At 64.8% G+C, this 48,136-nt stretch carries 44 protein-coding genes (1 of these 44 running past the window's edge); 14 read left to right on the top strand and 30 right to left on the bottom strand.

Annotation, left to right across the window (positions count from 1 at the left end):
* Positions 1–777 precede the first annotated feature (777 nt).
* Entirely contained in the window at positions 778–1,695 is a 918-nt protein-coding gene (locus tag CT676_RS18325; RefSeq protein ID WP_085404435.1) for an intradiol ring-cleavage dioxygenase, read from the bottom strand.
* A 162-nt stretch (positions 1,696–1,857) separates the two neighbouring features.
* Between CT676_RS18325 and CT676_RS18320 the strand changes: the two genes are divergently transcribed.
* The 3 genes from CT676_RS18320 to CT676_RS18310 all read left to right on the top strand — a co-directional run bounded on the left by CT676_RS18320 (position 1,858) and on the right by CT676_RS18310 (position 6,137).
* Positions 1,858–3,132 (top strand): serine hydrolase domain-containing protein, encoded by a 1,275-nt coding sequence (locus tag CT676_RS18320; RefSeq protein ID WP_085404436.1) that lies wholly within the window; start codon positions 1,858–1,860, stop codon positions 3,130–3,132.
* Positions 3,133–3,523: 391 nt separating this feature from the next.
* Positions 3,524–4,981 carry a sensor histidine kinase gene (locus tag CT676_RS18315; RefSeq protein WP_085404437.1) on the top strand — a complete coding sequence of 486 codons (1,458 nt, stop codon included), beginning with the start codon at positions 3,524–3,526 and terminating at the stop codon, positions 4,979–4,981.
* 22 nt (positions 4,982–5,003) lie between these two features.
* Positions 5,004–6,137, top strand: a complete 1,134-nt coding sequence (locus CT676_RS18310) for a mandelate racemase/muconate lactonizing enzyme family protein (RefSeq protein ID WP_085404438.1) — start codon at positions 5,004–5,006, stop codon at positions 6,135–6,137.
* A gap of 18 nt (positions 6,138–6,155) precedes the next feature.
* On the opposite strand, the gene CT676_RS18305 is transcribed toward CT676_RS18310, so the two are convergent.
* Positions 6,156–6,434 carry a hypothetical protein gene (locus CT676_RS18305; RefSeq protein ID WP_135215078.1) on the bottom strand — a complete coding sequence of 93 codons (279 nt, stop codon included), beginning with the start codon at positions 6,432–6,434 and terminating at the stop codon, positions 6,156–6,158.
* Positions 6,435–6,531: 97 nt separating this feature from the next.
* A complete protein-coding gene (locus CT676_RS18300) occupies positions 6,532–8,841 on the bottom strand; it encodes a TonB-dependent siderophore receptor (RefSeq protein ID WP_094184428.1) in 2,310 nt (769 codons plus the stop codon).
* 257 nt (positions 8,842–9,098) lie between these two features.
* On the opposite strand from CT676_RS18300, the gene CT676_RS18295 reads away from it, so the two are divergent.
* Positions 9,099–9,761 carry a response regulator transcription factor gene (locus CT676_RS18295; RefSeq protein ID WP_085404440.1) on the top strand — a complete coding sequence of 221 codons (663 nt, stop codon included), beginning with the start codon at positions 9,099–9,101 and terminating at the stop codon, positions 9,759–9,761.
* Complete coding sequence (locus CT676_RS18290; RefSeq protein ID WP_085404441.1) at positions 9,758–11,071, top strand: ATP-binding protein; 1,314 nt, start codon at positions 9,758–9,760, stop codon at positions 11,069–11,071. The genes CT676_RS18295 and CT676_RS18290 overlap by 4 nt, the downstream gene beginning before the upstream one ends.
* Before the next feature lies 1 nt (position 11,072).
* On the opposite strand, the gene CT676_RS18285 is transcribed toward CT676_RS18290, so the two are convergent.
* Together CT676_RS18285 and CT676_RS18280 are read right to left on the bottom strand one after the other, a co-directional pair.
* Entirely contained in the window at positions 11,073–11,804 is a 732-nt protein-coding gene (locus CT676_RS18285) for a cytochrome c biogenesis protein CcdA (protein ID WP_085404442.1), read from the bottom strand.
* A 207-nt stretch (positions 11,805–12,011) separates the two neighbouring features.
* A complete protein-coding gene (locus CT676_RS18280; protein WP_224517737.1) occupies positions 12,012–12,248 on the bottom strand; it encodes a hypothetical protein in 237 nt (78 codons plus the stop codon).
* Positions 12,249–12,760: 512 nt separating this feature from the next.
* On the opposite strand from CT676_RS18280, the gene CT676_RS18270 reads away from it, so the two are divergent.
* From CT676_RS18270 to CT676_RS18255, 4 genes are all read left to right on the top strand, one after another.
* Entirely contained in the window at positions 12,761–13,810 is a 1,050-nt protein-coding gene (locus tag CT676_RS18270) for a LysR family transcriptional regulator (RefSeq protein ID WP_038943246.1), read from the top strand.
* A gap of 25 nt (positions 13,811–13,835) precedes the next feature.
* On the top strand, positions 13,836–14,207 hold the full coding sequence (locus CT676_RS18265; RefSeq protein ID WP_014497036.1) for a helix-turn-helix transcriptional regulator: 372 nt from the start codon (positions 13,836–13,838) through the stop codon (positions 14,205–14,207).
* 397 nt (positions 14,208–14,604) lie between these two features.
* On the top strand, positions 14,605–15,954 hold the full coding sequence (locus CT676_RS18260) for a L,D-transpeptidase family protein (RefSeq protein ID WP_135215077.1): 1,350 nt from the start codon (positions 14,605–14,607) through the stop codon (positions 15,952–15,954).
* A gap of 176 nt (positions 15,955–16,130) precedes the next feature.
* A complete protein-coding gene (locus tag CT676_RS18255; RefSeq protein ID WP_085404443.1) occupies positions 16,131–16,952 on the top strand; it encodes an enoyl-CoA hydratase in 822 nt (273 codons plus the stop codon).
* 15 nt (positions 16,953–16,967) lie between these two features.
* Here CT676_RS18255 and CT676_RS18250 read toward each other — a convergent pair whose 3' ends face one another.
* The 9 genes from CT676_RS18250 to CT676_RS18210 form a co-directional block, all read right to left on the bottom strand.
* Positions 16,968–17,390: an ASCH domain-containing protein gene (locus CT676_RS18250; protein WP_085404444.1), complete on the bottom strand. Its 423-nt coding sequence runs from the start codon at positions 17,388–17,390 to the stop codon at positions 16,968–16,970.
* Between the two features lie 38 nt (positions 17,391–17,428).
* Entirely contained in the window at positions 17,429–18,508 is a 1,080-nt protein-coding gene (locus tag CT676_RS18245; protein WP_085404445.1) for an isocitrate/isopropylmalate dehydrogenase family protein, read from the bottom strand.
* Positions 18,509–18,642: 134 nt separating this feature from the next.
* On the bottom strand, positions 18,643–19,710 hold the full coding sequence (locus CT676_RS18240) for an alcohol dehydrogenase (protein WP_135215076.1): 1,068 nt from the start codon (positions 19,708–19,710) through the stop codon (positions 18,643–18,645).
* Between the two features lie 179 nt (positions 19,711–19,889).
* Complete coding sequence (locus CT676_RS18235; protein ID WP_085404447.1) at positions 19,890–20,861, bottom strand: oligopeptide/dipeptide ABC transporter ATP-binding protein; 972 nt, start codon at positions 20,859–20,861, stop codon at positions 19,890–19,892.
* Entirely contained in the window at positions 20,858–21,850 is a 993-nt protein-coding gene (locus tag CT676_RS18230) for an ABC transporter ATP-binding protein (protein WP_085404448.1), read from the bottom strand. The genes CT676_RS18235 and CT676_RS18230 overlap by 4 nt, the downstream gene beginning before the upstream one ends.
* On the bottom strand, positions 21,847–22,719 hold the full coding sequence (locus CT676_RS18225; RefSeq protein ID WP_085404449.1) for an ABC transporter permease: 873 nt from the start codon (positions 22,717–22,719) through the stop codon (positions 21,847–21,849). Before CT676_RS18225 ends, CT676_RS18230 begins: the two co-directional genes overlap by 4 nt.
* Positions 22,706–23,656 (bottom strand): ABC transporter permease, encoded by a 951-nt coding sequence (locus CT676_RS18220; RefSeq protein WP_071915956.1) that lies wholly within the window; start codon positions 23,654–23,656, stop codon positions 22,706–22,708. The genes CT676_RS18225 and CT676_RS18220 overlap by 14 nt, the downstream gene beginning before the upstream one ends.
* A 7-nt stretch (positions 23,657–23,663) precedes the next feature.
* Positions 23,664–25,208 carry an ABC transporter substrate-binding protein gene (locus tag CT676_RS18215; protein WP_085404450.1) on the bottom strand — a complete coding sequence of 515 codons (1,545 nt, stop codon included), beginning with the start codon at positions 25,206–25,208 and terminating at the stop codon, positions 23,664–23,666.
* A 129-nt stretch (positions 25,209–25,337) separates the two neighbouring features.
* Positions 25,338–26,534 carry a CoA transferase gene (locus tag CT676_RS18210; protein ID WP_135215075.1) on the bottom strand — a complete coding sequence of 399 codons (1,197 nt, stop codon included), beginning with the start codon at positions 26,532–26,534 and terminating at the stop codon, positions 25,338–25,340.
* Positions 26,535–26,726: 192 nt separating this feature from the next.
* Between CT676_RS18210 and glgA the strand changes: the two genes are divergently transcribed.
* A complete protein-coding gene (glgA, locus tag CT676_RS18205; RefSeq protein WP_085404452.1) occupies positions 26,727–28,142 on the top strand; it encodes a glycogen synthase GlgA in 1,416 nt (471 codons plus the stop codon).
* A gap of 150 nt (positions 28,143–28,292) precedes the next feature.
* On the opposite strand, the gene CT676_RS18200 is transcribed toward glgA, so the two are convergent.
* The 12 genes from CT676_RS18200 to CT676_RS18145 all read right to left on the bottom strand — a co-directional run bounded on the left by CT676_RS18200 (position 28,293) and on the right by CT676_RS18145 (position 40,099).
* Positions 28,293–29,243, bottom strand: coding sequence for an oxygenase MpaB family protein (locus CT676_RS18200; RefSeq protein WP_085404453.1), 951 nt, complete (start codon positions 29,241–29,243; stop codon positions 28,293–28,295).
* Positions 29,244–29,320: 77 nt separating this feature from the next.
* Positions 29,321–30,463, bottom strand: a complete 1,143-nt coding sequence (locus CT676_RS18195) for a patatin-like phospholipase family protein (protein WP_085404454.1) — start codon at positions 30,461–30,463, stop codon at positions 29,321–29,323.
* Positions 30,464–30,595: 132 nt separating this feature from the next.
* Positions 30,596–30,763: a cbb3-type cytochrome oxidase assembly protein CcoS gene (gene ccoS, locus CT676_RS18190; protein ID WP_135215074.1), complete on the bottom strand. Its 168-nt coding sequence runs from the start codon at positions 30,761–30,763 to the stop codon at positions 30,596–30,598.
* Positions 30,763–32,952, bottom strand: a complete 2,190-nt coding sequence (locus CT676_RS18185; protein WP_085404455.1) for a cation-translocating P-type ATPase — start codon at positions 32,950–32,952, stop codon at positions 30,763–30,765. Before CT676_RS18185 ends, ccoS begins: the two co-directional genes overlap by 1 nt.
* 11 nt (positions 32,953–32,963) lie before the next feature.
* On the bottom strand, positions 32,964–33,449 hold the full coding sequence (locus tag CT676_RS18180; protein WP_085404456.1) for a FixH family protein: 486 nt from the start codon (positions 33,447–33,449) through the stop codon (positions 32,964–32,966).
* A gap of 15 nt (positions 33,450–33,464) precedes the next feature.
* Positions 33,465–34,931, bottom strand: coding sequence for a cytochrome c oxidase accessory protein CcoG (gene ccoG, locus CT676_RS18175; RefSeq protein ID WP_085404457.1), 1,467 nt, complete (start codon positions 34,929–34,931; stop codon positions 33,465–33,467).
* A 113-nt stretch (positions 34,932–35,044) separates the two neighbouring features.
* The gene (gene ccoP, locus CT676_RS18170; RefSeq protein WP_085404458.1) at positions 35,045–35,920 is read right to left on the bottom strand and encodes a cytochrome-c oxidase, cbb3-type subunit III; all 876 of its coding nucleotides are present in this window, start codon (positions 35,918–35,920) and stop codon (positions 35,045–35,047) included.
* 6 nt (positions 35,921–35,926) lie between these two features.
* Complete coding sequence (locus CT676_RS18165) at positions 35,927–36,091, bottom strand: CcoQ/FixQ family Cbb3-type cytochrome c oxidase assembly chaperone (RefSeq protein ID WP_014497064.1); 165 nt, start codon at positions 36,089–36,091, stop codon at positions 35,927–35,929.
* Positions 36,092–36,104: 13 nt separating this feature from the next.
* Complete coding sequence (gene ccoO / locus CT676_RS18160; RefSeq protein ID WP_014497065.1) at positions 36,105–36,839, bottom strand: cytochrome-c oxidase, cbb3-type subunit II; 735 nt, start codon at positions 36,837–36,839, stop codon at positions 36,105–36,107.
* 10 nt (positions 36,840–36,849) lie between these two features.
* Positions 36,850–38,499 carry a cytochrome-c oxidase, cbb3-type subunit I gene (gene ccoN / locus CT676_RS18155; protein WP_135215073.1) on the bottom strand — a complete coding sequence of 550 codons (1,650 nt, stop codon included), beginning with the start codon at positions 38,497–38,499 and terminating at the stop codon, positions 36,850–36,852.
* A 301-nt stretch (positions 38,500–38,800) separates the two neighbouring features.
* On the bottom strand, positions 38,801–39,226 hold the full coding sequence (locus tag CT676_RS18150; protein WP_085404461.1) for a CBS domain-containing protein: 426 nt from the start codon (positions 39,224–39,226) through the stop codon (positions 38,801–38,803).
* Positions 39,227–39,265: 39 nt separating this feature from the next.
* Complete coding sequence (locus tag CT676_RS18145) at positions 39,266–40,099, bottom strand: universal stress protein (protein ID WP_085404462.1); 834 nt, start codon at positions 40,097–40,099, stop codon at positions 39,266–39,268.
* Between the two features lie 207 nt (positions 40,100–40,306).
* Here CT676_RS18145 and fixL point away from each other — a divergent pair, with 207 nt between their 5' ends.
* The 4 genes from fixL to CT676_RS18125 all read left to right on the top strand — a co-directional run bounded on the left by fixL (position 40,307) and on the right by CT676_RS18125 (position 43,719).
* Positions 40,307–41,824, top strand: a complete 1,518-nt coding sequence (gene fixL / locus CT676_RS18140) for a sensor protein FixL (protein WP_135215072.1) — start codon at positions 40,307–40,309, stop codon at positions 41,822–41,824.
* Positions 41,825–41,827: 3 nt separating this feature from the next.
* Entirely contained in the window at positions 41,828–42,445 is a 618-nt protein-coding gene (fixJ, locus tag CT676_RS18135; protein ID WP_028150099.1) for a response regulator FixJ, read from the top strand.
* Positions 42,446–42,503: 58 nt separating this feature from the next.
* Entirely contained in the window at positions 42,504–42,926 is a 423-nt protein-coding gene (locus tag CT676_RS18130) for a response regulator (RefSeq protein WP_135215071.1), read from the top strand.
* A gap of 103 nt (positions 42,927–43,029) precedes the next feature.
* Entirely contained in the window at positions 43,030–43,719 is a 690-nt protein-coding gene (locus CT676_RS18125) for a helix-turn-helix domain-containing protein (protein ID WP_085404555.1), read from the top strand.
* 39 nt (positions 43,720–43,758) lie between these two features.
* Here the strand turns inward: CT676_RS18125 and CT676_RS18120 are convergent, their stop codons facing one another.
* The 4 genes in view from CT676_RS18120 to CT676_RS18105 are tightly spaced (at most 59 nt apart) and all read right to left on the bottom strand, a layout consistent with a single transcriptional unit that may run on beyond the window.
* A complete protein-coding gene (locus CT676_RS18120) occupies positions 43,759–45,072 on the bottom strand; it encodes an MFS transporter (protein WP_085404464.1) in 1,314 nt (437 codons plus the stop codon).
* 23 nt (positions 45,073–45,095) lie between these two features.
* Positions 45,096–45,629, bottom strand: a complete 534-nt coding sequence (locus CT676_RS18115; protein ID WP_085404465.1) for a PRC-barrel domain-containing protein — start codon at positions 45,627–45,629, stop codon at positions 45,096–45,098.
* 22 nt (positions 45,630–45,651) lie between these two features.
* Positions 45,652–47,856 carry an amylo-alpha-1,6-glucosidase gene (locus CT676_RS18110; protein WP_085404466.1) on the bottom strand — a complete coding sequence of 735 codons (2,205 nt, stop codon included), beginning with the start codon at positions 47,854–47,856 and terminating at the stop codon, positions 45,652–45,654.
* Between the two features lie 59 nt (positions 47,857–47,915).
* A protein-coding gene (locus CT676_RS18105; RefSeq protein WP_085404467.1) for an ABC transporter ATP-binding protein crosses the window boundary here: on the bottom strand, positions 47,916–48,136 show its 3' end. 1,543 nt of this gene lie beyond the right edge of the window; the window shows 221 of its 1,764 coding nt (coding positions 1,544–1,764); the start codon falls outside the window, past its right edge; its stop codon occupies positions 47,916–47,918.

Here is a 48,136-nt window from a genome sequence, read left to right as displayed (position 1 = left end):
GGCCAGTCATTGGACGCTCCGACGCGAGACATCGGCCGCCTGCAACGATTGGCGACCACGGCCGCGTGCCGACCTATCCGTTTGCACACACCCAAGACCCATATGCGACATCGGCCAAATAGCCCAAACATCGCGCGATTAGCCGGGTTTAAAGGTTGATTGCGGCTAGACGTTTTTGCGCTCGACTATGCCGTCGTGACGGCGTTGAATCCGCTACGCGGGCTCTTTTGTTTCAAGGAGGGAGGACCGAAAAGTGAAGACAACGATCATCGCACTTTGTGCCGCCGCTCTCATCGCCGCCGCACCAGCCGCGCTTGCGCAGGGTGTACCAGGCAAAGCACTTGGTCTGCAGCATAAGATCTCTAAGAGACATCACCCGGGCGTCCCCGGCTACGCTCCGCTGCATGAGCTACAAACAATGGGATCGAAGAAGGGCTATCCGGGAGCTTTCGGTTACGCGCCTAATGAACCCAGTCGTTTAGACAGAAATCTCGAAGCGTCCAGACAAGCTGGTGGTGGCGGCGGCGGTGGCGGAGGGAGTGGCATGTGAACCCACGCGCTGCACGAACAGGCGGTATCCGTCCTGCTTGATCGGGACGCTCCGGGGGCGTTAAGGCCGGCTCGCCTCGCGTCTTCTTTATGTTCGCAGTATGTTTGTTGTTGGCCCAACTCGGACATCCAGTGAGGTCCGCTGTTGCGCAGCTACCAGAAGCACAGCGGACGTCGCACGCGCCCTGACTACCGAGCGGTCTAGAAGCGCGCTCTAGCGAGAATTCCTCACGCCGGCTCCGCAGCCTTCACCCCCAGCGGCTTCGGCGCCATGCCGCCGCCGGGCTTGAGGTGGAATTCGTAGGTCATCAGGTGCCACTGCCCGTTTGCCTTGGCGCCGTCGGGCATCTCAGGGTCGTTGCGCGGCTCGACCTTGGCGACGAGGTCGTCCTTGACGCCGAACACCACGTCGGAATCGAGATATTTGTCGCCGTCCATGAAGACGTGGGTGATCAGCGGCTCATAGCCTTTCGCATTGACGAGGAAGTGCACATGAGCGGGGCGCATCGGATGGCGCTTGGTCTGCGTGATCATCTCGCCGACAGGGCCATCGGTCGGGATCGGATAGCTGCACGGCAAAATGGTGCGGAAGAAGAAGCGGCCGTCGGCGTCGGTGATGAAGCGCGCCCGCGCCGAGGCACCGACCTCGTCGTAGTTCGGTTTTTGTGAATCGTAGAAGCCGTCATCGTCGGCATGCCAGACGTCGACGGGAACGCCCGCAAGCGGCTTGCCCTTGAGGTCGGTGACGCGGCTCTGCACGAACATCCGTTCGCCGGTCTGATTGTTCGGCGAGATGTCGGTGCCGTGCGCGGTGACCTTGTGCTCGCCGACATAGAACGGGCCGAGCACCGTGGTCTGGGTGGCGCCCTCGCGATCCCTGTGGTTGACGGCGTCGACCAGCATGGAGACCCCGAGCACGTCGGAGAGCAGGATGAATTCCTGCCTTGTGTCGGTGCATTTGTGGCCGGTGCGGGTCAGGAAATCGATGGCGTATTCCCATTCCTCGAAGGTGAGACCGGTCTTGCTCACGTAATCGTGCAGCGACTTCACCAATTCCTGGAGCAGGAATTTTGCCCGCGCATCAGGCGTATTGTCGAAGCTCTTGACGACGGCTTCGGTGAGTTCGGTCTCGTTGAACTGGGTCATGGTGCGTTTGCCCTGAATTTTCTCGTTGGCCCGGATGGGCTCCTTGGAGGCGTTCCACAGTGCAGCCTACACCAGCAGGCCCGGCCGCGTTAAGCGCAACCGGCTTGGAATGGGGCCGGCATTTCGCTATCAACTTTCCGACAAAACGCCCCGGAGGAACTGATGCTCGCCCCTACCCCCGCCTCGCCCGAATCCGTGGGCATGTCCAAGGCCGCGCTCGACCGCGTCGATGCGCATCTGAAGAGCCGCTACATCGATGCCGGCCGCTTCCCGGGCACGCACCTGCTGGTCTATCGCCGCGGCAAGGTCGCCCACAGCTCGGTGCAGGGCTTTGCCGACGTCGAGCGCAAGGCGCCGGTCAAGGACGACACCATTTACCGCATCTATTCCATGACCAAGCCGCTCACCAGCGTCGCCTTCATGATGCTGGTCGAGCAAGGCCTCGTGGCGATCGACGAGCCCGTCGCCAAATACATTCCGGAATGGAAGGATCTCGGCGTGTTCGTCGCCGGCACCGCGCCGGCCTTCCTGACCCGGCCGCCGTCCCGGCCGATGCTGATCGTCGACCTGCTGCGGCACACCGCCGGTCTCACCTACGGCTTCCAGCAGCGTTCCAACGTCGATGCCGCCTATCGCACCGAAAAGATCGGCGAGGTCGAGAAGTCAGGCACGCTGCAGAGCATGATCGAGGCGCTGGCAAAAATTCCGCTGGAGTTCTCGCCGGGCGAATCCTGGAACTACTCGGTGGCGACCGACGTGCTCGGCTATCTCGTCGGAAAAATCTCCGGGATTCCCTTCGAGCAGTTCCTTAAAACGCGCATCCTCGATCCGCTCGGCATGACCGACACTGATTTTCACGTGCCGGCCGCCAAGGCGCATCGCTTCGCCGCCTGCTACTCCGCCGACCCGGGTGGCGGCATGACCTTCCATGCCGGCCAGCGCCGCGAGGGCCTGACGCTCCAGGACGACCCGACCAAGAGCTCGTTCCTGTCGCCGCCCTCGTTCATCTCGGGCGGCGGCGGACTATGCTCGACGGTCGCCGACTATCTCACCTTCTGCCGCGCGCTGCTCAATGGCGGCGAGCTGGGCGGCGTCCGCCTGCTCGGGCCGAAGACGCTGGCGCTGATGACGAGCAACCACATTCCAGGCGGCCGCGCGCTGCCGGAGGTGTCGCGCTCGCTGTTTTCGGAAGCCACCTATAACGGCATCGGCTTCGGCCTCGGCTTCGCCGTGACCATGCGGCCGGCGGAGACGCTGATCGCCGGCAGCCCGGGCGAATATAATTGGGGCGGTGCGGCCACGACCTCGTTCTGGATCGACCCGGCCGAAGAGCTGATCACCATCTTCATGACGCAGGTGCTGCCGTCGAGCGCCTATCCGCTCCGGCGCGAACTGCGCAGCATGGTCTATGCGGCGATCACCGAGAGCAATCTCTGAGCTGCGTCTCAACAAGAACGGGCCCTCGCGATCGATCGCGAGGGCCCGTCGTTGTAGTGCATATGGCCGACCAGATAAATTCCGCCGCCGAGCACCAGAACGGCGGGCACGGCCCACAAAATCAGAACTGCGTCATCCTCCTCAGTTGGACGTGCAGACCTGACGGTCTTCATGCCGCTTTCAGCCTCGGTGCGCGACTTGACGCCCGCGACCGCGCTGCAAAATCTCTCCCTGACGTGCTCGCCGGACGCGAAAATCGTGGCGCGGTGGAAGTCTCACCCGTATGGTCTCCCCAAAATCATAATCCGGCGCCGCTGCGCTGGAACCGGGACGCCCGCGTTTGTCAAAGCTCACTCTGCCGGTCCGGCTCGCTCTTCTGGTCACGGGAACGATGTTGCCGCTGATCGTCTTTGCGGTCGGTATTGCCTATTCCAACTATCGCCAGGACCGCAGCGACGCGACACGACGCGTGCTGGAGACGGTGCGAAGCATGCGCCTCGTGCTCGATTCCGAAGTGCAGCGGATGACCGGCGGCTTGCAGGTGCTGGCGCTCAGCAACGCCCTGCAAAGCGGCGACTTCGACGACTTCCGCCGGCTGGCAACCGGGTTCATCAGCCAATATGGCGAGGACAGCGTCCTGCTGGTGGCGGACGGGAGCGGGCACCAGCTGTTCTCGACCGTCACGAGTGAAACGACAAACCTGCCACCCCGCAACAATCGCGAGATCGTCGAGCGGGTATTTGCGAGCAAGTCACCGCAATATTCCGACCTGTTCACCGGCTCGACCAAGAACCGGCCGATCGTGACCGTCGAGGTTCCCGTGCTGCGCAACGATGAGGTCGTCTACGCGCTCTCCTTCAGCCCGCCGATCGCGACATTCCAGAAACTGGTCGAGCAGCAGCGGCCGAACGATCAGTGGACGGTGTCGCTGCTGGACACCAAGGGTCGCGTGTTCGCGCGCGCGCCCAATCCGGCCGAGACGTTCGGCAAGCAGGCCTCCGGCGCACTGAACGATGCGATGGCCCGGACGCCGGAGGCGACCCTCTCCACCGTTTCGCTCGACGGCGTCGCGCTGTCCTCCGCCTATACGAGATCGCGGCTGACCGGCTGGACGGTCGTGGCCGGTGTCGCCGAGAGATCGCTGATCGCCCCGCTCTGGCGCGACATCGCGATCACCAGCCTGATCGGCGGCATCCTGCTGCTGACCGGCCTGACCTTCGCGGTGCGGATGGCGACCACGATCGCGCGCGGCGAGATGCTGCACAATCTGCTGATCGAGGAGCTCAACCATCGCGTCAAGAACACGCTGGCCTTGATGCAGGCGATCGCAGTGCAGACCTTCCGAAGTTCAAGCCGGGACGAGCGGACCAAGTTCGAGGGACGGCTCGGTGCGCTCGCCGAGGCGCATAATCTCCTGAGCCAGGAGAAATGGGCGGGCTCGGAGCTGAGGGACGTGATCGCGCGCGTGCTCCAGCCGTTCCTGCTGAGCAATCCCGATCGCATCCGCATGGCCGGCCCCACCGTGCCGCTGTCGCCGCGGCTCGCCGTGGTGCTGTCGATGATCGTGCACGAGATCGCCACCAACGCCGCGAAATACGGCGCGCTGTCGAACGAGACCGGCCGGGTCACGCTGGAATGGGAGGTCATCGCCGACACGCCGAAGCCCCGGCTGCGGCTGATCTGGAGCGAGATCGGCGGACCGCCGGTGACGGAGCCGGTGCAGCGCGGTTTCGGATCGCGCCTGATCGAGCGCAGCGCGCGCGACCAGCTCGGCGGCGAGGCGACCGTCGACTTCCTGCCGCGCGGCGTCGTCTGCACGGTGACGTGCGTGCTGGACGAGGCGCGGTGAACGGATTGAAGGAACATCGGCGATGAAGATCACCAAGGTGCGCACGCACATCCTCGAAGCAAAGCTCTCGCAGCCCTTCGCCTATTCGCGCGCCTGGTACGACACGCGCACCGCGATGCTGGTCGAGATCGAGACGGATGACGGCCTGACCGGCTGGGGCGAATGCTACGGGCCGGCGCGGATGACGGCGGCGGTGGTGCAGAGCATCGCGCCCTTGCTGATCGGCGAGGATCCGCTGCGCACCGACGTGCTGTGGCAGATGGTCTACGCACGCTTGCGCGATCACGGCCAGAAGGGCGTCGTGATCCAGGGCCTGAGCGGCATCGATATCGCGTTGTGGGACATCAAGGGCAAGCATTTCGGCGTGCCAGCGCATCAGCTTCTCGGCGGCGCCGCGCGCAAGGAGATAGCGGCCTATGCGACCGGGCTCTACCGGCGCAAATCAGGCGATCCGCTCAAATACCTGCCGGAGGAAGCGGCCGGCTACGCCGCGGAGGGTTTCCGCGCCGTGAAGCTGAAGGTCGGCTTCGGCATCGCCGAGGACGCCGCGGTCACCCGCGCGGTGCGCGAGGCGATCGGCCTGGATGTCGCGCTGATGGTCGATGCGAACCACGCCTATGACGCAGTGGCGGCGATCCGGCTCGGCCGCATGATTGAGCGCTACGACATCGGCTGGTTCGAGGAGCCGGTGCCGCCGGAGGATGTCGCGGGATATCGCGCGGTACGATCCGCGCTGACGATTCCCATCGCCGGCGGCGAATGCGAATTCACCCGTTTCGGTTTTCGCGACCTGTTCGCATCGCATGCGCTGGACATCGCCCAGCCCGACACCTGCGCCGCGGGTGGCCTCTCCGAATGCAAGAAGATCGCCGACATGAGCGAGGCGTTCGGCATCCGCTACAATCCGCATGTCTGGGGCACCGGGATCGCGATCGCGGCCTCGCTCCAGCTCCTCGCCGTGCTGCCGTCACACACGCCGACCTCGCTTGCGCCGATCGAACCGATGCTCGAGTTCGACCGCACCGAGCATCCGATCCGGCAGGCGATTTTGAAGGAGCCGATCGAGCACGAGAAGGGTTTCGTGCGGGTGCCTGACAGACCGGGGCTAGGTATCGATATCGACCGCGAGGCGCTCGCGCGCTTCGCGGTTCAATAGAAAAAGCGGTCGACGCCGTTAATTCGGCGGCACGTCGATCGGAACGAGAAACGCGAAGCCATATTTGGCGTCCTCGCCGCGCGCCTCATCGAGGCCGCGTCCGAGTTCCACCGCGGCAATCTCCGCCGGAAGCGCGAGCCTGACGTGTCGGACATGATCCGGGCACAGGAGAGGACGCCCACCTGAACACATGCTCTCCAATTCCTCGACGAACCAGGCTTCCTGCACGCGCGCCCGGGCGGATCGCAGTGAGCTGGCCGAGAACGCCAGAACCGGTCTCTGGTTGATCTCCAGCACGAAGCAGCGCTGTCGCGCCGCCTGTGCGGCGCGATTGCTCTTGCGTGCCGTCGATCTGCCTTCAGCCCGGCCACTCGCGCGTGTCATCTCAACACCATCAGAAGTTCGCCGTGGCTGACAATCTGAACACACGTGGAGACCCCGGCGTGATGTTGTTATTCCCGTCCGCGGTCGAATAGTACTTCCGGTCGAGGAGATTTTCGATGTTGAGCTGGGCGCGCCAGGTCTCGTTGAGCCTGAAGAACACGGCGGCGTCCACCCGCGTGAACTCCGGAATCAGCACGGTGTCGTCGGACGATGCGAAGAAGTTCGAGTAGTGGATCACACCGAGGCCCGCGGCCCACTGCTCCGTGAACTGATACCTGTTCCAGAGGGAAAAGGTATTGTACGGCACAAGTCCCACGCGGTTGCCGGCGACAATGGTCGCGGAGTTGTTGCTGGTGATCCGCGCATCCGTGTAAGCGTAGCCGCCCGTGATCTGCCAGGCGTCCGTCACGTAGCCTGTCAGAGACGCTTCGAGGCCGCGGGTCTTGGTGGCTCCGCTCAGGATGAAGAATCCCGCATTGTTGGGATCGGCAAAGCGCTGATTGGTCCGGTCCAGTTCGTAGATCGCCGTAGCGAACTGCAGGCTCGGGAAGATGTCGTATTTGAGCCCGACTTCCTTGTTCACGAACTTCTCGGGCGCTGCGATGGCCAGGCCCGGTGTCAGAGCGCTGAACTGGTCGCCGGCGCTCGGCAGATACGAGATGCTGTAGCTGCCGTAGATCGACAGGTTTTCGAGCGGCTTGAACAGGACACCGACGCGTGGCGACACCAGATCATCGACCCGGTTGAGCTCGACGAATGTGCGGCGGTCTCGCGACGTCAGGTCGAAGTGATCGAACCGCAGGCCGCCGATCAGCTCCAGATAGCGCGTGATCTCGACCTGGTCCTGGACGTAGACGGCGCCGAGATTGAGCTTGTAGGTGTTGTTGGCATCGGTCCCCCCGTTATTGGCGAAAGTGACCGGAACGTACGACGTCGGATTCCTCGGATCGATCGTGATGGTCGACGATACGCCATTGAAGAGCCCGCTCTGCCGGTAGTTCAGGCCGTTCTGACGGCCCAACTCGGCGCCGAAGACGACGGTGTGACGAATTGGGCCCGTCCCGAATTTGTAGGTGAGATCGGTCTGGTTGAAGTAATTCGTCCGGTCGGTCTCGTTGTTGTATGCTTGCAGATTGCTCGAGGTTCCGGCGGCATTGACGGCACCGGAATTGGCTCCTCCGCCCGGATAGATGTTCTGGTAGAACTTGTCGTAGTTGGCGATCTGCGACGAATTCTTGATCGTCCACCCGTTCTCGAAATCGTGCTCGACGACAGCGGTTCCGATATCCACATCGGCGAGCGCATAGTTGAGGTTGGGGTTGCCGAAGAACGCAGACGGCGACGTATCGTAGGGATAGCGCGGGAAGGCGTTTCCGGGGCGGATCTGCGAAGGGATGCCGCGATCGACGGTACGCCGGTCGTGCAGATGCTCGTAGCTCAGCTTGACCGTCGTGGTGTCGTTCGGCGCAAAGGTCGCGGTAGGATTGATCGCCCAGCGTTCGAGGTTGACGAAATCGCGATAGCTCTGCGTGTTTTCGTACATCGCGTTGAGGCGGAAGGCCCAGTTCTCGTTGATCGCCTGGCCGACGTCGGTGGTCACGCGGGCGCCGGGATAGGAATTGCCGCCGACCGTCACCTCGCGAATGGTCGTACCGTCGGCCTCCTTGAGTACGCGGTTGACGACGCCACCGCCGCCGCCGCGGCCGAAGATCATCGCGTTCGGCCCCTTCAGGACCTCGAGCCGCTGAATGTTGTAGAAGTCGCGAAAATACTGGACGTCGTCGCGGATGCCGTTGGTGTAGAAGTCGGCGTTGCTGCGCTGGCCGCGGATGACGAGGTCGTCGCGATGCGATTCGCCCTGGTGATAGATCACGCCGGGCACATAACGGGTCGCCTCGCCGATCGAGGTGAAGGCCTGGTCCCTGATGAAATCCTTCGTCAGCACCGTCACCGACTGCGGCACGTTGAGGAGAGCCGTATTGGTCTTCGTCGCGCTGGTCACGCTCCGCGTGATATAGCCCTTCTGGCCGGTACGCGCGTCCTGATTGTTGACGCTCGGCGGCTTCTTCTCGACCGGTGCGACGGTGGCCGTCCGACGATTCGATCGCGCTGCGCGCGAGGTGGTCGCGGTCTGCGCCCGGCGGGCGCGCTGCTGCGGGGCTGAAACGACGACTGACGGCAAGGCTCCCGCCGCCTGCCCCTGCTGCGCAGAGGCCGGGCCGGCCTGCATCGTCAGCCCACCACTGAATGACAGCGCTGCCGTCGTCGACAGCAGAAAACCACGCAACGCCTTGCGGCCAGCCCAACAACCCAATTCCATCTGCAACGCCCCAAAAATTTCGCGTGCCGCTCTGAAAGACGGCTTCGCGGTCCCGAACCGGGGCGCATCTGCAATGCGAAGAATTAGATGAGGATTAGATCGGATTTAGAATAGGTCGAGCCTCTCTCCGCTCACGCCCAAATTTGTAAGAGTTCTAAATTGAGGCGCAGGCGGTTGACCATTTGGCCGCGGTGTCGAATGTGGCGCTTGGTGCTGCGACGCGCCACCACTCCAACACAGCGATTTTCCCTGAATCAATGCGCCTCCTGCTGATCGAAGACGATCTGATGTTCGGCAAGGCGCTCGTCCGCGGATTGAAGCGAAACGGAATGACCGTGGACTGGACCCGCGACGGACAGGACGGCTACGCCGCGCTACAACGCGCCGAGCACGCGATCACGCTGCTCGATATCGGACTGCCCGGCATGACTGGCTTCGAGATTCTCAAGGCTGCGCGCAGCAGGAAGGCTTCGCCCATCCTGGTGATCACGGCCCGCGACCGGGTCGAGGACATGGTCGCGGGACTCGATCTCGGCGCCGACGACTTCATCGTCAAGCCGTTCGAGTTGCGCGCCCTGCTCGCGCGCATCCGCGCGGTCATGCGCAGGGTCAACGACCGCTCCAATTCGCTGATGAGCAGCAAGGAGATCACGCTCGATCCATCGACCCATGTGGCGACCTTCCGCGGCATCCAATCGACGCTTTCCGCGCGGGAGTTCTCGGTGATGTACGCCCTGATGGAGCGTCCCGGAACCATTCTGTCGCGAGGCCAGATCGAGAGCCGGATCTACGGCTGGGGCGACGAGGTGCAGAGCAACGCCGTTGACGTCGTCATCCACGGCTTGCGCAAGCGGTATGGCAAGGACGTCATCCGGAACATCCGCGGTGCCGGGTGGATGGTCACGAAGTCCGGATCATGAGCTCTCTTCGCAAGACGATCATCACGCGTGCGACGCTGTTGCTGGCCGCCATCGGCCTCCTGGCAACGGCAACATCGTTCGGCCTTGTCGCCTATGAGATGAACAAGTTCCTCGACGCGCAGTTGCAGGAGATCGCCGTCAATGTCGGTCCAGGCGACCGCAACGGTGCGGGTCCGCTGCTCGAAAGCGAAGACGAGGATCAGTTGGTCGTCCGCATCTGGGATCGCTCCGGCGCGCTGGTGCATCGGGCGGGTCCTCCGATCGATATTCCCTGGCAATCAGTGCCGGGATTGTCCGACGTGACCGCCGACGGGCAGGATTGGCGCGTCTATCGCTGGAGCCACGCGCAGCACGATATCCAGATCGCGCAAGCGTGGAGCGCCAGGCACGAGATCGCGCTGCACGCGGCGACAGGCGCCGCGCTTCCGCTGCTGCTCGCCATCCCGCTGGTCTGGGCCGTTCTGGGTTGGTCGATCAGCCGCACGATGAGCGGTCTGCAACGGCTGTCGGCCGAAATCGGCCAGCGCAGCGTCGATGCGCAGGAGCCCCTGCGTCCGGTGGGCGTACCGGCGGAAGTGGCTCCGCTGATCGTTGCCATCGACAAGCTCGTCGATCGTCACCGGTCGGCACTCGACGCGCAGCGCCGCTTCGTGGCGGACGCGGCGCACGAACTGAGGACACCTCTGGCCGCGCTCCAGATTCAGGCGGAAAACCTGATCGCCGCAGAACTGTCCGGACAGACTCGCGAGCTTGCCGACGAACTTCGGGACGGCGTGCGGCGCGCATCGCATCTGGCGAGCCAGTTGCTCGAAATGGCCAGAACGGAAGGCGCCTCGATCCGGAAGCGCGACGACGTCGATCTTGCCGCGCTCGCGACATCGTTGCTGGCCGACTTCTATCCGCTGGCTGAGGCGCGCAACGTCCAGCTCGCGATGACGGCGGAGACACCGTGCAGGTTCCTCGGCGATCGCAACGCGATCGCCAAGCTCATCGCCATCCTGCTGGACAACGCCATTCGCTATTCAGGTTCAGGCGGCTCCGTGGAACTCAGGGTCGTCAATGACGGCAAGATTTGCGCGCTGGAGATCGTCGATGACGGCCCAGGCATTCCCGAGGATGCAATGCCGTTCATCTACGACCGCTTCTTCAGGGCTGCGCCCCAGGGCGTCGAGGGGACCGGGCTTGGTCTTGCGATCGCCAAATCCACCGCCGACCGGCACGGCTTCAGGCTGATGCATCAGAACCGGAGTGGCGCGACCGGCATCGTCGCGCATGTCCGGTTTGACCTGACTGCCGTGCCGACAGCGTGAGCTAACCGATCGTCTGCAGCGCCGGAAACGTCTCGAGCAGCCAGATGCTGACATTCGAGACCGTGCCGGTGAGGAAGCCGATGCCAGTGATCACCATCAGGACGCCCATGGCGCGCTCGACATTGACGAGCTGGCCCTTCATGCGCGCGAACAGCTTCGAGAACTGCTCGATCATCAGGGCGGCGATCAGGAAGGGAATGCCGAGGCCGGCCGAATAGACTGCGAGCAGGCCCGCCCCCTTCGTCACCGTCGCCTCCGCCGCGGCGATCGAGAGGATCGCGGCGAGGATCGGGCCGATGCAGGGCGTCCAGCCGAAGGCGAAGGCGAGGCCCATCACATAGGCGCCCCACAGGCCGACAGGCTTGGGCGCGGTCAGGCGCCCCTCGCGCATCAAAAGGCCGATCCGCGTCAGTCCCAGGAAGTGCAGGCCCATGATGATGATGACGATGCCGGCGAGGATCGACAGCTCGGCCGACCAGGCACGAATCAGCCCGCCGATCAGCGAAGCGCTGGCGCCGAGCGCCACGAACACCGTGGAGAAGCCGAGCACGAACAGGAGCGCCGACATCATGATGGCGCGCTTGGACGCCGAGGCCGGCTCCTTGTTCTCGACATGCTCGATCGTGGCGCCCGTGAGATAGATCAGATAGGGCGGAACCAGGGGCAGAACGCAGGGAGAGAGGAAGCTGACGAGGCCGGCAATCAGGGCCGCCGGGATCGAGACATTTTGCATGATGCAGTCGGAGCCATCTCAGGCTCTTTGGCCGCGCACCGGGAATGCGCGCGGGCGGGAGCCGAACCGGCTCTGGTGTAGCCGATGCCGGGGAATGCGCACAACAGAGGCGCACGAAACCAGGCTCCTCCCGATGCCGTCTGCGATCACAGATGCGGCATCGGGACGCGCACAAACCTCGCCAAAAAGCGAGACTCGGCGGCGCGGCTACTTCACCACGCGGAGCAGCGGACGCCGGGGCTGGTCCTGCGTCTGCTTGGAGGGGGGCTGCGGTTCGCTTCCAGCGCTCCGCAACATTTCGTCGCACAGCGCCTTGAGATCGGCACTGTCAATTCCTTTGAGCTTCATCCGCACGTCGAGGATGACGATGGACAGCAGCTCGGCCGACTCGCGGTTATTGCTCTCGTTGAGAACCTTGCGGCACTCCTCAAGCGTTTCCAGCACCGACTGCAACTGTTCGTCTGAATGCGACACCGGCGTTCTTTCCGTTAGTTCGGCCTGCGAGACGTGTTTGTGGAAATCCCCTCGGCCCCCATGGGATACCGAGAATAACACGAGGCGCCGACGCCTCCGAACATGATTTCAGTATGATTTTGCCGGGAAACCGTGGCTCCCGCGAACATCGACCCGCTGCGCGGGACGCCATTATCGTCGTGGCCGGGAGTCGAACGCGCGGCACTGGATGATCGACCCATTCCGCGCGGCGACAGCTCGCGCGCAAGGACTTCCGTGACGGAAAACGCCGACAATCCTGCAGCCATTTCAGGGCTCGCAACGGAACTCACGCCACACCCCTCATTCCAACGTTGGTCGGCCGATTCGATTCTCAGCCTTGGTAACACTCGGATACCGCCCACGAGGCAGTAACGATGGCGTTCAAAAGTCGCCGTTCCCCAACCCGCAGTGGTTGTGGTTTGCGCCCAATTCTGCCAGTTTAGCAACCCGAAGGGACTTGTATGCACTCCTTGGCGGAAAGGGGCGTTCCACAGGAGGAACGCCCAAAGATCAACATCAGCGGCCTCTCCGATTGGGATGCGGCCCGCATATTCCTGGAAGTCGTTCGATGCGGCAGTTTTCGCTCGGCGTCTGAACGCCTGTCGCTGTCGATCAACGCCGTCCGCCGCCGGATTGATGATTTCGAGCGCCAGACCGGCACCACCCTGTTCACCCGCGACGTCCACGGCACGCATCTGACCGATGAAGGTGCACTGGTGGTCTCCGCAGTCGAGCGCATGGAGGCGGCCGCCTTCGACGTGCTGCGCACCAGCGATTCGACGGCCAACGCCCTGTCCGGCGAAGTTCGCGTGGCCGTCACCGAGGGTCTCGGGACGTTCTGGCTCGCCCCGCGGCTGGTCGAATTCCAGCAGGCCTATCCGAAGATCCTGGTCGACCTGCATTGCGCGATGCGCTCGGCCGATGTCTCTCGTCACGAGGCCGACGTCGCCATCCATCTGTCGCGTCCCTCCGCGCTCGACGTCAAGCTGGTGCGGCTCGGCCGCATGCACCTGATGTTCTGGGCTTCGGAAAAATACCTTGAAAAACACGGCACGCCGCGCTCGGCGCTCGAATTGATCAAGCACCGCCTGGTGCTGCAATTCGCCGACCAGCTTGCCGCCAAGGAAACCTTCGAGAGCTTCTTCCCAGGCGTTCCGGAACGTGACCTGCTGGTCATGAAGACCAACGTCTCAAGCGCCAATTATTGGGCGGTCGCGAATGGCGCCGGCATCGGCGTATTCCCGAGCTACGCCATTGCGCTTGGCGGGAAGTTGATTCCACTGGAGGTCGAGCTGAACAGGCCGCTGGATATCTGGTTGTCCTACCACCCTGGTAGCGGCCGGATTCCACGTGTTCGGCACATGATTGACTGGCTGATCGAGGCTTTCAATCCGGCGCGATTCCCGTGGTTTAAGGAAGAGTTCGTGCATCCGCATGAATTCAAGGACGAGTATATGGGCGAACCCCTGACCCAGCTCTTCGGGGGATTTTCAACCGAAGAACAAAGGTGAGAGTATGAAAGCAGCGGCGAAAAGAATGAAGCAGCGCAGCGCCGGCAAGCCGGACATTGAGCTTGGCAAGCGGATCCGTCTGCGGCGCGTCGAGATGAAGATCTCGCAGGCCGAGCTCGGCGAGAAGCTCGGCGTGAGCTTCCAGCAGGTCCAGAAATACGAGAAGGGCGTCAATCGCGTCGGCGCGGCTCGGCTTCAGCAGATCGCCACCGCCCTCGATGTGCCCGTGACCTTCTTCTATGACGGCGACAACAAGGCGCGCGAAGTCGAGAGCCTGCTGTTCCTCGATTCCGCCTTCAGCCTCCGCCTGCTGCGCGCCTACAGCAAGATCAAGGACCAGACGGTGCAGCGTCAGCTCGTCTCGCTGATGGAATCGATCGCAGCGAACGAGGCCTGAGCCGATCGGGCTCCGACCTTTACGGCCGATGTTCAATCCGCCGCGTCACGGGGGCGCGGCCGGATTGAACGAGACCCAGTCCGCGCGCTTGCGCGCGGCTCTCCTTTCGGGGCGGCCAAGCCGCCCTTTTTTCTTGCGGATTTCTTGCTGCGGGTTTCCCGGCAATTTTGCCCGCCATCGCCGCGGATTTCGCGAACCCATCCCGCCCCTGCTGCGACCCAATCGAGACGCCCCGCCGCGAACGCGCGGGCTTTCGACTGCCGTGCTTAATGGGACCTCAACTCCGGGGCTCTAGCTTCCCGCCGATTTTTGCGAATCGGCGCACGCAGCGCGGCGAGCGGGAATTGCCAATGCGAGCGCCCGTCCGGGCCTCGTCCTCGTGGGGAAAATGGGACACATGTCGAAACGCCATGCGATGATCGTTGCCGTCGGCGTGCTCGCGAGCGCTTCCGCGCTGGCGCAAACCGAAACCACGGGACAGGCAAACCCGAGGCCGGCAACGGCGGCCGGTACGGTGCCCGCAGCGGCGAACCCGGCCCATGCTGCCGCGCCGAAGGCTGCCGCACCCGCTTCGACGGCGGAGAGCCGCTCCGCCGCGGCGCTCGCGCTGACGCACGAGCCAACCTATGACGAGGGCTCGGCCCAGCGCATCAAGGATGCCGCGCTCAGCTACTCCGATCTTGCCGTACGCGGCGGCTGGCCAGCCATCCCTGCCGATGCGAAGTTCGCCCTCGGCGTCCAGGGCGCCAGCGACGAGCTGCTGCGCAAGCGTCTGATCGTCTCCGGCGATCTCGCCGCCGACAAGGCCAGTGGCGCTTTCGATCAGGATCTCGCCGACGCCGTGAAGCGCTTCCAGGCCCGCCATGGCCTGGCGCCGACCGGCACGGTGACGCCGCGCACGGTCGCGGCGATGAACGTCTCCGTGCAGAAGCGCATCCGGCAGCTGGAGGCTTCGCTCCAGCGGCTCGAGAACATGAATTTCGGCTTCGGCCAGCGCTATGTCGTGGTCAACATCCCCGCCGCGTTTGCCGAAGCGGTCGAGAACGATGTGGTGGTACGGCGCTATCGCGTGATCGTCGGCAAGACCGAAAAGCCCTCGCCGACCCTGACGGCCCAGATCACCAGCGTCGTGCTCAATCCGACCTGGACGGTGCCGTCCTCGATCGCCAAGACCGAGATCTCGGCGCATATGCGCAAGGATCCGACCTATTTGTCGCGCATGCACATGGAGGTGCTCGACGCCCACGACAATCCGATCGACCCGCATTCGGTCGACTGGTCGGGCACGCACACGCCGAACTTCACCGTGCGCCAGCACAACGGCACCTTCAACGCGCTCGGCGCGGTGAAGATCGACATGCCGAATTCCTATTCGGTCTATATGCACGACACCAACCAGCGCAATCTGTTCAGCGACGACTACCGCTTCGATTCCCATGGCTGCTCGCGCGTCGACAATGTGCGCGATCTCGCCGCCTGGCTGCTGAAGGACCAGCCGAAATGGAGCCGCGCCGCGATCGATACGGAGATTGCGAGCGGCCAGCACCTCGAGGTCGCCATGGCGAAGAAGGTGCCGGTGGCCTGGATCTACCTCACCGCATGGATGACCAAGGACCAGACCGTCCAGTTCCGCAACGACGTCTATGATCAGGACGAGCAGTTGCTGGAGGCCACCGCCGAAGAGGCGGCGTTCTTCAGCAATGCAGGCAGCCATCCCCTGACCGCGCACATGCACGCAACGCAGTAGAGCATGATCCGGAAAAGTGTGCAGCGGTTTTCCGAAAAGATCATGCTCAAGGTATAACCGTTTCTCGCGCCATGCAATCGCGGCACAGGCGGATGCAAAGCCGCGTCCCTCGTCGCGGTTGACCCGGGCCGCGCCCCGGCCGCACATTGCGCCCGGCCTACGACAGCGAGCGCGCAATGCCTGACATTTCCAGCACGACCGAAACACCCCATGCCGACGGCAAGATCCTCAAGCAGGTCATCGACGGCGTCGGCGTGATCACCTTCAACAATCCCGACAAGCGCAACGCAATGTCGCTGGAGATGTGGGAGGGATTTGGCGAGGCGCTGACGAGCCTGCGCGATGACGAGACGGTGCGCGTCGTGATCCTGCGCGGCGCCGGCGGCAAGGCATTCGTCTCCGGGGCCGACATCAGCCAGTTCGAGAAGACCCGCCACAACGCGGCGGCGTCCGAGGAATATGCCAGGCGCAGCGCCGCACAGCGCGCGCTGCTCGCCGACTATCCCAAGCCGACCATCGCCTGCATCGAGGGCTTTTGCCTCGGCGGCGGCATGCAGGTCGCGATGCTCGCCGACATCCGCCTCGCCGCGCATGGCAGTCAGTTCGGCATTCCCGCGGCAAAACTCGGCATCGCCTACGGCTATGACGGCTTGAAGCATCTGGTGTCGCTGGTCGGTCCGTCCTGGGCACGGCTTCTGATGTACACGGGCATGCGGATCGATTCCGCCGAGGCGCTGCGCATTGGCCTCGTCGAGCGCTTGTTCCCGATCGACGAGTTGTGGGGTGAGACGATGACGATCGCGCAGACCATCTCCGAGAACGCCCCACTCGCGATCAAGGCCGCCAAGATCACCATCGCGCAGGTGTTGAAGGACGAGAGCCAGCGCGACCTGGAGGCAATCAGGGCGATCGGTCACGCCTGCATGGACAGCGCGGATTTTCGCGAGGGCCGGCAGGCCTTCATGGAAAAGCGCAAGCCGCAGTTTACGGGCAAGTAGCCTCGGCGTCCGGGCTCAGCAAGGCGCGGGCGTCAGCTTCTGATCACCAAACACCTCGATCAGGCGAAAGCGCTCGCACATCAGCATCATGTCCTCGCTGAATCGCCCGAGCCGGCCGAAATAGGTCCGATGGGCGCTGCGCCAATAGGCGAGGCTTCGATCGCCTTCGCCCTCATCGTGCGCAAACGCGGCATCGACGTCATTGAAGCGCCGATAGGTGATCTCGACGGATTCGATGACGCAGCGCGGTTCTCCCCGTCCGTCAAGCACGACCCAGAGTTCACCGGGCGTGGACGTGTTCGGTTCGTCCTCCGTGCTGCAAGTCGCGGTCTTGACGCCCTTGACGACGAGTTCGACCAATTCATCCGCGAGCGCAGGATTGTCGCCGAAGGCGAAGGTCCTGAGGTGCCGATAGTGCTCGGGAACCGGATTGCTCATTGACTTCCGGCTCCTCCGATATCGACCGCCTGCGGTAACTACAGCGCAGCGAGCACCGCTTTCGTAATGTCAGCCGTGCCATTGCTGCCGCCGAACTCCATCGGCTTGATGCCGCCGGCGTAGATCTGATCCACTGCACGCTCGATCTGCTCGCCGGCTTCCGCCGCGCTCTCGACGCCGTGCTTGTCGGCGAGCCAGTCCAGCATCATCGCCGCCGACAGGATCATGCCGGTCGGATTGGCCTTGCCCTGCCCCATGATGTCTGGTGCGGTGCCGTGGCAGGGCTGGAACACGGCATATTTGTCGCCGATATCGGCGGACGGCGCCATGCCGAGGCCGCCGATCAGGCTCGCGGTGATGTCGGAGACGATGTCGCCGAACATGTTCTCCATCACCATCACATCGAAATCCCAGGGACGCTTCACCAGCATCGCCGAGCAGGCATCGACATAGAGCCGGTCGGTCTTCACGTTCGGATGCTTCTTCTCGATCTCGTCGAAGATGCCGCGGAAGAATGCAAAGGCCTTGAACACGTTCGCCTTGTCGACGCAGGTCAGCATCCCCGGCTTGCCGCGCGCCTTGCGCCGCTCGGCGAGCCGAAACGAGAACTCGAACAGGCGCTCGGAGGTCTTGCGCGTGATCACCATGGTCTCGCGCGCGTCCTCATGGGTGACGATGCCCTTGCCCATCGAGGCGAACAGGCCTTCGGTGGATTCGCGGATCACGACGAGATCGATGCCGCGCTGGTCGGCGCCGACGATCGGGCTCGGCACGCCCGGAATGAGCCGCGCCGGGCGCACGCCGGCATAGAGATCGAAGATGAACCGCAGCTCGATCTGTGGCGCGATCTCGGTATTATCGGGGTAGCGGACCGACGGCAGGCCGCAAGCGCCGAGCAGGATCGCGTCGGCCTCCTCGCAGAGCTTGATAGTGGAATCCGGCATCGACTTGCCGGTCGCGAGATAATTGTTGGCGCCGGCGGGCGCCTCGGTGAAGCGGAAGCTCAGGCCGGACTTCGCCTCGATCTTGCGCAGGACTTCGATGGCCGGTGCCATGACTTCGGGACCGATGCCGTCACCGGCGAGCACGGCAATGTGGAAGGCGTTGTTTGCGGACATTTGAGAGACCTTAGGAAGGACGAGCCAAGGACGTCATTGCGAGGAGCGAAGCGACGAAGCAATCCAGACTGTGTCCGCCGAGGGATTTCTGGATTGCTTCGCTTCGCTCGCAATGACGGAGGAGAGAGCGTTTATTACGGCGTCAGCACCGTGCGACCGACCACCGCGCCCTGCTGCAATTGCACCAGCGCGTCGTTGGCCTTGTTGAGCGGCTGGCGCGTCACCGGGATCGGCGGCACGTTCTTCGCGCGCACGAGGTCGAGCAACTCCTGGGTCTCGCGCAAATTGCCGACATAGCTGCCCTGGATCGTCACCGCCTTGATCGGGATCAGCGGCAGCGCCCAGGTCGCGCCGCCGCCGAACAGGCCGACGATGACGAGCTTGCCGCCCTTGGTCAGGCAATCGAAGCCGAGTTGCGTGGTCGCGGCGTTGCCGACGAGATCAATCACGGCGCGGATCGGCCCGCCCGCCTTTTTGGCAAGCTGCTCCAGCGCGTCCGGCGCCTTGGGATCGACGGTCGCGAGCGCACCGGCCTTTTCCGCGGCCTCGCGCTTCCTGGCGTCGATGTCGACCATGATCGCGCCTCTTCCGCCCATTGCCTTCAGCAGCGACAGCGCCATCAGGCCAAGGCCGCCGGCGCCGAACATCACGATCGGCGTGTCAAAATGCTGCTCGACCTTCTTCAGCGCGCTGTAGGTGGTGACGCCAGAGCAGGCGTAGGGCGCCGCCGAGGCGGGATCGAGCCCCTTCAGGTTGAGCAGATAGCGCGGATGCGGCACCAGCATGTGGTCGGAATAGCCGCCGTCGCAATAGACGCCGAGCGAGCGCGGCGTCAGGCACATGTTCTCGTCACCGGCCAGGCACGTGGCGCACTTGCCGCAGCCGATCCAGGGATAGACGAGGCCGACATCGCCGAGCCTGAGATCGCCCTGGTCGGTCGGCTTCACGTCGGGGCCGAAGGCTGCGATTTCGCCGACCGTCTCATGGCCCATGGTCAGCGGCAGATTGATGCCGCGGTCCTTCAGCGACAGCGGCTTGCGGCCGTGGCCGAGATCGTAGCCACCTTCCCAGATGTGGAGGTCGCTGTGGCAGACGCCGGCGGCCTTCACCTTGATCAGCACCTGCGTGCCCGACGGCTGCGGCGTGGCCTCGTCGAACTCCTGCAGCGGCGCCTTGAAATCGGCGACCTTGAAACTCTTCATCGGCGTCCTCCCGGCATACTTCTTGTCGTCGCCACCATGCCATGACCGGCGGGGCGAAACAAATCCGGGAGCCGTCTTACAGCGTTTTCGAGCGAAGTGGATACCGGTTCGCGTAAAGAAAACGCGTCAAAACGAGAATCTAGAGCCCCGTTCCGATCACATCGGAACGGGGCTCTAGTTTAGGCCAGCGGATGGTGGCAAGCCGCGAACTGGCCGGGTGCGACCTCGCGCAACTCCGGTATCTCCGCGCTGCACCGCTGGTCGGCCCGCGGGCAGCGGGTGCGGAAGCGGCAGCCGGACGGCGGCGCAATCGGCGATGGTGGCTCGCCGGTCGCCACACTCTCGACGGGACGCACGTCCGGATCGGGCACCGGGATCGCCTGCAACAACAGGTCCGTGTAGGGATGCGCGGGCCTTGCGAACAATTGCTCCGACGGCCCGACCTCGCAGAGGCGGCCGAGATACATCACCGCGACGCGGTCGCTGACCGCTTTCACCACCGCGAGATCATGCGCGATGAACAGCAGCGTCAGGCCGAAGCGCGCTTTCATCTCCTCGAGCAGATTGAGGATCTGCGCGCGGATGGAGACGTCGAGCGCCGAGACCGGCTCGTCGCAGACGATGAATTCGGGGTTGAGCACCAGCGATCGTGCGATGCAGATGCGCTGGCACTGGCCGCCGGAGAATTCGTGCGGCAGGCGGCCCGCCACGATGTCAGGATCGAGCCCGACCGCGGACAACACCTCGTGAACGCGCCGCTTGCGTTCGGCGGCATCCTTGACGCCGGCGATGATGAGCGGCTCGGCGACGATATCGCCGATGCGCCGGCGCGGATTGAGCGAGGCGATCGGGTCCTGGAAGATCAATTGCACGCGGCGGCGCATCTTGCGCAGCGCCTCGCCTTCCATCGCGGTGAGGTCCTCGCCGTCGAACAGCACGCGGCCGGATTTGGCGCGGCGCAATTGCAGCACCGCGCGCCCCAGCGTCGACTTGCCGCAGCCGGATTCGCCGACCAGGCCCAGCGTCTCGCCGCGCGCGACCTGGAGGCTGACGCCGGAGACCGCGTGCACCGTCTTGTTGCCGAGACCATATTCGACGACGAGATTGTCGACGTTCAGGAGCGGCTCGGCGGGCATGGCAAACTGCATCATGCGTCAATCCCCTCCGTCATCTGGATGGGGTTGAAGCAGGCATAGAGATGCCCCGGCATCTCCGCGCCCTTCAATTCGGGCTTGGCCTCGTGACAGCGCCCTGCGGCATAGCGGCAGCGTGGCGCAAACGAGCAGCCTTTAAGTGGCCGGGTCGGATCGGGCGGACGGCCGGAGATGGCGGGCAGCGGCGTATGCGGCGCGGTCTCCAGCTTCGGGATCGCCGCCAGCAGCGCCTCGGTATAGGGCATGTGCATGCGCTTGAACAACGCCTGCGTCGGCGCGCGCTCGACCACCCTGCCCGCATACATCACCGCGACCTCGTCGGCGCGGCCGGCGACGACGCCGAGATCGTGGGTGATGATGATCATCGCCATGTGGCGGCGGCGCTGCTCGCGCGCCAGCAGATCGAGGATCTGCGCCTGGATCGTGACGTCGAGCGCCGTGGTCGGCTCGTCCGCGATCAACAGTTTCGGCTCGCAGGACAGCGCGATCGCAATCGCGATGCGCTGGCGCATGCCGCCGGAACATTGATGCGGATATTGCGCGAGCCGCTGCTCCGGCGCCGGAATGCCGACGGCGGCGAGCAGCTCGATGCTGCGCTTCCGCGCCGCCGGCGCATCCAGTTCGAGATGCTCCTGGATCGTCTCCATCAGCTGGGTGCCGATGGTCAGCACCGGGTTGAGCGAGGTCATGGGGTCCTGGAACACGACCGCGAGGTCGCGCCCGCGCAGGCGCCGCAGGCTTTCGGCATCGAGCCGCACCAGGTCCTGGCCGTCGAACATCACGCGCCCGGTCAGCTTCGCCTTCTTCGGCAAGAGCTGAAGCACCGCGCGCGACAGCATGGTCTTGCCGCAGCCGGATTCGCCGACGATGCCGAGCGTGCGGCCCGCCTCCAGCGACAGATCGACATGATCCACAGCGCGCAAATTGCCGCGGGGGGTCGGCAGTTCGACCGCCACGTCCTCGATGGTCAGAAGCGGCGCGCTCACAGCGCCCCCTGACGCGGGTCGGTCAGCGCCCGCAAGGTGTCGCCGACCAGGTTGAAGGCCAGCACGGTCAAGAACAGCGCCGTTGCCGGCAGGAAGGCCAGCCGCGGCGCGACGTCGAGGCTGTCGCGCCCCTCGCCGATCATGCTGCCCCAGCTCGCCATCGGCGGTGGCACGCCGAGCCCGAGGAAGGACAGCGCGCCCTCGACCACAATAGTGACGGCGACGCCGAGCAGGAAGAAGGCCAGCAGCGGCAGGATCACGTTCGGCAGCAGCTCGCGCAGCAGGATGCGCGCATGGCTGGCGCCGAGCGCCTCGGCAGCGATCACGAACTCGCGCCGCGCGAGCGTCAGCGTGGCCGCGCGCGCTACCCGCATGAAGGCGGGAATGCCGAGCACACCGAGGATCAGGGTGAGATTGGGAATCGACTGGCCGAGATAGGCGGTCACCGCGAGCGCGAAGATCAGCGGTGGAAACGCCAGCAGCACGTCCATGCTGCCGACCACCAGCGTCTCGAACCGGCCGCGGAAATAGCCGGCGAGGAGACCAAGCGCGCCGCCGAGCGCAAGGCCGATCATCGGCGCGATCAGCCCCACCGTCAGCGACACCCGCGCGCCAAAGATCAGGCGGGCGAATTCGTCGCGGCCGAGCCCGTCGGTGCCGAGCCAGTGTTCCCCGGAGAACGCCGCACGGCGCTCCAGCATGTCCATGTCTACAGGATTCTGCAGCGGCAGCACCGGCGCGAGAATCGCGAGCGTCAGGACAATCGCGAGCCAGGCACTTGCCGACCAGAACAGAATGCCGAGCTTGCGCCGGCGCCGAACCGGCTCGGAGACCGCCTCGTCCTGCATCGACAGCTCAAGCGTGGCCATGGCGGATCCTGGGATCGAGCACGGCGTAGAGCATGTCGACGATGAAATTGACGAGGACGAAGCCGCAGGCGACCAGCAGCACCACGCCCTGGAGGATGACGAGATCGCGGGTGTAGATCGCGCCAACCAGCAAGCGGCCGATGCCCGGCAGCGCGAAGATCGATTCCACGATCAGCGTGCCGCCCAGCAGGCGACCGATGTTGATGCCCGTCACCGTCACCAGGGTCAGCGACGATGGCTTGAGCGCATGCACAAACAGGATGCGCGCGGGCTTGAGGCCTTTCGCCTTGGCGAGCGCGATATAGTCCTCCTGCAAGGTCGCGATCATGTCGGAGCGCAGCACCCGCATGATTCCAGGCCATTCCGCCAGCGCCAGCGTCAGCGCCGGCAGCACGAAGAAGCGCAGGTTCGACAGCGGCTCCTCGGTGAACGGCACATAGCCGGTCGCCGGCAGCCAGCGCAACTCGACCGCGAACAGATAGATCAACAAAATTGCCATCAGGAAGGACGGCATCGACAGCATGGCGAAGGCGCTGCCGGTCATGAAGCGGTCGAAGGCGCCACCGGCGCGCGCAGCGCAGGCGATCGCGAGCGGAACGCCGATCAGGAGCCCGATGAATTCGGCCATCAGCATCAGCTCGAGCGAGACCGGAATGCGCTCGGCCACCGCCTGCAACACCGTCTGCCCGGTGCGGAAGGAGCGGCCGAGATCGCCCTGAAGGACATGGCCGAGCCAGCTCAGGTAACGCCACCACAGCGGCTGGTCGAGCCCCATGTCACGGCGCAGCGCCGCGACATTCTCCGGCGTCGCCTGATCGCCGAGGATGACATAGGCAAGGTCGCCCGGCAGCAACGCGGCGATCAGGAAGGTGAGCAGCGAGACGGCGAGCAGCACCGGCAGGATGGCAAGGAGCCGCCGCACGACGAAGTTCAGCATCGCGCGGTCATTCCAGCCAGGTGGTCGAGACGTCGATCACGCCGTTGTAGATTTTCGGAAAGCCCTTCAGCTTGGCGCTCGACAGCGCGTAATAGGTGTTCTGGAAGGTCCAGAACCAGATTGCCTCCTTGTTGATCAGGCGGCTGATCGCGCAATAGTCCTCGATACGCGCGGCGGGATCGGCGGTGACGCGGGAGTGGTCGAGCAGCCGATCGAGCTCCGGATCGGCGAAGTTGGCCAGCGCCAGCGGGCTGCCGCTGCGGAAGTTCGCATACATCTGCGGATCGGGATCGGCGAGGTCGACGATGCGCCAGGGTATGAGCTGGAACTGACGCATGAAGGCGCGCGGCGGGATGGTGGCCTGGTCGACCTGCTCGATCTCCATGTTGGCGCCGGCGCGCTTCCAGAATTGCTGGAGCACCTGGCCGATCATGCGGCCGCGGGGCGTCGCAGTCACCATCGTCTTGAATTCGACCGGCTTGCCATACTCCTTGATCAGCGCCTTGGCCTTCTCGACGTCGAACGGCAGCGCGCCGTCGTCCTTGCACTTGACCCAGGAGCCGTCGCCGTAGGGATTGGTCGCGGGCCGGCTCAGGCCGTTGCTGATCGCCTGCGACATCTTCGGGCGGTCGATCGCCATCACCAGCGCCTGCCGCACGCGGACGTCGTCGAACGGCGCCACCTTGGTGTTGAAGGCATAGACCTGCGCGCCCGAGCCTTTATAGGTGTGCACGGTGAGCTTGGAGTCCTTCTGCGCCTTCATGATGTTGTCAGCGTCGTTCTCGTCGTCCCAGATGATGTCGGCCTCGCCCGATTGCAGCGAGGCGAAACGCGACTGGGCGTCGGGCAGCGGCTTCAGGATGATGCGGTCGAGATAGGGACGGCCCTTGTCCCAGTAGCCCGGGTTCTTCTCCAGAACCATGCGATCGCCGGCCGTCCATGATTTCAGGATGTAGGGACCGGTGCCGACGGGATTGCGATTGTAGTCGTCGCCCTTGGTCTTCCACGCCGTCGGCGAATGCACGACGTTGTTCTGGCTCTGGATGGTGTTCGTCGCCGGCAAATTCACGGAAGGATCGGTGAGATTGTAGACGACAGTATATTCGTCGGGCGCCTGCACCTCCCTAACGTTGGTGATGTAGAAGGCGCAGCGGCACTTGTTGGCGGGGTCCTTCTGCCGATCGAAGTTCTCCTTGAAGGCTTGCGCATTGAACGGCGTGCCGTCGTGGAATTTCACGCCCTGGCGCAGCTTGAAGGTCCAGGTCTTGTAATCGTCGGAATGGGTCCAGGACACTGCCAGCTTGGGCGCGGCCTCGCCCTTGTCGTCGAGCGTGGTGAGCGTATCGAAGATCGCGGCCGCAGCGGTGAAGGTCGAGGTGTCGTAGACCCCGACCTTGAGCGGATCGAAGCCCGTAATCTCCAGCTCCTGACCGACGGTGATGCTGCCGCCCGCCTTCTGCGCCTGTGCCGGCTCAGCCGGCGGAAGGAGAGCAAATGCCGCAACAAGGAAAATCGGCGCGTGCTTGCGCGCCGCGGCAGCAAGGTTCGTCATGGTTCCTCCCGGGATCCCTCGTCCGATGTTTCGGATCGTTGAATGACTCGGGCGAGATTGGCGATAAATGTTCGCCACGGCAAGAGGAACACGCGAGTGATCAAACGCTGTAGTGGTGCTGCGATGCGCTCAGTTTGTCGCAGCCGTTTTGCCTGACGGAATTGGCGCATCGCCGGCGAGGCCGATCTCCTCGCACAATTCGTCCGTGTGCTCGCCGAGCACGGCCATCGTCTTGGCGGGCGTGGTGTCGGCGCCCGACATCCGGAACGGCAGATTGAGCACCTGGAACGAGCCACCCTCGTCCTCGACGAACGAGAGCGCCTGCCGGTGCGCGAGTTGCGGATCGGCCAGCGCCTCGGACGCGGTGCGATAGGCCGAGGCCGGCACACCAGCCGCGCCAAGCGCGACAAGACACGCGTCGGTCGTGAGCGGCCGCGACCAGGCCTCGACGCCGTCCATCATGTCGGCCCAGTTCTCGCGGCGCGCGGCGTAGGTGGAGAAGCGCGGATCGGAAATCCATTCGGGACGGCCGATCACACCCATCAGGCACTGAAACGTCTTCTCGCTCGCGACCGTGATCATGACATAGCCATTGGCCGTCTCGGTCGGCCCGAACATCGGGCGCGGCGGTGGCTTCACCGCGAATTGCGAGCTCTGCAGCTCGACCACCGTCAAGGTCAGCATCGATTCCAGCATCGAGACGTCGATGTGCTGGCCCTGCCCGGTCACCGTGCGCTGATAGAGCGCCGACGCAATCGCGCCGAAACCGTAAGTGCCGGTGACGACGTCGGCATGGTAGATGCCGCAATAATCCGGCCGGCTGCGGCCGGGCTGATAGGCGAGATGCGCCATGTCGTAGCCGGAGGCCGCATGGATTACCGGCGCGTAGGCCGGCAGCTCGGCCGAGGGACCGGTCTGGCCGTAGCCCGAGATCGAGCAATAGATCAGCTTGGGATTGACCGGGCGCAGGCGGTCATAGTCCAGCCGCAGCCGGTGCATCACGCCGGGGCGAAAGTTCTCGACCAGGATATCGGCGGTCGCGGCGAGCCGGCGCACCGCCTCCTTGCCCTCCTCGGACTTGAGATCGAGCACGACGCTTTTCTTGCCGACGTTGAGCTGGCCGAATACGGTGCTGCACCCCTTGCGCAGCGGCGGCCGGGTGCGCATCGTCTCGCCGCCGTCGGTCTCGATCTTGATGACCTCGGCGCCCATGTCGGCAAGCATCCGCGCACAGTGGGGGCCGGCGATGGTGGTCGAAAAATCCAGGACCCTGAGGCCCGCGAAGGCCTTTGTCGTCGTCCCCTCATGCTTATCTGCTAACGGCATGCCTGCTGCGCCCCTCGGCCTCTTAGGAACTATCGAAGTTCTCTCTTGTTGATGCGCCGACCCTAGAGGGCGGCGGGTGCGTAGGAAAGTCTTTACCGAACGGACGCGTCTCACGGGCGGGCTTGGGAATTCCAGGACAACTGGACCCGTTCTTGCATAGCAACAGACGGGATCGGAAGAGGGCAGCTGTTCTTGAGGGTCTTGTTCGTCACAACCGAGATGGACGATTTCGTCCGCGTTGGCGGACTCGGCGCCGTTTCCGCTGCACTTCCCAGGGCGCTTCGCCCTCTCGCCGATATCCGGGTCATGTTGCCCGGCTACCGCGACATCATCGAACAACTCACGCATATTCAGATCGTTGGCCGCTGCCCGGCGTTTGCGGAGATGCCGGCCTGCTCGCTCGGGCGGGCTGCGACCAAGGACGGGCTGCCGGTCTATGTGCTGTTGTGCTCACAACTCTACGACCGGCCCGGCAATCCCTATGGCGACGAGTCCGGACGCGACTGGCCGGACAACGACATCCGCTTCGCGCGCTTTGCCTCGGCTGCCGCTGAGCTGGCCATGGGCAAGCTGGACAAGAATTGGGCAGCAGACCTGGTCCATGCCAATGACTGGCAGGCCTCGCTCGTGCCGGCCTACCTCGCGTGGCGCGGGGCCAGGCTGCCGTCGATCCTGACCATCCACAACCTCGCCTACCAGGGACTCTTCCCGAAGGACTCGCTGCGGCGGATCGGCGTCCCCGAGAGTTCCTTCCATATCGACGGCGTCGAATTCTACGACCAGCTCTCCTTCCTCAAGGCCGGGCTGGTCTATGCCTCGCACCTCACTACCGTGAGCGGCACCTATGCACGCGAGATCACGACGGAGGAATTCGGCTGCGGCCTCGAAGGCCTGCTTCGTGTCCGCTCCGACGCGGCCGAGCTCACCGGCATCCTCAACGGCATCGACGAGAGCTGGGACCCGCGCTCCTGCTCCCAGCTGGCCCAGCAGTTCGGCGCCGGCGACTGGGTCGGCAAGAAGGCCAATGCGGATTATATCCGCAAGCAGTTTGGCCTGGCGGTCTCGCGCGGGCCGATGTTCGCGATCGTCGCACGCCTCGTGCACCAGAAGGGCATCGACCTCGTGCTGTCGGCCGCCGACGAGATCATCGATGCCGGCGGGCAGATCGTGGTCACCGGCTCCGGCGAGCCGGCGCTCGAGCAGGCGCTGATCGACGCGCATCGCCGCCGCCCCGACGCGATCGGGGTCACGATCGGCTTCAACGACGCCCAGGCGCGGCGCATCTTCGCGGGCAGCGATTTCACATTGATGCCGTCGCGCTTCGAACCGTGCGGGCTCAGCCAGATGTACGCCCAGCGCTTCGGCTCACTCCCGATCGGTCACCAGACCGGCGGCTTGGCCGAAACCATCACCGACGGCGAGACCGGCTTTCTGTTCTCGCAGCCCTCGCGCGCGTCCTTCCTCGGCGGCGTCCGCCGCGCCTTCTCAGCTTTCGTGGCGCATGACCAGCTCGACTCCATGCGTCGCAGCGCGATGGGACGTTCGTTCTCCTGGAGCATCTCGGCCGGCAGTTATAGCGCGCTGTATAGGAGGCTGGCGTCGGTGTGAGGCGACCTCCCCGTCATTGCGAGGAGCGAAGCGACGAAGCAATCCAGACTGTCTCCGCGGCGACAGTCTGGATTGCTTCGCTGCGCTCGCAATGACGATGTGGAGAGAGGCGCGCCACTCTATCGCCCGTCACTCCAAGAGCTGAGAACCTCACCCCTTCCCGCGCACATCCATTTGCGGCCGCCCGATCCAGGCGCGATTGAGACACCGGGTCATCCAGTCGGGCTGCGGCTCGCCCCGCAGCCGCGCCTGCGCTTCCTGGTAGGGACCGACATAGCGCAGCCGGTCTGGCAGTTTGGGATAGACGCGCCTGATCCATCTCAGCGCATTGTCGGCTGCCCGCTTGTCGCGCTCGTCGAATTCAAACCCGAAGCCCGCTCGCAGGCGCTCCGGCAACAAGCTCGCCGTGAGCGCGCGATACCATCGCGGTGGTCGCAACCACGGACGGGCGCCGCCAAGGATCTGCGCGGCGATCTCGCGCGCCGCCGGGCTGACGGTCAGCGTATCCGACTGCGCCATCGCCGCGGTGTAGGCCGCAAAGCCGGACCAGTCCGCGGGCAAATCGTCGGCCGTCAATCCGAACAAGGCGCCGAACATCCGGCTCTCGCTCCAGTAGCGCTCGCGCTCCTCCGCCGAGAGCGGCGGAAGGACCAGGTCATGTGCCATCACCGCGGTCTCGACCAGCGTCGCATGAACCCAGCGCAGCGACGGAATGTCATTGGCGCAGTAGCGCGAGCCTGCCGCGAACGGACCGACGGCCTCGGGCATCGCGCCGACAATCATGCTGTGGCGCCGATGCAATTGCCGGGACGACAACTGCGCCCGGTCGAGCGAGCCGAACACCATCGCAAAGACAATGTCGAAGGTACGATGGAAGCGACCGATCGGATCGGCAAGGGTCCGCGAATGCTCCGCGATGGCGGCAGCGACCCAGGGATGCGCCAGCTGCAACAACAGCGCACGGCCGGCGCCAAGAAAGATGACGGCCTCCCGGTCGATCTGCCAGGTCACCGTGTCAGGGCCGAACACGCCCGCAACCGGTCCCGCCGCGTCAGCGCGGACCTGATCGAGGGCCAATTCCAGATCGTTCCCGGATACCAACTGCAAGGCCTCTCAAAAGCGGACGACGACCGACAATCCGCAGGGCCTGTGGCAATTCGATGAAAGCGGACGCGGCCCTACTCCGCCGCCATCGGCATCTCGTCCATATGCTCGTGCAGCACCACGCCGGCGAGCGGATCGAATTCGCCGATCCACGGCTTTCGCGCGAGCACTGATTTCGTGTGAACATAGCCAGCATGCCAGCGCCGCGTAATGCCTGACGGACTGAAGTCGATATCCTTGGTATGGGTTTCGCGATCGAGCTGGGGCGCCAGCAGTCGCACCACATGCATGCGGGTCGGACAGCCGTAGCTCACCAACTCCCTCACCGCGGGATCGTTGCGCTCGGTCTCGGGCAACCGCGCGGCAAGCTGGTTGATGACATGGCGCAGGCGATGGGCCTGCTGCTGCCGCACGATCTGGCTCGCGATGCGGCTGGAGTACTGCACGTCCTTGTGGCGGTTCAAGACCTCCGCCATCGTGATCGGCTCGGCGCCGACGGGATTCCATAGATGCACGGAGAAGATCAGCGAATCCCTGCGTGGGTTGTCGTCGAATACGGCCTCCGTCGGCGTGTTCGACAGGATGCCGCCGTCCCAATACAGCTCGCCATCGATCCGCACCGCCGGGAACGCGGGCGGCAGCGCGCCCGAAGCCATGACATGCTTCACCGTCAGCTCGCCGTCGCGGCTGTCGAAATAGCGCATTTCGCTGGTGCCGACATGAGCCGCACCGACCGTCAGTCGCGGCGCGCAGCGATTGGCCAGATCGAAATCGACCAGCTCGCTCAGCGTCTTCTCCAGCGGTGCAGTCGAATAGAAGCCGGCATGATCGGCGCCGAGCGGAAAGGAATCTCCCGCATGCGCCAGCGGGGTGGGCCGGAAGAAGCCGGGAATGCCGTTGGTGACAGTCGACAAATAGGCGAGCTTCTCGCTGAAGTCGGGAAAGGCGCCGCCCAGAGCCCAGACCGGATTCTGCTCCATCCGCTTCCAGAACTCCTTCAGGCGCGCGAGCCTGTTTTCCGGCGCATTACCGGCGATCAGGCTCCCGTTGATGGCGCCGATCGAGGTGCCGATGACCCAGTCCGGCTCGATCCCGGCCTCGTGCAGGGCCTGATAGACGCCCGCCTGATAGGAGCCGAGCGCACCGCCGCCTTGCAGCACCAGCACGACCTGTCCCGGCAGATCGTTAGGCCCGCACACTCCGACATTTTTCTGCATGCTCGTCACGCTCCTGCTCCGGAGAGCCTGCCCCGTCGCTTCTACGCAAAATCTTCCGGCATTGTTACGCCCGGCGACCGCCGGCCGTCCAGCGACCATGTCCGAAAAGGGCAGCGCGGAACCAACGGAGCGTTAACGCTTGACCGAGGCGTCCTGCGGCGGCTCGTCGTCGGCGATAGCCCGCCACGCCGCGCCGTCGAGATCGTCATATTGGCCGCTCCGCAGCGACCAGAGGAAGGCGACGAGACCCGCACCGCCGAGCATCAGCGCCAGCGGCACCAGGATGACCAGGATTTCCATCACACGATCTCCCGCGCAGCTCCGCGCGCGCGCAACGAATTCAGCATCACCAGGATCGAGGATCCGCTCATGGCCGCCGCCGCGATCAGGGGCGTCACCACGCCGCTGATCGCGACCGGAACTGCGAGAACGTTATAGCCGATCGCCAGCCAGAGGTTCTGCCGCATCAGATGCAGCGCCTTGCGCGCGGAGTCGATCGCGGCGACGACAGGCGCCAGCGGCCGGCCGAGGAAGACGAGATCGGCGGTCGCCTGGCTGAGATGCGCGGCCGAGATCGGCGACATCGAGACATGGGCCGCCGCCAGCGACGGCGCGTCGTTCATGCCGTCGCCGACCATCAGCACTTTTGCGCCGCGCCGCTTCAGTTCCTCGATCCGTGCGATCTTGTCGGCCGGCGTGACACCGGCGCGCCATTCGGCGATGCCCAGCGCATGGGCCGCCGCGATCACCGCGGGCTCGCGGTCGCCGGAGAGAATCTCGATGCCGATATTGCGCGCCTTCAGCGCCGCGATCACGGCCTGCGCGTCCGGCCGCAGGCCCTGGCGCACCGAGAGGATGAACTTTTCAGTCCCTTTGCTGAAAGCCACGATAGAGGCCTCGGGATCGAGCGTGGCGCTGCCGACCAGCGCTTCGGCGCCGCAGAATAACGGACGGCCAAGGCGAAGCTCGACACCGTCCACCACAGCGCGCACGCCCTGCCCGGCCTCCTCGACCGCGCCAACGATCGGCGACCTTGCACCGGCGGCCTGCGCGACGGCGGCGGCAACGGGATGGTGGCTCGACAGCGCGAGCCGCCCGGCAAGTGCAAAAATGTCGGCGGGAATATCGGCCGCGTTCATCACTTCGAGATCGGGCAGCGTCAGCGTGCCGGTCTTGTCGAAGATGACGTGGTCGGCCTCGGCGAGCCGCTCGATGGCGTCGCCGGAATTGAGCAGCACGCCAGCTTTGAACATCGCGCCCGAGGCCACCGTCTGCACGGTCGGGATCGCGAGCCCGAGCGCGCAGGGACAGGTGATGATCAGCACGGCCACGCCGGTCACGATCGCATCGTGCCAGCCGGCGCCCGCGATGACCCAGCCCAAAATGGTGATCAGCGCGGTCGCATGCACGACTGGCGCGTAGAGCCGCGAGGCGCGATCTGCGAGCCGCATGTAGCGCGAGCGTGCCTGCAGCGCGTTGTCGAGCAGCCGCGTGATCTCGGCGAGCAGCGTCGCCTCCGACGCAGCCGAGACCCGCACCCGCAGCGTGCCGGAGATGTTCATGGAGCCCGCATAGACCGCCGTGCCCTGCTCCGCCGTGACATACAGCGTCTCGCCGGTGATCAGGCTCTGGTCGATCTCGGAACGCCCCTCGATCACGGTGCCGTCGACGGCGCAACGCTCGCCGGGCCGGAGCAGCACGATGTCGCCGGGATGGATCGCCGCGACCGGCACCTGCGAAATCTCGTCGGGCCCGACGAACTTGGCCGCGGTCTCCGCCTTCAGCGCGGCGAGATTGCCGGCGACCGCGCGGGTCCGCCGCCGCATGTTCTGGTCGAGGACGCGGCCGACCAAAAGAAACGTGAGCAGCATGATCGCCGCGTCGAAATAGGCGTGCTCGGCGTGATGGATTGTCTCGACCACGGACATGCCGAGCGCAAGGCACACCCCGATCGAGATCGGCACGTCCATGTTGGTGGTCTTGGCCGACAGCGCGCGCCAGGCCGAGCGGAAGAACGGCTGGCCGGCATAGGCTGCCGCCGGCAGCGCGATCAGCGCCGACAGCCAGTGGAAGAAATCGCGCTGCTCCGGCAGCATGTCGGAGACGTTGCCGGACCAGACCGGGATCGACAGCATCATCACGTTCATGGTGGCGAACGCGGCGACGCCGAGGCAGCGCAGCAGGAAGCGGGATTCCGCCACTTCCGTCGCTTCCGCGCTCTCGGTCTCGTAAGGATAGGCCTTGTAGCCGAGCTCTTCCAGCCGATCGATGAAGCGGGCCGGGTCGAGCGTGCCCTGCTTCCATTCCAGCGCGACGCGGCGGTCGGTGAGGTTCACGCGCGCCAGCGTGACGTCGGGGATGGCCGACAGTCCGCGCTCGATCTTGGCCATGCAGCCAGCGCAGTGAACGCCCTCGACCGCGAGATCGATGTGCTTGATACCCTCGCCCGCGGCCCGGACGTAATGCGAAAAATCCCGCGTGACCTGCATGACGAATTCCCTCAGTTCAGGATCACGCGGTTGCGCGACATGAACACGCGTGTTCCCCGCGCCGCGCCTTCGATCACGAGATCCCACTGGCCCGGCGCAACCGACGCGGCATTGCCGCGATAGATGCCGATGCCGGCTTCCGACAGCTCGACTGCGAGATCGGCGCGCTTGTCGGTCGGCCGCTCCAGGCGTCCGCCGAATTTCAACCCGCTCATCGGCTGGCCGCTCGCATCGCGCGCCTCGACCTGAAGCGAGGCAGCGCCATCGGCGCGGCGCTCGATATGGGCGTTGACCTTCCAGTTGCGCGCGGCCTGGTCCTGTGCTGCCGAGATCTCGCGGTCATAGGTGAGGCCCGCGGCATAGGGGCTGTCGACGTCGGTGCCGGGCAGCGTCGCGATCGCGAGCTTCATCATGGTCACGTTCACGCCGATCACGAGCCCGAAGAAGGCGACCAGCATCAGGAACACTTTTGTTCCGGTCAGCGGCTTGGTGGCCATGGCAGTCTCCTGATCCTAGGGCGAGACGAAGTTGTCGGTGGCGGTGGCGACCTCACCGAGCCCGATGTCGGTGACGTGGAAGCGAACGGGAACCGACTTTTCCGGATTGCTCTCCGCCGGCGCAGTGACCAGCAGGCGCAGCTCGCTGGTGGAGTCGCGCGGGATCACGATCATCGGCCTATCCGGCGTCACGGAATCAATGCCGACGACGTGCGTGGTCAGGTTGGCCGGACCGTTCGCGTCGATCGCGATGACGCGGTCATAGCCGCTCTTGTTCAAGAGCCGCACCGTATAGGCATTGCGGATCGAGCCATCGCTGAGCCTGACCGCGACCGGGTTGCGGTCGTGCAGCACGTTGACGTCGAGCAGGCTGCGGGTCGCGAGCGTGTAGATCATGATGCCGCCAACCGCCGCGATGATCGCGCTGTAGGCGACGGTGCGGGCCCGGACGATGCGGTAGAGCGGCGCCTTGCCTTCCTGGCGGCGCTGGATGTTGATGTCGTTGTCGTAGCCGATCAGCCGCTTCGGCCGGCCGATCTTGGTCATCACGTTGTCGCAGGCGTCGATGCAGAGCCCGCACTGGATGCATTCGAGCTGCGGCCCGTTGCGGATGTCGATGCCGGTCGGGCAGACCGCGACGCATTGATAGCAGTCGACGCAGTCGCCGACGTGTTCGCCGAGCGCGCGCAGCTCGATCGCCTTCTTCACCGAAGTGCGCTTCTCGCCGCGGTCGTAGCGATAGGTGACGTTGAGCGCCCATTCGTCGGTGAGCGCGGCCTGGATGCGCGGCCACGGGCACATATAGGTGCAGACCTGCTCGCGCATGAAGCCGGCCAGGACGTAGGTCGTCGCGGTCAGGATGCCGATCCAGATATAGGCGATCATCGGCGCCTGGAACGTGACGAGCTCCTTCACCAGCGTCGGCGCGTCGTTGAAATAGAGCACCCAGGCGCCGCCGGTCCACCAGGCGATCAGGAGCCAGATCGAATGCTTGAGCACGATCTCGGAGATGCGCTCCAGCTTCATCGGATCGGACGACTTGTCCTTCTTCATCCGCTCGCGCCGGTCGCCCTCGACCAGCCGCTCGACCGCGTAGAACAGATCGGTCCACACCGTCTGCGGACAGAGATAGCCGCACCAGATGCGGCCACCGACCGAGTTCATCAGGAACAGCGCCACCGCGGCGACGATCAGCAGGCCGGTGAAGTAGTAGATCTCCTGCGGCCACAGCTCGATGAAGAAGAAGTAGAAGCGGCTGTTGGGAAGATCGATCAGCACCGCCTGGCTGGGAGCACCGATGCCGCGATTCCAGCGCACGAACGGGAGGAAGTAGTAGACGCCGAGGCAGAACGCCATCAGGCCCCATTTGATCCGGCGGAACGTACCGGAGACGCTCTGGGGATACACCTTCTTCTGGGCTACGTAGAGCGGCCCGTTGTCATCGTTCGATGTGAGGTCGTTCGGGTTCACGGTCTTGTTCATCGCCAAGAAGCTTCTCGAAAAGGTGCGATTAAACCTAGACCCGACGCGAGCGCGTCAGTTGATCCAGCTCAAGCGGGGGCACTTTATGTTCGCCCCCGCATGTCGCGAGCAGGCTATTTTCCACCGCCCAGCGAGTGGACGTAGACCGCCATCGCCTTGATGGTGGCGGGATCGAGCCGCCCTTCCCAGGCCGGCATCACACCGGCGCGGCCCAGGCTGATGGTCTCGACCAGGCTCGCTTCGTCCGAGCCGTAGAGCCAGATCTTGTCGGTCAGGTTCGGGGCGCCCATCTCCGGGTTGCCCTTGCCGCCGTCACCGTGGCAGGCGACGCAATTCTCCGCAAAGATCTTCTCGCCCTTGGCAGCATCAAAGCCCTTGCGGGTCGAGAGGCCCGACAGCGACCGCACGTAATTGGCGACCGTGACGATCTCGTCGCCCTTCAGCACGCCGTCCTTGCCGAAGGCGAGCATCTGGCCCTCATGCGCCTTGGCATGGCCGGAACGCGCGCCGAACTGGATGGTCTGCATGATCTGGTCGAGCGTGCCGCCCCACAGCCAGTCGTCGTCGTTGAGATTCGGAAAGCCCTTTGCGCCGGCGCCGCCGGAGCCGTGGCATGGCGCGCAATTGTCGCCGAACACGGTCTTGCCCTTGGCCCGCGCAAGCGCCAGCAAGGCCGGGTCCTTCTCGATGTCGGCGAGCGAAGCGGCGCCCAGCGCCGCCATCTTGTCACCCCGGACCTTCTCGAGGTTGGCGAGCTCGACCGCGACGTCGGCACGCGAGGAATAGCCGAACAGGCCCGTGGTATTGCTGGAGATCAGCGGCCAGGCCGGATAGACGATCCAGTAGCCGATCGCCCAGACGATGGTGAGGTAGAATGAGATCACCCACCAGCGCGGCAGCGGCGTGTTGAGCTCCTTGATGCCGTCCCACTCATGTCCGGTCGTGGACTTGCCGGTGACGGAATCGATGTCGCTATGATGGTCGGTCATGATCTCTTACTCCTCCCGCAACGGCAGGCGCGCCGCTTCGTCGAAAGCGGCCTTGTTGCGGGGCCATAATGCGTAGGCGATGATCGCGAGAAAGATCGCGACGAACACCGGCGTCCAGATCGTGGTCACCAGACCAGACGCGAGATTGTCGAGTGTCAGGATGGCTTTCATCGGTGATGCCTTCTCAGCGAAGATTGGCTTTCTCGTTGTAGAGCTTGAAGTCGACCAGCGTGCCGAGCATCTGCAGGTACGCGATCAGCGCGTCCATCTCGGTCGGCGTGCCGGCCTTGCCGTCGAAATTGCGCACGACGGCCTTGGCGTAGCGCTTGCCGAAGGCGTCGGAGCCGGCATTGTCGGGATCGGCCTGGGCCTTCAGATCGGCGCCTGCGTTCGCGATCTGGTCGTCGGTGTAGGGCGTGCCGATGGCCTTGAGCGTCTTCATGTGGTCGGCGATCGTATCGGGATCGACCTCGGTCTGGCTCAGGAACGGATAGCCCGGCATCACCGACTGCGGCACGATCGCGCGCGGGTTGGTCAGATGGGTGACGTGCCAGTCGTCGGAATATTTGGCGCCGACGCGGGCGAGGTCCGGACCGGTACGCTTCGAGCCCCACTGGAACGGGTGGTCGTACATGCTCTCGGCGGCGAGCGAGAAGTGGCCGTAGCGCTCGACCTCGTCGCGCAGCGGGCGGATCATCTGCGAATGGCAGAGATAGCAGCCTTCGCGGACATAGACGTTGCGGCCCGCAAGCTCCAGCGGCGTGTAGGGCCTGACGCCGTCGACCGCCTCGATCGTGCTCTTGAGGTAGAACAGCGGAGTGATCTCGACGAGACCGCCGATCGCGATCACCAGCAAGATGCCGACGATCAGGACGATCGAGTTCTTTTCGAAGATTTGATGGCGTGTCCAGAACGACATGGAAGGCTCCTCATTCCGCCGGCTGAAGCGCGACGGGCATCTGGACTTCCACTTCGCCGACGCGAACGGTCATCCAGAGATTGTAGGCCATGATCAGCGCCCCGATCAGGAACAGGCCGCCGCCGGCGGCGCGGATGATGTAGAAGGGATGCATCGCCTCGACGCTCTCGATGAAGGAATATTCGAGGAAGCCGAGCGAGGTGTAGGCGCGCCACATCAGGCCCTGCAGGATGCCGGACACCCACATCGCCGAGATGTAGAGGACGATGCCGAGGGTGGCGATCCAGAAGTGCCAGTTGACGAGCTTCAGACTGTAGAGGCCCTTGCGATTCCACACCCACGGCACCAGGCAGTACAGCGCACCGAACGAGACGAAGCCGACCCAGCCGAGCGCGCCGGAATGCACGTGGCCGATGGTCCAGTCGGTGTAGTGGCTGAGCGAGTTGACCACCTTGATCGACATCATCGGGCCTTCGAAGGTCGACATGCCGTAGAAGGCGACGGAGACGACGAGCATGCGCAGCACGGGATCGGTGCGCAGCTTGTCCCAGGCGCCCGACAGCGTCATCAGGCCGTTGATCATGCCGCCCCAGGAGGGCATCCACAGCATGATCGAGAAGGTCATGCCGAGCGTCTGCGTCCAGTCAGGCAGCGCCGTGTAGTGCAAATGGTGCGGGCCGGCCCAGATGTAGAGGAAGATCAGCGCCCAGAAGTGGATGATCGACAGCCGGTAGGAATAGATCGGCCGCTCCGCGCGCTTCGGGATGAAGTAGTACATGATGGCGAGGAAGCCGGCGGTCAGGAAGAAGCCGACTGCGTTGTGGCCGTACCACCACTGGAACATGGCGTCCTGGATGCCGCCCCAGGCGACATAGGATTTCGAGCCGAACACCGAGACGGGGAGCGCGGGATTGTTGCCGAGATGCAGGACCGCGATCGTCACGATGAAGGCGAGATAGAACCAGTTCGCGACGAAGATGTGCGGCTCCTTGCGCTTGATGATCGTGGCAAGGAAGACCAGCAGATAGGCGACCCAGACGATGGTGAGCCAGAGGTCGGCATACCATTCCGGCTCGGCATATTCCTTCGACTGGGTGACACCGAGCAGATAACCGGTGCCGGCGATCAGGATGAAGAAATTGTAGCCGATCACGACGAACCATGGCGCGAGGTCGCCCGCAAGGCGCACCCGGCAGGACTTCTGCACGACATAGAGCGACGTGCCGATCAGCACGTTGCCGCCGAAGGCGAAGATCACCGCGGAGGTGTGCAGCGGACGAAGCCGGCCGAAGCTGGTCCAGGGCAGATCGAAGTTCAGTGCGGGCCACGCCAGCTGCGAGGCGATGATGAGGCCGACGAGGAAGCCGGCAATGCCCCAGAACATCGCCATGACGGCGGTGAACTTGATCGGACCCATATTGTAGTTGGGGCGGCCGTTGATCTCCGTCGGCGGCAGCGCCGCCGGACGATCGAAGTAGCAGTTGATGATGCCAAAGACCACAGCCAAGCTCGCCGCTGCGCTGAGCGCGGCATGGAAGGCAAAGGCCGAATCGAGCGCCTTGGCTGAGGCGATCACGCAAAGGAAGGCGGTGACTGCGAACACGATAGCCAGGCCGCTTTCACCGATGGTCATGGATTTGGAGATGGAGGGCTGGCTCATGCGGATTCTCTCTGAAAGAACACGCCGCCAGAAACCACATTCGACCTCGCGGCGAATTGATTGAAATCAAGACAGGTGGATTTCTATTCGGGTGAGTGACGCGGCGCCCGTCAGTTGAAGTGCCCTCTCCCCTTGTGGGAGAGGGCAGCGAGGACGGTGCCGCGCACTCACTTGGGTGAGGGGTTGGCTCCGCACGGAGAGTCTTTCGGTGGAGAGAACCCCTCATCCGGCGCTTCGCGCCACCTTCTCCCACATCCGCCTTCGCCAAGGCTTCGGCGGACATGAGGGGAGAAGGAAGAAGTCACTCCTGCGCCGTCGCCTTGAGCGCCTTGATGACGTCCTCGCGGGCGATGATTCCGACCAGCTTCTCGGCGCCGTCGAGCACGATGATGCTCCTGATGCGGTGCTCGACCATGATCTGGAGCACGCGCGTCAGCCGCGTGTCGGGGCTGACATAGATGAACTCGGGCGTCATGACGTCGCCGATCCTGCGGCTCATCAGGTCGCGATAGTGCGGCAGCATCTGGCTCGGCGAGAACGCGAAACACTTCAGGATGTCGAACTTGGTAACGATGCCGACCACCTGCCCGTCGTCCTCGACCGGATAGGAATTGAAATCATCACGCTCGAACATCTCGCTGAGCGCGAGCAGGTCGTGGTCGCGCCGCACCGTCGTGACGTTGCGCGTCATGTAGCTGTCGACGGTCTCTTCAAGAAATTTGTACACGGCGCGTCCTCCTCGATTAGCTTTTGGGCCGGGCGGCCGTCAGTGCGACAGCAGCACGCTGCGGGCGGATTGGGTGACCAGATATTCGGTGACGCCGCCGAGGATCAGCTCGCGAAAGCGCGAATGACCATAAGCGCCCGCCACGATCAGGCCGGCCCCAAGGTCGCCGGCGACCTGCTCCAACTGCGCGGCAGCGGTTGCGTTCCGCACGGCCTCCGAGACGCGTGCGCTCGCGGTAACGCCGTGACGGGCGAGCCAGGCGGCAACGTCGGTGACGCCGGCCATCACCGCCGAACGGTCGTCATCGCGCTCCGGGATTTCGACGATGGTGACGTCCCTCGCCTTGCGCAGCATCGGCAGCGCATCCGCCACCGCGCGCCGCGCCTCCGGCGTGTCCTTCCACGCCACCAGCACGCTGCGCAGGTCGAGCCAGTTGACCTTATCGGGAACGACGAGAAGCGGGCGGCCGGCCTGCATCACCAGGTCCTTGGGGCTCGCGAGCGCGAACGCGTCGGAGAAGGCCGGGCTGTGGCCGCCGCTGACGATGATGTCGGCACATCGTGCCTGCGCCAGCACGAATCGCGCCGGAAAATCCATCGCGCCGCGCCACTCCACGCGGCCGCCGCGCGCCTTGGTGGCGGCGCGGAATTGCGCCTCCAGATCGGCAAGGCGCTTCCTGATCGAGGCTTCCTCCTGATCGATCAGGCTCTGGGCTTCAGCGCCGTCGGTGAAATAGAGCGGCGGCGCGAACTGCCCTGCGGCAACCCCGATAATGGCCGCCTCGAATCGCTCGGCGAGCTCGCCCGCGACCTGAAGGCGCGCCTCGTTGGACTGATCGAGCGCCAGGCTGACCATCACGGTCGCGTAAGTCATTGGGATTCTCCGCACAGCTATGAACTGGCGCGAAATCTAGCCTCGCCGTGACGGGGCAGGATGAGGTAGATCAAATCGCCGGGCGCGACCTTGCGGGAAATCCGCCAATGGAATCAGACATCCGAACTTGCCTCGGGCCGGTCCATGGGCGAAATTGCGGTCATGTTCGCGGCACCACGCCCGCCGCGCGAAGATGGGAGTCATCGATTGTCGCCGACCCGCGTAACGCATCCGCCAGACGACAGTCGCGGCGAGCATTTCCGGGTCCGGATCGAGGGATTCGGCGTCGGCACCTGGGATCTCGACCTCACGACGCGCGAGCTGGAGTGGTCGGAAACCGCGAGGACGCTGCTCAGTATCGAGCGGGGCCAGCCGGCAAGCTACGACCTCTTCCTGTCGCGCCTCGAGCCCGGTGACCGCGCGCGCATCGAGAACGCGATCAAGCAGGTCTCCGAGCATGGCGGCGGTTTCGACGTCTCCTTCAGGATTTCCGCCAATTCCGGCCGCGGCAAATGGATCAGGGCCCGCGCCGGCTTGATCCGAGACGAATCCGGCGTCGCTCGCCATCTCAGCGGCATCTTCCTCGATATCGACGAGGAGAAGCAGGTCGAGGAAGCCCTGCGCACGCGTGAGACCCACCTCCGCTCGATCCTTCACACCATTCCCGACGCCATGATCGTCATCGACGGTCGCGGCATCATGCAACTGTTCAGCACCGCCGCCGAGCGCCTGTTCGGCTGGTCCGAGCAGGAGGCGATCGGCCAGAACGTCAGCATCCTGATGCCGGAGCCCGACCGCACCCGCCACGACAGCTACATCGCGCGCTATCGCAGCACGAACGATCCGCACATCATCGGCATCGGCCGCATCGTGACCGGCAAGCGCCGCGACGGCACGACCTTTCCGATGCACCTGTCGATCGGCGAGATGCAGTCCGGCGGCGAGCCCTATTTCACCGGCTTCGTCCGCGACCTCACCGAGCACCAGCAGACCCAGGCGCGGCTCCAGGAATTGCAGTCCGAGCTCGTCCACGTCTCGCGGCTGACCGCGATGGGCGAGATGGCCTCGGCGCTGGCCCACGAGATCAACCAGCCGCTGGCGGCGATCAGCAATTACATGAAGGGATCGCGGCGGCTGCTGGCCGGCAGCACCGACCCCAACACGCCGAAGATCGAAAGTGCGATGGATCGCGCCGCGGAGCAGGCCTTGCGCGCCGGCCAGATCATCCGCCGCCTGCGCGACTTCGTCTCCCGCGGCGAGTCCGAGAAGCGGGTCGAGAGCCTGTCCAAGCTGATCGAGGAGGCCGGCGCGCTCGGGCTTGCCGGCGCGCGCGAGCAGAACGTGCAGCTCCGCTTCAGCCTCGATCCCGACGCCGATCTCGTGCTCGCCGACCGCGTGCAGATCCAGCAGGTGCTGGTCAATCTGTTCCGCAACGCGCTGGAAGCGATGGCGCAGTCGCCGCAGCGCGAGCTCGTCGTCGCCAACACCCGCGTCGATGACGACATGATCGAGGTCGAAGTGTCCGACACCGGCTCCGGATTTCAGGGCGACGTCATTCCCAACCTGTTCCAGACCTTCTTTACCACCAAGGAAACCGGCATGGGCGTGGGACTGTCCATCAGCCGCTCGATCATCGAGGCTCACGGCGGACGCATGTGGGCCGAGAGCAACCCATCGGGCGGCGCGACATTCCGCTTCACTCTCCCGGCAGCCGATGAGAATTGATCCATGACGACCAAGGGACATGTCTACGTCATCGATGACGACGAGGCGATGCGGGACTCGCTGAACTTCCTGCTGGATTCCTCCGGCTTCGGCGTCACCCTGTTTGACGATGCGCAAGCCTTCCTCGATGTCCTGCCCGGCCTTGCCTTCGGCTGCGTCGTCTCGGACGTGCGCATGCCTGGTATCGACGGGATCGAGCTGTTGAAGCGGATGAAGGCGCAGCAAAGCCCGTTCCCGATCCTGATCATGACCGGCCATGGCGACGTGCCGCTCGCGGTCGAGGCGATGAAGTTGGGGGCGGTCGACTTTCTCGAGAAGCCGTTCGAGGACGACCGCCTCACCACCATGATCGAGACGGCGATCCGCCAGGCCGAGCCGGCGGCGAAGAACGAGGCGATCTCGCAGGACATCGCCGCCCGCGTCGCCTCCCTCAGCCCGCGCGAGCGCCAGGTCATGGAAGGGCTGATCGCGGGCCTCTCCAACAAGCTGATCGCCCGTGAATACGACATCAGCCCCCGCACCATCGAGGTCTACCGGGCCAACGTCATGACCAAGATGCAGGCCAATAGCCTCTCGGAGCTGGTCCGGCTAGCGATGCGCGCCGGGATGTTGAAGGATTGAGGCAAATCGGATTGAGGCAAGTCAAAATCATTCTCCCGGGCCGTGCTAGCCAGATGGGATGATCGAGATCGGCTCGCACCATCAGCGGCTTCCAGTGACGTCATCCGCAAAGCCCACCGTCTACGTGGTCGACGATGATGCCGCCGTGCTGGGATCCCTGCAATTCCTGCTGGAAACCGACGGCTTTGCCGTGCGGACCTTCAGGAATGCCACGGCCCTGCTGAATGCCAGCGGCGCGCCCGGCGCGGACTGTTACGTGATCGACTACAAGATGCCCGACATCAACGGCATCGAGCTGGCCGGCCGGTTGCGCCAGTCCGACGAGGGCACGCCCGTGATCCTGATCACCGGCTATCCCGATGGGAATATCTCGGCCCGGGCGGCAGCCGCAGGCGTCAAGGACGTGATTTTGAAGCCGCTTCTCGACGAAACCCTGGTCAAGTCCATCCGCCACGCCATCCAGGGCGGCCGCGGCAACTGACCTACGGGGTTCTACGTAGGTAACCTCCCTTAAGATATCTCGCGAAATTTTCGAAGCGCCCGAACCCGCGTACCAAAGCGTCATCACAACGGAGATGGCGCAGATGCTGACCGAGACACTCAACACCCAGGCGATCAACACCCAAGTTCGTGCCAAGATTGCCCCTGCCCATCCCGTCTCCGACCAGTTCGGCGCGATCGCCGGCCTCGTCGCCACGGAGTTCTCCTACCGCAAGGACGAGGAGATCTACGGCGAGGACGAGCCGGCCGAATATGTCTACCAGGTCATCACCGGCGCGGTGCGCAGCTACAAGCTGCTCTCCGACGGCCGCCGCCAGATCGGCTCCTTCCATCTTCCCGGTGACGTGTTCGGCCTCGAATCCGGTCCCAGCCACCGCCTCGCCGCTGAAGCCATCATCGACACGACCGTGCGCCTGGTGAAGCGCGCGAGCCTGGAGAAGGCCGCCGGCACCGATGTGCAGGTCGCGCGCAAGCTCTGGGCCATGACCGCCGGCGAACTACGTCACGCCGAGGACCACATGCTGCTGCTCGGACGCAAGACCGCGATGGAGCGCGTTGCAACCTTCCTGCTCGAGATGGACCGCCGCCTTGCGGTAGCCGGCATGATGGCACTGCCGATGTGCCGCCGCGACATCGGCGACTATCTCGGCCTCACGCTGGAGACCGTGTCGCGCGCGCTGTCGCAGCTTCACGCCCAGGGCATTTTGGGATTTTCCGGCGCCCGCCAGATCGTGCTGCGCAACCGCCAGCGCCTGCACAATCTCGACGCCTGATTTCTGTCTTCCCCACCCAATTTGGCCGGCTGAATTCGTTCAGCCGGCCATTCTTTTCGGCGCGATCATGCCGGTGCGCCGGGTTTCCGGCATCACAAAGAGGATCAGCAAAAGCCCGGTCGCGGCGACGCCGGACAGCCCGATGAAGGCGGTGGCATTGCCGAACTTGTCGCTGACATAGCCGCCAAGCGCCGTGCTCAAGGACGCCCCGATGCCGGTCGCCGTCCCGACAATGCCTTGCGCCAGATTGAAATGGCCGCTGCCGAAGGCGACGTCGGCCACGATCAGCGGGATCATCACCGCGAACACCGCCGCCGTGATGCCGTCGAACACCTGCACCGCGACCAGCAGATAGGGATCGCGCACGGTCGCAAACAGAAGGCCCCGGATCGTCAGCGCAGCGAATCCGATCAGCAGCAGCGGGCGCCGGCCCCAGAGCTGGGCCTTGCGCCCGACCGTCGGCGACAGCAGCGCCACAATCGCCTGCGGCACGACGATGCAGAAGGCGACAAGCACGGTTGCCCACTGGCTCGACCGCGCCGTCACCGCGCTCGCCATCAGCGGCATCATCGCGGCGTTCGCCAATTGCAGCAGCAGCACGCTCAGCGCGAAGACGATGAGCGGGCGTTGCCGGATCAGGTGCCAGAGATTGGTGTCGCCTGGAACCGGCGCCTCGCGCGGCATCTCGCCGTGACAGCGCGCGATGTCGACTTCCTCCTCGCGGATGCGCGACAGCGCGATCAGGGTCGGAATCGCGAGCAGGAAGGTGACGAGGAACACCGAGCGGCTCGACAGGAGATAGCCGGCCGTGCCCATCACGGCGGCGGCGACGCCGTTGCCGAGGGACGCAAAGCGCGCATTGCGGCCGAGCCGTTCGCCGATCGCAAGCGGACCGACCAGGCCGAGGCTGATCGCCGCGATCGCCGGCCCCAGCACGCAGCTCGCCGCCGCATGCAGCGTGGCCGCAGCAACCACCACGGGGAAGATCGGCATCGCCGCATAGGCGAGCGCGCAGAAGCCGATGGTCGCTATCGCAAGCGCTGCGACCAGCCGCTCGGACTTCGCGGCATCGATGATCGCGCCACCGGGCATCTGTCCGATCAGCGCGACGATGCCACCGATCGACAGCACGAGGCCGATCTCGACCTGAGTCCATTTCTGCGTCGTGAGGTAGACCGCGATGAAGGGACCGAACCCGGTCTGAACGTCGGCGAGGAAGAAGATGAACCAGTCGAGGCCGCGCAGGCTCTGGCGCGACGGCGCCGGAAGGCCCGCAGGCGGCGGCGCGGCAACCTTGTACCGTTCAACGCGGCTATCGCGATCTGCGTGGTTCCGCTTCCTCGACAACAGCACCGGCGGCCATCCCTCCCCGCGCCTCACTGAATCGCTTGCAGCGGCTGCAGGCTGCCGGACGCGCCGAGCACCACCATCGGCGTGTCTTCCTTGTATTCCGGCGCGGCTGCGACCTGCGCCTTGGTCAATTCCAGCGTGATGCTGTCCTTCTTGTTGGCAATCTTGCCGAACCGCATCGCGTTCCAGTCCACCACGATCTTGCGGCTGCCGACGCCGAGGAAACCGCCGAAATCAATCACGGCGGCGCGCACACGGCCGGCGCGGTCGACGATGATGTCGACAATGCGGCCCATATCCTCGTCGGCGGCGCTGCGCACGTCACGGCCGAGCACGCCATGGGCGTCGCTCGCACCGATGATGGTCACGGACGGCGGCGGAGCGGCGTCCTTCGGCGTGACCGGCACGGTTGAAGCCGGCGGCTGCACCGTGGCCGGCGCGTTCGCTTCGCTGGGGGGCGTCGTTGGGCCCGCGGGCGGCTCCTCCGCGGCACGCGATGCGGCGACCGTCAATCCCGCGACGATCGCCGCGCTCAGAACCAACCATCCGGCGGTACGCATGAACCCTCCTCCCGGCGCGCCGCTAGCGCGCCAGCACGATCGAGACCTGGATCTGGCCGCGCGTGCGCAAGACCTCCAGCGCGACGTCGTCGCCGTGACGGCTGACGCGCAGATCCACGCTGGAACTGCCCAGGCGCAGATCGCGCAGGATCACCTCGTTCAGGAACGCCGGCAGATGCGGATTGCGCAGGCGAATCTCGCCGCGCGCGACGTCGAACTCGATGCCGAGCGCGGCCTCCAGCAGCGTGAATGGCGTCGCGCTGGCCCAGGCCTGCGGCGCGCAGGCGACCGGATAGAGCGTCGGGCCGCGCCGCTTCTCGCGCCGGAAGCCGCAGAACAATTCGGGCAGCCGCCGCAGGTCCATGTAGGTCGCCGCGTCGAACAAACCCTTGAAGAGATGTGCCACCGAATGCTTGAGCCCGTAGCGCGCGAGCCCGAGCGCGATCAGCGCATTGTCGTGCGGCCAGATCGAGCCGTCATGATAGGACATCGGATTGTAGCGCACCTCGCCTTGCGCGACCGTGCGGATGCCCCAGCCCGAGAAGAAGTGCGGCGCCATCAGATCGGCGGCGACGAGACGTGCGCGGTCCTCGCGGATCATGCCGCTGAACAGCACCTGCCCGGCATTGGACGTCCGCACCTTGCAGGGCCGCTTCCTGCCGTCGAGCGCGAGCGCATAGGTACCGAGCTCCTCGCACCAGAATGCCTTCTCGAACCGCTCGGCCAGCGCCTTGGCCTCGGTCTCGAGCTTTCTGGCGAGGTCCGGCTTGCCGAGCCGCAGCGCACAACGTGCGGCGAGCTGCTTGGCAGCAAAGACGTAGCCCTGCACCTCGGCAAGGGCGAGATTGCCTTCCGCAAGCTGGCCATCGGCATGGAAGATCGCGTCATAAGAGTCTTTCCAGCCCTGGTTGGCGAGGCCCTTTTCGGTGGCGCGCTGGTATTCGACGAAGCCGTCCCTGTCGGGGTCGCCCGGGCCGTCGATCCAGGCCAGCCCCGCCTCGATCGCCGGCCACAGCTCGGTCAGGGTCTTTTCGTCGCCGGTGCGCTCGAAATAGCTTCCGGCGAGCAGCACGAACAAGGCGGTCGAATCCACGCTGCCGTAATATTGCGCGAACGGCACCTCGCGGAGCGCAGCCATCTCGCCGCCACGCATCTCGTGCAGGATTTTTCCGGGCGCCGCATCGTTCAGCGGATCGACCGTCTCTGCCTGAAAATGCGCGAGCCGCCGCAGCACGCCCTTCGCGACCCGCGGATCGATCCACAGCATCTGGAGCGCGGTGATCAGGCCGTCGCGGCCGAACGTCGTCGAGTACCAGGGAATGCCGGCATAGGGATAACGCCCCTGCGGCGTCTCCGTCATCAGCATGTTGAGGTCGGCCATGGCCTGGCACAGCACCTGGTTGAAGATGTTGTTCGACGTCTCGATGTTGGCCATGCCCATCGTCGACCGGCGCATCTCGCGGCGATGGGCGAGCAGGCCCCTGAAAAAGCGCGCGGGCTTCTCCGCGATCGGCCGGTTGCAGGACACCGCCACGAACAGGGATTTCGACTGGTGCGGGTCCAGATCGAGCTGCCAGGTCGCGGCATTCACCGACAGCCGCGTCGGACGCGGGTCGAAATGCAGGCCGGTGGTACGCACGGCATCGTCAAGGCCGCGATAGTGGAACAGCACGTCGGTCGGCCCGAGCAACTTGCTGGTGCCGGTCCCGCGGTGCGGGCGCCGCTCGCCGCGCACCTCGAACAGATCGGCAAAATCGCAGTCGAACAGCAGCGTCAGCTCCAGGCTGGCGCGACGGTCGCCATGGTTCTGCACGCCGATGCGCTGATAGGCCGTGCCGCGCCACAGGAAGATCGTGCGCACGATGTGCAGCAGGTCCTTCTGGAGCACGATGCGGCCCTGCCGATAGATATCGGGATTGGTGAGATCGACGGTCAGGGCCGAATTGTCGTCGCGCAGATTCGAGCCGAGCAGCAGCGGCTGGAGGTCGTCCAGCACGAGCTCCAGCCGCGCCAGATAGCGCGTGTCGTGGTTGAACAGGCCGTCCGGCCCGCCCGCGGAGGCGCCGATATCGCCATGGCTGTCCAGAACGATGAAGGTGTCGTCGTGCTTGAGCGACCGACGGGGCCGCGCGGCGGGCCCCGTCATCGGAATGTAGAACGCCTGCTCCGCGACGGCCTCCTCCGTCTGCGCTACCGAGATGATCTGGGTTACGGCTTCGGCTGCCATGAGCTGCTCCCCTGCGGCCTATTTTTCGAACGCGACCAACGCAAACGCAACTGTTGGACTTACGCGGCGAACTTCGCCAGCCGGCTCATCTCCTGCGTCACCAGCTCACGGTAGGGACCGTGGCCCTGCATCAGGCGGTCGGGCGCGCCGTCCTCGATGATCTTGCCATTCTTCAGCACCAGGACGCGATCGAAATTGCGCAGCGTCGCCAGCCGGTGCGCGATCGCGATCACGGTGCGGCCGCGCATCAGGCGCAACAGCGCCTCGCGGATCGCCTCCT

It is taken from the genome of Bradyrhizobium sp. MOS001 (assembly GCF_004634465.1).
GTDB classification, from domain to species: Bacteria; Pseudomonadota; Alphaproteobacteria; order Rhizobiales; family Xanthobacteraceae; genus Bradyrhizobium; species Bradyrhizobium barranii.
Note: the sequence above shows the minus strand (reverse complement) of the source record. Positions and strands in the feature narration are given on the sequence as shown.

Excerpts from the sequence above, each read along its gene's own strand:
- CT676_RS18325 (WP_085404435.1), bottom strand. The coding sequence starts at position 1,695 with ATGACCCAGTTCAACGAGACCGAACTCACCGAAGCCGTCGTCAAGAGC.
- CT676_RS18320 (WP_085404436.1), top strand. The coding sequence starts at position 1,858 with ATGCTCGCCCCTACCCCCGCCTCGCCCGAATCCGTGGGCATGTCCAAG.
- CT676_RS18315 (WP_085404437.1), top strand. The coding sequence starts at position 3,524 with ATGTTGCCGCTGATCGTCTTTGCGGTCGGTATTGCCTATTCCAACTAT.
- CT676_RS18310 (WP_085404438.1), top strand. The coding sequence starts at position 5,004 with ATGAAGATCACCAAGGTGCGCACGCACATCCTCGAAGCAAAGCTCTCG.
- CT676_RS18300 (WP_094184428.1), bottom strand. The coding sequence starts at position 8,841 with ATGGAATTGGGTTGTTGGGCTGGCCGCAAGGCGTTGCGTGGTTTTCTG.
- CT676_RS18295 (WP_085404440.1), top strand. The coding sequence starts at position 9,099 with ATGCGCCTCCTGCTGATCGAAGACGATCTGATGTTCGGCAAGGCGCTC.
- CT676_RS18290 (WP_085404441.1), top strand. The coding sequence starts at position 9,758 with ATGAGCTCTCTTCGCAAGACGATCATCACGCGTGCGACGCTGTTGCTG.
- CT676_RS18285 (WP_085404442.1), bottom strand. The coding sequence starts at position 11,804 with ATGCAAAATGTCTCGATCCCGGCGGCCCTGATTGCCGGCCTCGTCAGC.
- CT676_RS18270 (WP_038943246.1), top strand. The coding sequence starts at position 12,761 with ATGCACTCCTTGGCGGAAAGGGGCGTTCCACAGGAGGAACGCCCAAAG.
- CT676_RS18265 (WP_014497036.1), top strand. The coding sequence starts at position 13,836 with ATGAAGCAGCGCAGCGCCGGCAAGCCGGACATTGAGCTTGGCAAGCGG.
- CT676_RS18260 (WP_135215077.1), top strand. The coding sequence starts at position 14,605 with ATGTCGAAACGCCATGCGATGATCGTTGCCGTCGGCGTGCTCGCGAGC.
- CT676_RS18255 (WP_085404443.1), top strand. The coding sequence starts at position 16,131 with ATGCCTGACATTTCCAGCACGACCGAAACACCCCATGCCGACGGCAAG.
- CT676_RS18250 (WP_085404444.1), bottom strand. The coding sequence starts at position 17,390 with ATGAGCAATCCGGTTCCCGAGCACTATCGGCACCTCAGGACCTTCGCC.
- CT676_RS18245 (WP_085404445.1), bottom strand. The coding sequence starts at position 18,508 with ATGTCCGCAAACAACGCCTTCCACATTGCCGTGCTCGCCGGTGACGGC.
- CT676_RS18240 (WP_135215076.1), bottom strand. The coding sequence starts at position 19,710 with ATGAAGAGTTTCAAGGTCGCCGATTTCAAGGCGCCGCTGCAGGAGTTC.
- CT676_RS18235 (WP_085404447.1), bottom strand. The coding sequence starts at position 20,861 with ATGATGCAGTTTGCCATGCCCGCCGAGCCGCTCCTGAACGTCGACAAT.
- CT676_RS18225 (WP_085404449.1), bottom strand. The coding sequence starts at position 22,719 with ATGGCCACGCTTGAGCTGTCGATGCAGGACGAGGCGGTCTCCGAGCCG.
- CT676_RS18220 (WP_071915956.1), bottom strand. The coding sequence starts at position 23,656 with ATGCTGAACTTCGTCGTGCGGCGGCTCCTTGCCATCCTGCCGGTGCTG.
- CT676_RS18215 (WP_085404450.1), bottom strand. The coding sequence starts at position 25,208 with ATGACGAACCTTGCTGCCGCGGCGCGCAAGCACGCGCCGATTTTCCTT.
- CT676_RS18210 (WP_135215075.1), bottom strand. The coding sequence starts at position 26,534 with ATGCCGTTAGCAGATAAGCATGAGGGGACGACGACAAAGGCCTTCGCG.
- CT676_RS18195 (WP_085404454.1), bottom strand. The coding sequence starts at position 30,463 with ATGCAGAAAAATGTCGGAGTGTGCGGGCCTAACGATCTGCCGGGACAG.
- ccoS (WP_135215074.1), bottom strand. The coding sequence starts at position 30,763 with ATGGAAATCCTGGTCATCCTGGTGCCGCTGGCGCTGATGCTCGGCGGT.
- CT676_RS18185 (WP_085404455.1), bottom strand. The coding sequence starts at position 32,952 with ATGCAGGTCACGCGGGATTTTTCGCATTACGTCCGGGCCGCGGGCGAG.
- CT676_RS18180 (WP_085404456.1), bottom strand. The coding sequence starts at position 33,449 with ATGGCCACCAAGCCGCTGACCGGAACAAAAGTGTTCCTGATGCTGGTC.
- ccoG (WP_085404457.1), bottom strand. The coding sequence starts at position 34,931 with ATGAACAAGACCGTGAACCCGAACGACCTCACATCGAACGATGACAAC.
- ccoP (WP_085404458.1), bottom strand. The coding sequence starts at position 35,920 with ATGACCGACCATCATAGCGACATCGATTCCGTCACCGGCAAGTCCACG.
- CT676_RS18165 (WP_014497064.1), bottom strand. The coding sequence starts at position 36,091 with ATGAAAGCCATCCTGACACTCGACAATCTCGCGTCTGGTCTGGTGACC.
- ccoO (WP_014497065.1), bottom strand. The coding sequence starts at position 36,839 with ATGTCGTTCTGGACACGCCATCAAATCTTCGAAAAGAACTCGATCGTC.
- ccoN (WP_135215073.1), bottom strand. The coding sequence starts at position 38,499 with ATGAGCCAGCCCTCCATCTCCAAATCCATGACCATCGGTGAAAGCGGC.
- CT676_RS18145 (WP_085404462.1), bottom strand. The coding sequence starts at position 40,099 with ATGACTTACGCGACCGTGATGGTCAGCCTGGCGCTCGATCAGTCCAAC.
- fixJ (WP_028150099.1), top strand. The coding sequence starts at position 41,828 with ATGACGACCAAGGGACATGTCTACGTCATCGATGACGACGAGGCGATG.
- CT676_RS18130 (WP_135215071.1), top strand. The coding sequence starts at position 42,504 with ATGATCGAGATCGGCTCGCACCATCAGCGGCTTCCAGTGACGTCATCC.
- CT676_RS18125 (WP_085404555.1), top strand. The coding sequence starts at position 43,030 with ATGCTGACCGAGACACTCAACACCCAGGCGATCAACACCCAAGTTCGT.
- CT676_RS18115 (WP_085404465.1), bottom strand. The coding sequence starts at position 45,629 with ATGCGTACCGCCGGATGGTTGGTTCTGAGCGCGGCGATCGTCGCGGGA.
- CT676_RS18110 (WP_085404466.1), bottom strand. The coding sequence starts at position 47,856 with ATGGCAGCCGAAGCCGTAACCCAGATCATCTCGGTAGCGCAGACGGAG.